The organism is Arthrobacter oryzae (genome assembly GCF_031454875.1).
GTDB lineage: Bacteria > Actinomycetota > Actinomycetes > Actinomycetales > Micrococcaceae > Arthrobacter > Arthrobacter oryzae_D.
The window spans coordinates 57,672-114,409 of sequence record NZ_JAVDRQ010000012.1; the positions used below are offsets into that span (position 1 = coordinate 57,672).

General features: G+C 65.8%; 52 protein-coding genes, 1 tRNA gene and 1 pseudogene (1 of these 54 only partly in view). 27 read left to right on the plus strand and 27 right to left on the minus strand.

The features are described 5' to 3' along the window. Window positions 1–22 precede the first annotated feature (22 nt). The 4 genes from J2805_RS19550 (at window position 23) to J2805_RS19565 (ending at window position 4,202) form a co-directional block, all read left to right on the plus strand. On the plus strand, window positions 23–1,492 hold the full coding sequence (locus J2805_RS19550; protein WP_309979220.1) for an NAD(P)/FAD-dependent oxidoreductase: 1,470 nt from the start codon (window positions 23–25) through the stop codon (window positions 1,490–1,492). 74 nt (window positions 1,493–1,566) lie between these two features. Continuing rightward, on the plus strand, window positions 1,567–2,511 hold the full coding sequence (locus J2805_RS19555) for an N-acetyltransferase (protein ID WP_309979222.1): 945 nt from the start codon (window positions 1,567–1,569) through the stop codon (window positions 2,509–2,511). A 20-nt stretch (window positions 2,512–2,531) separates the two neighbouring features. Beyond that, window positions 2,532–2,605: transfer RNA gene (locus tag J2805_RS19560), tRNA-Leu, on the plus strand. Between the two features lie 247 nt (window positions 2,606–2,852). Further along, the gene (locus tag J2805_RS19565) at window positions 2,853–4,202 is read left to right on the plus strand and encodes an ABC transporter substrate-binding protein (RefSeq protein ID WP_309979224.1); all 1,350 of its coding nucleotides are present in this window, start codon (window positions 2,853–2,855) and stop codon (window positions 4,200–4,202) included. Window positions 4,203–4,404: 202 nt separating this feature from the next. On the opposite strand, the gene J2805_RS19570 is transcribed toward J2805_RS19565, so the two are convergent. The 4 genes from J2805_RS19570 to J2805_RS19585 are packed head-to-tail and all read right to left on the minus strand — an operon-like array spanning window position 4,405 to window position 8,458. Further along, window positions 4,405–5,175 (minus strand): ABC transporter ATP-binding protein, encoded by a 771-nt coding sequence (locus J2805_RS19570; protein ID WP_309979226.1) that lies wholly within the window; start codon window positions 5,173–5,175, stop codon window positions 4,405–4,407. Further along, window positions 5,172–6,200 carry an ABC transporter ATP-binding protein gene (locus J2805_RS19575; protein WP_309979228.1) on the minus strand — a complete coding sequence of 343 codons (1,029 nt, stop codon included), beginning with the start codon at window positions 6,198–6,200 and terminating at the stop codon, window positions 5,172–5,174. The genes J2805_RS19570 and J2805_RS19575 overlap by 4 nt, the downstream gene beginning before the upstream one ends. Then, a complete protein-coding gene (locus J2805_RS19580) occupies window positions 6,197–7,165 on the minus strand; it encodes a branched-chain amino acid ABC transporter permease (protein WP_309979230.1) in 969 nt (322 codons plus the stop codon). The genes J2805_RS19575 and J2805_RS19580 overlap by 4 nt, the downstream gene beginning before the upstream one ends. Before the next feature lie 9 nt (window positions 7,166–7,174). Then, a complete protein-coding gene (locus tag J2805_RS19585) occupies window positions 7,175–8,458 on the minus strand; it encodes a branched-chain amino acid ABC transporter permease (RefSeq protein ID WP_309979232.1) in 1,284 nt (427 codons plus the stop codon). A gap of 518 nt (window positions 8,459–8,976) precedes the next feature. Between J2805_RS19585 and J2805_RS19590 the strand changes: the two genes are divergently transcribed. Next, entirely contained in the window at window positions 8,977–9,885 is a 909-nt protein-coding gene (locus J2805_RS19590; protein WP_309979234.1) for a Bax inhibitor-1/YccA family protein, read from the plus strand. A 119-nt stretch (window positions 9,886–10,004) separates the two neighbouring features. Here J2805_RS19590 and J2805_RS19595 read toward each other — a convergent pair whose 3' ends face one another. From J2805_RS19595 to galT, 3 genes are read right to left on the minus strand one after another with little or no spacing between them, the layout of a single operon-like run. Next, window positions 10,005–11,243: an acetyl-CoA C-acetyltransferase gene (locus J2805_RS19595; RefSeq protein ID WP_309979236.1), complete on the minus strand. Its 1,239-nt coding sequence runs from the start codon at window positions 11,241–11,243 to the stop codon at window positions 10,005–10,007. A 20-nt stretch (window positions 11,244–11,263) separates the two neighbouring features. After that, the gene (galK, locus tag J2805_RS19600; RefSeq protein ID WP_309979238.1) at window positions 11,264–12,439 is read right to left on the minus strand and encodes a galactokinase; all 1,176 of its coding nucleotides are present in this window, start codon (window positions 12,437–12,439) and stop codon (window positions 11,264–11,266) included. After that, the gene (gene galT, locus J2805_RS19605) at window positions 12,436–13,584 is read right to left on the minus strand and encodes a galactose-1-phosphate uridylyltransferase (protein ID WP_309979239.1); all 1,149 of its coding nucleotides are present in this window, start codon (window positions 13,582–13,584) and stop codon (window positions 12,436–12,438) included. Before galT ends, galK begins: the two co-directional genes overlap by 4 nt. 183 nt (window positions 13,585–13,767) lie before the next feature. Here galT and J2805_RS19610 point away from each other — a divergent pair, with 183 nt between their 5' ends. From J2805_RS19610 to J2805_RS19625, 4 genes are all read left to right on the plus strand, one after another. After that, window positions 13,768–14,718: an aldose 1-epimerase family protein gene (locus J2805_RS19610; protein ID WP_309979241.1), complete on the plus strand. Its 951-nt coding sequence runs from the start codon at window positions 13,768–13,770 to the stop codon at window positions 14,716–14,718. A gap of 96 nt (window positions 14,719–14,814) precedes the next feature. Beyond that, on the plus strand, window positions 14,815–16,200 hold the full coding sequence (locus J2805_RS19615) for an AI-2E family transporter (RefSeq protein WP_309979243.1): 1,386 nt from the start codon (window positions 14,815–14,817) through the stop codon (window positions 16,198–16,200). A 3-nt stretch (window positions 16,201–16,203) separates the two neighbouring features. After that, on the plus strand, window positions 16,204–17,442 hold the full coding sequence (gene ilvA, locus J2805_RS19620) for a threonine ammonia-lyase (protein WP_309979245.1): 1,239 nt from the start codon (window positions 16,204–16,206) through the stop codon (window positions 17,440–17,442). A 9-nt stretch (window positions 17,443–17,451) separates the two neighbouring features. After that, a complete protein-coding gene (locus J2805_RS19625) occupies window positions 17,452–18,078 on the plus strand; it encodes a rhomboid family intramembrane serine protease (RefSeq protein WP_309979246.1) in 627 nt (208 codons plus the stop codon). Between the two features lie 92 nt (window positions 18,079–18,170). Here J2805_RS19625 and greA read toward each other — a convergent pair whose 3' ends face one another. Continuing rightward, complete coding sequence (greA, locus tag J2805_RS19630) at window positions 18,171–18,665, minus strand: transcription elongation factor GreA (protein ID WP_307051641.1); 495 nt, start codon at window positions 18,663–18,665, stop codon at window positions 18,171–18,173. 203 nt (window positions 18,666–18,868) lie between these two features. Then, window positions 18,869–19,327 carry a DUF4307 domain-containing protein gene (locus tag J2805_RS19635; RefSeq protein ID WP_309979247.1) on the minus strand — a complete coding sequence of 153 codons (459 nt, stop codon included), beginning with the start codon at window positions 19,325–19,327 and terminating at the stop codon, window positions 18,869–18,871. A gap of 94 nt (window positions 19,328–19,421) precedes the next feature. On the opposite strand from J2805_RS19635, the gene mca reads away from it, so the two are divergent. From mca to J2805_RS19650, 3 genes are all read left to right on the plus strand, one after another. Next, entirely contained in the window at window positions 19,422–20,327 is a 906-nt protein-coding gene (mca, locus tag J2805_RS19640; protein WP_309979248.1) for a mycothiol conjugate amidase Mca, read from the plus strand. Window positions 20,328–20,393: 66 nt separating this feature from the next. Beyond that, the gene (locus J2805_RS19645; protein ID WP_309979250.1) at window positions 20,394–20,774 is read left to right on the plus strand and encodes a hypothetical protein; all 381 of its coding nucleotides are present in this window, start codon (window positions 20,394–20,396) and stop codon (window positions 20,772–20,774) included. Next, window positions 20,752–23,031: a thioredoxin domain-containing protein gene (locus tag J2805_RS19650; RefSeq protein WP_309979389.1), complete on the plus strand. Its 2,280-nt coding sequence runs from the start codon at window positions 20,752–20,754 to the stop codon at window positions 23,029–23,031. The genes J2805_RS19645 and J2805_RS19650 overlap by 23 nt, the downstream gene beginning before the upstream one ends. A 76-nt stretch (window positions 23,032–23,107) precedes the next feature. On the opposite strand, the gene trhA is transcribed toward J2805_RS19650, so the two are convergent. After that, complete coding sequence (gene trhA, locus J2805_RS19655) at window positions 23,108–23,779, minus strand: PAQR family membrane homeostasis protein TrhA (protein WP_309979393.1); 672 nt, start codon at window positions 23,777–23,779, stop codon at window positions 23,108–23,110. Between the two features lie 212 nt (window positions 23,780–23,991). Here trhA and J2805_RS19660 point away from each other — a divergent pair, with 212 nt between their 5' ends. Together J2805_RS19660 and J2805_RS19665 are read left to right on the plus strand one after the other, a co-directional pair. Next, window positions 23,992–24,753, plus strand: a complete 762-nt coding sequence (locus J2805_RS19660; protein WP_309979395.1) for an isoprenyl transferase — start codon at window positions 23,992–23,994, stop codon at window positions 24,751–24,753. Window positions 24,754–25,022: 269 nt separating this feature from the next. Then, window positions 25,023–26,465, plus strand: a complete 1,443-nt coding sequence (locus J2805_RS19665) for a PhoH family protein (protein WP_309979252.1) — start codon at window positions 25,023–25,025, stop codon at window positions 26,463–26,465. Window positions 26,466–26,515: 50 nt separating this feature from the next. Here J2805_RS19665 and J2805_RS19670 read toward each other — a convergent pair whose 3' ends face one another. Further along, on the minus strand, window positions 26,516–27,160 hold the full coding sequence (locus J2805_RS19670; RefSeq protein ID WP_309979254.1) for a GNAT family N-acetyltransferase: 645 nt from the start codon (window positions 27,158–27,160) through the stop codon (window positions 26,516–26,518). 28 nt (window positions 27,161–27,188) lie between these two features. Then, on the minus strand, window positions 27,189–27,986 hold the full coding sequence (locus tag J2805_RS19675) for a hypothetical protein (protein ID WP_309979255.1): 798 nt from the start codon (window positions 27,984–27,986) through the stop codon (window positions 27,189–27,191). Between the two features lie 57 nt (window positions 27,987–28,043). On the opposite strand from J2805_RS19675, the gene J2805_RS19680 reads away from it, so the two are divergent. Then, window positions 28,044–28,604, plus strand: coding sequence for an A24 family peptidase (locus J2805_RS19680; RefSeq protein ID WP_309979258.1), 561 nt, complete (start codon window positions 28,044–28,046; stop codon window positions 28,602–28,604). A gap of 37 nt (window positions 28,605–28,641) precedes the next feature. Next, window positions 28,642–29,112, plus strand: coding sequence for an NUDIX hydrolase (locus J2805_RS19685; protein WP_309979260.1), 471 nt, complete (start codon window positions 28,642–28,644; stop codon window positions 29,110–29,112). A 229-nt stretch (window positions 29,113–29,341) separates the two neighbouring features. Here J2805_RS19685 and J2805_RS19690 read toward each other — a convergent pair whose 3' ends face one another. From J2805_RS19690 to J2805_RS19700, 3 genes are all read right to left on the minus strand, one after another. Further along, entirely contained in the window at window positions 29,342–30,763 is a 1,422-nt protein-coding gene (locus J2805_RS19690; protein ID WP_309979262.1) for a class II fumarate hydratase, read from the minus strand. A gap of 86 nt (window positions 30,764–30,849) precedes the next feature. Continuing rightward, a complete protein-coding gene (locus tag J2805_RS19695; protein ID WP_309979264.1) occupies window positions 30,850–31,464 on the minus strand; it encodes a carbonic anhydrase in 615 nt (204 codons plus the stop codon). 9 nt (window positions 31,465–31,473) lie between these two features. Next, complete coding sequence (locus tag J2805_RS19700; protein WP_309979266.1) at window positions 31,474–32,181, minus strand: DUF4245 domain-containing protein; 708 nt, start codon at window positions 32,179–32,181, stop codon at window positions 31,474–31,476. A gap of 194 nt (window positions 32,182–32,375) precedes the next feature. On the opposite strand from J2805_RS19700, the gene glpX reads away from it, so the two are divergent. After that, entirely contained in the window at window positions 32,376–33,398 is a 1,023-nt protein-coding gene (gene glpX, locus J2805_RS19705) for a class II fructose-bisphosphatase (RefSeq protein ID WP_175417425.1), read from the plus strand. 61 nt (window positions 33,399–33,459) lie between these two features. On the opposite strand, the gene J2805_RS19710 is transcribed toward glpX, so the two are convergent. The 8 genes from J2805_RS19710 to J2805_RS19745 all read right to left on the minus strand — a co-directional run bounded on the left by J2805_RS19710 (window position 33,460) and on the right by J2805_RS19745 (window position 40,306). Next, a complete protein-coding gene (locus J2805_RS19710) occupies window positions 33,460–33,666 on the minus strand; it encodes a hypothetical protein (RefSeq protein WP_309979267.1) in 207 nt (68 codons plus the stop codon). 18 nt (window positions 33,667–33,684) lie between these two features. Then, on the minus strand, window positions 33,685–33,984 hold the full coding sequence (locus J2805_RS19715; protein WP_309979269.1) for a hypothetical protein: 300 nt from the start codon (window positions 33,982–33,984) through the stop codon (window positions 33,685–33,687). A 2-nt stretch (window positions 33,985–33,986) separates the two neighbouring features. Next, window positions 33,987–34,409 carry a hypothetical protein gene (locus tag J2805_RS19720; protein ID WP_309979272.1) on the minus strand — a complete coding sequence of 141 codons (423 nt, stop codon included), beginning with the start codon at window positions 34,407–34,409 and terminating at the stop codon, window positions 33,987–33,989. A gap of 166 nt (window positions 34,410–34,575) precedes the next feature. Then, a complete protein-coding gene (locus J2805_RS19725) occupies window positions 34,576–35,523 on the minus strand; it encodes a lipid II:glycine glycyltransferase FemX (protein WP_309979273.1) in 948 nt (315 codons plus the stop codon). A 4-nt stretch (window positions 35,524–35,527) separates the two neighbouring features. Then, entirely contained in the window at window positions 35,528–36,778 is a 1,251-nt protein-coding gene (manA, locus tag J2805_RS19730; RefSeq protein ID WP_309979274.1) for a mannose-6-phosphate isomerase, class I, read from the minus strand. 99 nt (window positions 36,779–36,877) lie between these two features. After that, window positions 36,878–38,512 (minus strand): LCP family protein, encoded by a 1,635-nt coding sequence (locus tag J2805_RS19735; RefSeq protein WP_309979275.1) that lies wholly within the window; start codon window positions 38,510–38,512, stop codon window positions 36,878–36,880. A gap of 10 nt (window positions 38,513–38,522) precedes the next feature. Beyond that, window positions 38,523–39,116: a 5-(carboxyamino)imidazole ribonucleotide mutase gene (purE, locus tag J2805_RS19740; protein WP_309979277.1), complete on the minus strand. Its 594-nt coding sequence runs from the start codon at window positions 39,114–39,116 to the stop codon at window positions 38,523–38,525. Further along, window positions 39,113–40,306 carry a 5-(carboxyamino)imidazole ribonucleotide synthase gene (locus tag J2805_RS19745; protein WP_309979279.1) on the minus strand — a complete coding sequence of 398 codons (1,194 nt, stop codon included), beginning with the start codon at window positions 40,304–40,306 and terminating at the stop codon, window positions 39,113–39,115. Before J2805_RS19745 ends, purE begins: the two co-directional genes overlap by 4 nt. Window positions 40,307–40,489: 183 nt before the next feature. On the opposite strand from J2805_RS19745, the gene J2805_RS19750 reads away from it, so the two are divergent. Then, entirely contained in the window at window positions 40,490–41,074 is a 585-nt protein-coding gene (locus J2805_RS19750) for a GtrA family protein (protein ID WP_309979281.1), read from the plus strand. Window positions 41,075–41,080: 6 nt separating this feature from the next. Here the strand turns inward: J2805_RS19750 and J2805_RS19755 are convergent, their stop codons facing one another. Next, on the minus strand, window positions 41,081–41,782 hold the full coding sequence (locus J2805_RS19755; protein ID WP_309979283.1) for a TIGR03089 family protein: 702 nt from the start codon (window positions 41,780–41,782) through the stop codon (window positions 41,081–41,083). Between the two features lie 446 nt (window positions 41,783–42,228). Between J2805_RS19755 and J2805_RS19760 the strand changes: the two genes are divergently transcribed. The 3 genes from J2805_RS19760 to J2805_RS19770 are packed head-to-tail and all read left to right on the plus strand — an operon-like array spanning window position 42,229 to window position 47,775. After that, window positions 42,229–42,774 carry a WhiB family transcriptional regulator gene (locus tag J2805_RS19760; protein WP_309979285.1) on the plus strand — a complete coding sequence of 182 codons (546 nt, stop codon included), beginning with the start codon at window positions 42,229–42,231 and terminating at the stop codon, window positions 42,772–42,774. Window positions 42,775–42,803: 29 nt separating this feature from the next. Continuing rightward, window positions 42,804–46,133: a glycosyltransferase gene (locus J2805_RS19765; RefSeq protein ID WP_396134439.1), complete on the plus strand. Its 3,330-nt coding sequence runs from the start codon at window positions 42,804–42,806 to the stop codon at window positions 46,131–46,133. Then, window positions 46,126–47,775, plus strand: a complete 1,650-nt coding sequence (locus tag J2805_RS19770) for a DUF5719 family protein (RefSeq protein WP_309979287.1) — start codon at window positions 46,126–46,128, stop codon at window positions 47,773–47,775. Before J2805_RS19765 ends, J2805_RS19770 begins: the two co-directional genes overlap by 8 nt. 7 nt (window positions 47,776–47,782) lie before the next feature. Here J2805_RS19770 and J2805_RS19775 read toward each other — a convergent pair whose 3' ends face one another. After that, window positions 47,783–48,310: a metallopeptidase family protein gene (locus J2805_RS19775; RefSeq protein WP_309979289.1), complete on the minus strand. Its 528-nt coding sequence runs from the start codon at window positions 48,308–48,310 to the stop codon at window positions 47,783–47,785. 142 nt (window positions 48,311–48,452) lie between these two features. Between J2805_RS19775 and J2805_RS19780 the strand changes: the two genes are divergently transcribed. From J2805_RS19780 to J2805_RS19795, 4 genes and pseudogenes are all read left to right on the plus strand, one after another. Further along, window positions 48,453–48,842, plus strand: a complete 390-nt coding sequence (locus J2805_RS19780; protein ID WP_309979291.1) for a DUF3499 domain-containing protein — start codon at window positions 48,453–48,455, stop codon at window positions 48,840–48,842. 107 nt (window positions 48,843–48,949) lie between these two features. Continuing rightward, window positions 48,950–49,159, plus strand: a pseudogene (locus J2805_RS19785) (Trm112 family protein); the annotation flags it as partial. A 209-nt stretch (window positions 49,160–49,368) separates the two neighbouring features. Beyond that, window positions 49,369–50,856, plus strand: a complete 1,488-nt coding sequence (gene ahcY, locus J2805_RS19790; RefSeq protein ID WP_309979294.1) for an adenosylhomocysteinase — start codon at window positions 49,369–49,371, stop codon at window positions 50,854–50,856. 240 nt (window positions 50,857–51,096) lie between these two features. Continuing rightward, window positions 51,097–52,326: a L,D-transpeptidase gene (locus tag J2805_RS19795; protein ID WP_309979297.1), complete on the plus strand. Its 1,230-nt coding sequence runs from the start codon at window positions 51,097–51,099 to the stop codon at window positions 52,324–52,326. Window positions 52,327–52,351: 25 nt separating this feature from the next. Here the strand turns inward: J2805_RS19795 and J2805_RS19800 are convergent, their stop codons facing one another. Continuing rightward, window positions 52,352–53,161: an RDD family protein gene (locus J2805_RS19800; protein WP_309979299.1), complete on the minus strand. Its 810-nt coding sequence runs from the start codon at window positions 53,159–53,161 to the stop codon at window positions 52,352–52,354. A 70-nt stretch (window positions 53,162–53,231) separates the two neighbouring features. Between J2805_RS19800 and J2805_RS19805 the strand changes: the two genes are divergently transcribed. Together J2805_RS19805 and J2805_RS19810 are read left to right on the plus strand one after the other, a co-directional pair. Then, on the plus strand, window positions 53,232–54,224 hold the full coding sequence (locus J2805_RS19805) for a stage II sporulation protein M (RefSeq protein ID WP_309979301.1): 993 nt from the start codon (window positions 53,232–53,234) through the stop codon (window positions 54,222–54,224). Window positions 54,225–54,388: 164 nt separating this feature from the next. After that, window positions 54,389–55,639 (plus strand): TIGR01906 family membrane protein, encoded by a 1,251-nt coding sequence (locus tag J2805_RS19810; RefSeq protein ID WP_309979303.1) that lies wholly within the window; start codon window positions 54,389–54,391, stop codon window positions 55,637–55,639. Between the two features lie 101 nt (window positions 55,640–55,740). Here J2805_RS19810 and J2805_RS19815 read toward each other — a convergent pair whose 3' ends face one another. Next, on the minus strand, window positions 55,741–56,738 hold the 3' portion of the coding sequence (locus tag J2805_RS19815) for an AMP-dependent synthetase/ligase (RefSeq protein ID WP_309979305.1). Its footprint extends 832 nt past the window's final position; the window shows 998 of its 1,830 coding nt (coding positions 833–1,830); its start codon lies off the right edge, out of view; its stop codon occupies window positions 55,741–55,743.

Below are 56,738 nucleotides of genomic sequence, written 5' to 3' on the forward strand. Positions count from 1 at the left end.
CAAACTACTGTATTCTTAAATCATGGCAACAACCCCACAGCTCCAGGACCGTCCCAGGGTACTCGTCGTCGGCGGCGGGTACGTCGGCCTGTACGTAGCCCTCAAACTGCAGAACAAGATCGCGAATGCCGGTGGCATCGTCACCGTCGTTGATCCGCTGCCCTACATGACTTACCAGCCCTTCCTGCCGGAAGTGGCCGGCGGAAACATCGAGGCGCGCCACGCTGTCGTCTCCCACCGCCAGCACCTGAAGCAGACGGAACTCATCCAGGGCCGGGTCACCTCGATCGACCACGCTAACCGGACAGCCGTGGTTGCCCCGGCCGACGGCGGTCCGAACTTTGAGGTGCCGTACTTCGACGTCGTCATGGCCGCAGGCGCCATTACCCGCACCTTCCCCATCAAGGGCCTGGCGGACAAGGGCATCGGCCTCAAGACCATCGAGGAAGCCGTTGCCCTTCGCAACAAGGTCCTCGAGCGGATCGAAGCCGGTTCCACGATTACCGATCCCGCAGCACGCGCCCGTGCCCTCACCTTCGTGGTGGTCGGCGGCGGCTTTGCCGGCATCGAATGCATCACCGAGATGGAAGACCTGGCCCGCGCGGCGGTCAAGAACAACCCCCGCGTCAAGCAGGAGGAAGTCCGCTTCGTCCTCGTTGAAGCCATGGGCCGCATCATGCCCGAGGTCACGGCCAAGCAGGCCGACTGGGTTGTGGAGCACCTGCGCAGCCGCGGCATCGAGGTGCTGCTGAACACCTCGCTGGACAACGCTGAGGGCTCGCTGAAGCTCATCAACCTTCCGGACAAGACCCCGGCCCAGGAATTCGAAGCGGACACCCTCGTCTGGACTGCCGGCGTGCAGGCCAACCCGATGGTCCGCTCCACCGACTTCCCGCTCGAGCCGCGCGGACGCGTCCGTGTCCTTCCGGACCTGCGCGTCGCAGGTGACGAAGGCATCATCGAGAATGCCTGGGCTGCCGGCGACGTCGCGGCCGTTCCGGACCTCACGGGCAGCGGACTGCCGGACGGTACCTGCGTACCGAACGCCCAGCACGCCCTTCGCCAGGCCAAGCGCCTCGCGAAGAACCTGTGGGCCTCCCGCTGGGACAAGGAGCTCAAGGACTACAAGCACAAGAATCTGGGCGCCGTTGCCGGCTTCGGCGAATGGAAGGGCGTTGCCAACATCAACCTCCTGGGCCGCATCGGCCTCAAGGGCCCACTGGCCTGGCTGGCCCACCGTGGCTACCACGGCCTGGCCATGCCCACCGTTGAGCGCAAGATCCGGGTAATCTTCGGCTGGATCCTCGCCTTCATCATGGGCCGCGACACTACCCAGCTGATCGACCTGGACAACCCGCGTGGCGCGTTCGTCGCAGCAGCCACTCCGGCGCCCAAGCCGGCTGCAGTACCGGCCGCTGAAAAGCCGGCAGAGTCCGGCAGCGCCGGAATCACCAGCCCGCAGAAGCAGACCGTGTCGGCTGACACCAAGTAGCAGGCCAGGCCTATTAAACAACAGCGGCGGCCGTTCCCCCGGGGGAACGGCCGCCGCTGTTGTTTAATGGGCCAATGACTGGTGAAAAGGACATCCGCACCCTCTTGGCATCAATCCGCCCCGTCCTTCGGGAAGGCGAGTACGTCTACGCGCTCTGGCCCTACGGCAGGCCCCTTGTTGCCGGCATCGAAGCCGCCGTCCGCGAAGCGGAAGGCCTCACGGTGGTGCTGCCGCGTGCCGAAGCGGACAAGCTGGAGCTTCCCTACGATTTTGTTGCCGCGTGGATCACGCTCGAGGTCCATTCGTCGCTCGAAGCCATCGGTCTCACGGCGGCAGTGAGTGCGGCGCTCACGGACGCCCGCATCAGCTGCAACGTCCTCGCCGGATTCCACCACGACCACCTCCTGGTTCCGGTGGCGGACGCAGACCGCGCCCTGGAAATACTCCACGAACTCGCGGCCGAAAGCTCGGACCAGCCCGCGCCCGAACTGGTCCTGCGCAGCGAGCGGCCGGAGGACAGGCCGGCCATCCTGGAGCTGACCGCGGCGGCTTTCTCGGTATCGCCGGCAACCGGGCTTCCCGTCGACGGTGAGCCCGTTGAAGTCGGATTGCTGAAGGAGCTCTTCGATTGCGAGGAGTACCTGCCCCAGTTCAGTATCGTTGCCGAACAGGACGGGGAAGTGGTGGGCCATGTCATCAGCACCCGGGGCTGGGTGGGCGACCTGGAGCTGCTGGGGCTTGGCCCCATCGGGGTGGTGCCGCGGCTGCAGCGCCACGGCATCGGCACCGCACTCATGCAGGAAACCGTGACACGGGCCAATGCTGCGGGGGAGAGGGGGATTGCCTTGCTGGGCGGTCCGGACTACTACTCCCGGTTCGGGTTCGTTCCCTCGGTCTCGCTGGGCATCGAACCACCTGAGGCCGGGTGGGGCGATCACTTCCAGCTGCTCCCGCTGGCTGTGTGGCCAGGAGGCGTCCACGGAAGGTTTCGGTATGCCGGGCCCTTCGAACGGCTCTGACGGGATACCATTGACCGGGCGCCCCAGTAGCCCAATTGGCAGAGGCAGCGGACTTAAAATCCGCGTGTTGTGGGTTCGAGTCCCACCTGGGGTACTTTCCGCTTTCGACGCGACGTCCTTCCGCGCGTCCTTTTCCGGCCTGGTCAAGGCGCTCCTTCCCGCCGCCATGCCGTGTTCTCCCCGCCTCCGGACCGTGGTTTCCCATATGCAACGACTGTTATAAGGATGTGACCATAGTCACTTATGTTCGCGGGAAAATTGCACTAGCTTGAATTTAAATCAGGAACACCTGGTAATTCGCATCAAAGGCCGTTCGCACCTTTCGATCGAGGAGACTCTCAATGATTTCACTCCCCCAGGCGGCGCCCCGAGTCGCTAAGCTCACAGCGCTTAGCATCGGCGTCGCCCTTCTGGCTACGGCCTGTGGCGGCTCGTCCACCCCGAGTCAGACAGGCACCACTACCCCGGCAGCCTCTGGCATTGCCTGCCCCGCACCCAGCGCCACAGCCGGCAGCACCACCGCACCGGGCGCGGGCGGCTCGGTGCCCGCCTCGACCACAACAACCGAAACACCGCTCAAGATTGGTTCGCTCCTGCCGACAACGGGGTCGCTGGCGTTCCTCGGCCCGCCCGAAATTGCAGGTGTCAACCTTGGCATCAAGGAAGTCAATGACGCGGGCGGCGTACTAGGCAAGCCCGTTGAGGTGATCCACCGCGACTCCGGCGATACCAAGACGGACATCGCCACGCAGTCCACCACGGCCCTGCTGGGCAGCGGCGTCAGCGCGATCGTTGGCGCTGCTTCATCGGGTGTTTCCAAGACCGTCATTAACCAGATCACCGGTGCCGGCGTCATCCAGTTCTCGCCGGCAAACACGTCGCCGGACTTCACCACCTGGGATGACAAGGGCCTCTACTGGCGTACGGCTCCTTCGGACGTCCTCCAGGGCAAGGTCCTCGGCAACTACATGGCCACGTGTGGTGCGCAGACTGTGGGCATGATCGTCCTGAACGATGCCTACGGCACCGGTCTGGCCAAGAACGTCAAGGAAGCTTTTGAAGCCGCCGGCGGCAAGGTTGTTGCCGAGGAACTCTTCAATGAAGGCGACTCGCAGTTCAGCAGCCAGGTGGACAAGGTCCTCGCGGCCAAGCCCGATGCCATTGCGCTGATCACCTTCGACCAGGCCAAGAGCATCGTTCCCCTGATGACCGGCAAGGGTGTCAAGGCGACCCAGATGTTCATGGTGGACGGCAACACGTCGGACTACAGCAAGGACTTCCAGGCCGGCACGCTGAAGGGCGCCCAGGGAACCATTCCGGGCACGTTCGCCAAGGATGACTTCAAGAAGAAGCTGCTGGCCATTGACCCGGCCCTGAAGGACTACAGCTACGCAGGCGAGTCCTACGACGCCGTCAACCTGATCGCACTTGCAGCCGAGGCAGCCAAGAGCACCAAGGGCACCGACATCGCCAAGCAGCTCAAGGCGGTCTCCGAAGCCGGTGAGAAGTGCAACGACTACGCATCCTGCGTCACGCTGCTCCGCAACGGCAAGGACATTGACTACGACGGCCAGTCCGGTCCGGTGACCTTCTCCGACGCCGGTGACCCGACGGAAGCCTACATCGGCATCTACGAGTACCAGGACGACAACACCTACAAGCCGTCCAAGGAAGAATTCGGCAAGCTGTAGCCGCTTCCCTTAGATAGCACGAAAGCCCCCGTCCAGCCGGACGGGGGCTTTCTGTTGCCCGGGGTGACACGCGACGTAAGGGCCCCGTGGCTGCCGTGTGCACCTCGCCGGGGGTGCGGCGCACACGGCATGCAGAAGGGCCGCCACCTGGCGGTGACGGCCCTTCCAGGCCTGCTATGCGGGCCTGCTGTGTGGACGGTGCCTAGACTTCGTCAGCCAGGGTGCCGAGGTACAGCTGGATGACCTTGGGGTCCTTCATGAGCTCCCGGCCGGTGCCCGTGTACGCGTCCTTGCCCTGGTCCAAAACGTAGGCCCGGTCGCAGATCTGCAGGCAGCGGCGGGCGTTCTGCTCCACCATGATCACTGAAACGCCCGCCCGGTTGATCTCGTGGACCCGCAGGAACGTCTCGTCCTGTTTGACGGGGGAGAGGCCGGCGGACGGCTCATCGAGCAGCAGTACGGCGGGTTCCATCATCAGGGCACGTCCCATGGCCACCATTTGGCGTTCACCGCCGGACAGGGAGCCGGCCCGCTGGGCGCGGCGCTTGCCGAGCTCAGGGAACAGGCTGGAGACGAAGTCGAACCGTTCGGCGAAGTCCTTGGGCCGCTGGAACATGCCCATCTGCATGTTCTCCTCGATGGTCAGGGTGGCGAACACGTTGTTGTTCTGCGGGACGAAACCTACCCCCTTGGACACCAGCTTGTTGGCCTTGAGGCCGGTGATGTCCTGGCCCCGGACTACGACGGAGCCCGAGTGCACCTTCACCAGGCCGAACATCGCCTTCAGCAGCGTGGACTTGCCGGCGCCGTTGGGACCAATGATGCCGATCAGTTCGCCCTTGCGGGCTTCAATGCTGCAGCCATTGAGGATGTTGACGCCGGGGATGTAGCCCGCCACCAGGTCGGTGACCTTGACGACCGCTTGTTCCGCTGCGGCCGGTGTGGCGGACGCTGCCGGGCTGGTGGCACTCATTCGGTCTCCTTCTTCCTGGGTTCGGTCGCGTCCTGCTCTGCGGCGACGACGTCGACGGCGATGATGCCGGCGTCTTCGGTACCGACGATGGACTCCTCGTCGGCTACCAGTTCGGCCGCCAGCTCCTTGATGCCTTCAGCGTCGCCCAGGTCGACATCGTGGTGAGCGCCCAGGTAGGCGTCAATGACCGCGGGGTTCTTCATCACTTCGACCGGCGGGCCCTCGGCAACGATCTTGCCTTCGGCCATGACCACCACCCAGTCGGCAATGTGGCGCACCATGTTCATGTCGTGCTCCACGAAAAGCACCGTCATGCCTTCCGCCTTGAGGTTCTTGATGTGGTCCAGGAGGGACTGGGTCAGCGCCGGGTTTACGCCTGCCATGGGCTCGTCGAGCATGACCAGCTTGGGCCGGACCATCAGCGAACGTGCCATTTCGAGGAGCTTGCGCTGGCCTCCGGACAGCGACGCCGCGTAGTCGTCCTTCTTCACGTCCAGCTTGAACTTCTCCAGCAGGATATTGGCCTGGGCGGTGATCTCCTTTTCCCGGCCGCCCCACAGGCCCTTGAACAGGGCCTTGGAGAGACGCTCACCGGGCTGTTCCGCGCCGCCCAGCCGCATGTTTTCCATCACGGTGAGCTTGCCCATGACCTTGGTCAGCTGGAACGTGCGGACCATCCCCATCCGGGCCACCTTGTAGGGGGAGACGCCGGCGAGGCTGTTGCCTTCGAACTGCCACTTGCCCGAGTTCGGCGTATCGAATCCGGTGAGGAGGTTGAACAGCGTGGTTTTGCCTGCGCCGTTCGGTCCGATCAGCGCGGTGATCTTATGGCGGGGAATCTCGAGGTACTCGACGTCGACGGCGTTGATGCCGCCGAAGCTGCGGGTCACGTTTTCGGCGACGACGATGGGGTCCCGCTTCTTGCAGCCCGGAGCCGTTTCTCCGGCAGCGATCGGCCGGGAGTCCGTCATGTAGTCGATCTTTTCGGTATTGCCTTGTGTTGGCACATTGAGTTGTTCGCTCATGCGAATGCCAGCTCCTTCTTATTGCCGAAGACGCCCTGGGGCCTGAAGATCATCAGCAGCATCAGGGCCACACCCACGAGGATGTAGCGCAGCTGGCCGGCCTGGACGGTGTTCAGCCAGGTCACGGCGCCGGATTCGATCAGGCCGTAGAGGATGCCTTGGGTGAGTGAGAGCACCACCCAGAAAATCATGGCACCAACCACCGGGCCCAGCACGGTCCCGAGACCGCCCAGCAGCAGGCAGGTGTAAAGGAAGAACGTCAGCTCGGTACCGTAGTTGGCCGGTTGGACAGCGCCGCGGGGAAGCGTGAAGATCATGCCGGCCAGGGCGCCGAGGACGCCGCCGATGACCAGCGCCTGCATCTTGTAGGCGTACACGTTCTTGCCGAGCGAGCGGACAGCGTTCTCGTCCTCGCGGATGCCCTTCAGGACGCGTCCCCACGGGCTCCGCATCAGGAGCCACACAAGCGTGCAGCAGACGATCACAAGTCCCCAGCCGACTGCGCGGATGAAGAAGTCCCTGTTGTTCATGCCGAAGTAGGAGCCCTCGGGGAACGGGTTCATGGCATAGAATCCGCCTTCGAAGGCGGCAAGGCCGTTGGCGGAACCCGTCACGGAGGTCAGCTGGTTGGTGGTGACGATGTAGCGGACGATTTCCGCCGCGGCGATGGTGACGATGGCCAAGTAGTCAGCCCGCAGCCGCAGGGTTGGGATACCCAGCAGCAGCGCGAAAATCGCCGAACAGATGACGGCGATGAGCAGGCCGAGGAAGAATGGCACGCCGAAGGTCAGCGTGGAGATGGCGAAGCCGTAGGCGCCCACCGCCATAAAGCCGGCCTGGCCGAAGTTCAGCAGGCCGGAGTAGCCGAAGTGAACGGCGAGGCCGAGTGCGGCAAGCGCGTACGCCGCCGTCGTCGGGCTGAACAGTTCACCGGCAGCGCTGGAAAAAATAAATCCGAAGTCCATGGCTGTCTCCTAACCCACGCGCTCGCGACGGCCAAGGATGCCCTGCGGCCGGAACAAGAGGACAACAATCATGATGAACAGTGCTCCCACATACTTGAGGTCGGCGGCGAGGCCGAACACGGTGGTCAGCTCCACGAAGATGCCGACGATGACGGAACCGATGAGCGCCCCGAATACTGTGCCAAGGCCGCCAAGGGTCACGCCGGCGAAGATGAGCAGCAGGATCTGCGAACCCATGTCGAACGTAACGCCCGGCCGGTAGTAGGCCCACAGGATGCCGCCCAGGGATGCCAGCATTCCGCCGGCGACCCAGACAATCCGGATCACGTTGTCAACGTCAATGCCGGAGGCTGCCGCGAGGGCAGGATTGTCGGCGACAGCGCGGGTTGCCTTGCCCAGCCTGGTCTTCAGCAGGACGATGCCGATGATGGCGATCACGACGGCACTGATGATGAGCGACCACAGGTTGTTGGGCGAGATGGACACGGGCCCGATCTGGATCTCGGTGCTTTGTGCGTACGGCAGCTGCTGAGTGGATCCGCCGAAGTAGAACTGGATGACGTAGCGGACTGCCAGGGCGAGGCCGATGCTGACGATCATCATCGGCACCAGGCCGGTCCCGCGGCGGCGCAGCGGCTTCCACAGGCCGGCGTCCTGGACATAACCAAACAGGCCGCCGCCCACCAGGGCCAGGATGATCGCCAACCAGAACGGAAGGCTCATGGCATTGAAGGCGAACACCAGGACTGCGCCGAAGGTGACCATTTCACCATGGGCAAAGTTGGTGAGCCCTGTGGTTCCGAAGATCAGCGACAGCCCCACCGAGGCCAGCGCCAGCAGCAGGCCGAAGCTGAGGCCGGCGACGAGCCGGTTGAGCAGGTTCTGGCCGAAGTCCTGTTGCTGGACCACGATGCCTTTGCCGAAGGCAAAGATCACGGAGAGATTGGACGTCTGGCTGAAGGTGACGGTACGTGGATTTTCCTGGCCGTCGGCGAGCTTGATGCCTTCGGGAAGGGTGGATTCGTCCAGCTCCACTTCATAGGTCCCCTGGACCGGAACTCCGATGGTCCAGGAGCCGTTGGCGCCTGATTTTGCGGTCCCGGTAAAATCGCCGCTTTTGGCGGTGATCGTAACGTCAGCGATAGGTGCGCGGGCATCGTCCCGCAGGAAGCCGCTGATGCTGTTCTGGAACTGCTGGTTCGACGGGGATGGTGTCGGCGAGGGGGTGGTGGCCTGCGATGCCGGGGCAACGACGAGCAGAATTGCGACTACGGCGGCAAATATAGCCCCCACAGCTTTGAGCAATCCGCCGCGCCGTCTGTGCGACAGGCCTCTCGGTGTGCTTCTCAAAATGAAAACCTCCACATGGGGGTGGTCTGGGTTGCGCCTTTACAACCACTGCGAACGGAACAGGGAACCGATCGTGGCGCCAAATATGCGGTAGACAAACCGGATATCTTGTGATGTTGGTCACCCTGCTTGGGCTTATGTTACAGCCAGCGGACACCAAAGAAGTCGCGTGTAGGTACGCCTAAGATCGCGATCGGATAACAACCGTGAAGCCGGGGCTACTGCTTCGTTCAGTTCAGCTTAAGAAAACTTTTGTTGAGTCTGCGTGTCCCTAAACAGTCGCCAGGCCTCTTGCGGGTGAGGCTGGCCTGCCGGAACCGTCTTTGGGGGCGATGGGCCATGTCACGGTTGAGTTTCGGGTGGCCCGGCAGGGGAACTATCCCTGCCGCCCGCACGTGGAAATTGGTACCTTGAACTATAAGGATCATTACCCACCCCCTTTTATTTGGAGGACACCCGCAATGGCACTTGGCGGAAACCCGATCTTCAACGGAAAGAACTTCCGTGGAGCCACCCAGGCACCGCCTGTTCCGCAGGCTCAGTACGGCCAGAACCCCTACGGTCAGCAGTACGGCCAGGCTCCGGGCCGCGCGCCCGGCCAGGTCATGGACGCGCAGGGCGCCTGGATGGCCCAGCAGCAGAACATGACCCATGATCAGCTGCAGCAGATGTACAACCAGCCGGCAGCCGGCCCGGCCGAAACCGGGCGGATGACCTTTGACGACGTCATCATCAAGACAGCCGCCTGCCTCGGCGTCCTGGTGGCCGGTGCGGCCGTGACGCTCTTCGTGAGCATGCCGCTGGCTTCGCTGCTGATGATCGTTGGCGCCCTGGGCGGCTTCGTCCTGGCCCTCGTCAACACATTCAAAAAGCAGCCCTCGCCCGCGCTGATCCTGGCGTACGCCGGGCTGGAAGGCCTCTTCCTCGGCGGACTCACCCGCGTCCTCGACACCATGTACCCGGGCGTCGGGCTGCAGGCTGTCGTCGGCACGCTGTCCGTCTTCGCCGTGACCCTGCTGCTGTTCAAGAGCGGCAAGGTTCGCGCCACGCCCAAGGCCATGAAGTTCTTCCTGATCGCCATGGTCGGGTATGCCCTGTTCTCCGTGGTGAACCTGGTCATGATGATGACGGGTCTGACGACTGAACCGTTCGGCCTGCGCAGCGGAATTATCGGCGTTGTCATCGGCATCCTGGCGATCGGCCTGGCCGCGTTCTCGCTGGTCATGGACTTCACCAGCATCGAAGAAGGCGTCCGCAACGGAGCCCCGGAACGCTTCTCCTGGACCGCGGCCTTCGGCCTCACCGTGACCCTCGTCTGGCTGTACGTCGAGATCATCCGCCTGCTGGCGATCCTCCGCGGCGACGACTAGGACCTGGCCGGCAAACGCCGTCGTACTTGCCGTCGTACTTTCAGCTGGAAAGGAAGGCCCCGCCAAACGGCGGGGCCTTCCCCATTGGAGGGGAGCGTATTCCGGGTTCGTTTCCGGACTTAGCTGAGCCGCTCGAAAACGATTGCCATTCCCTGGCCGCCGCCCACGCAGAGCGTGGCGAGCCCGAGCGTTGCGTCGCGCTCCCGGAGGCCGTTCAGCAGCGTGGTGGTCATGCGGGCTCCGGTCATGCCGAACGGGTGCCCCAAGGCTATGGCCCCGCCGTGGACGTTGAGCTTGGCATGGTCGATGCCGAGTTCACGGGCGCTGGCCACTACCTGCACGGCGAATGCCTCATTGAGTTCCACGAGGTCGATGTCCCGGATTCCCAGCCGTGCCCGCTTCAGCGCCACGCGGGTTGCTTCGACGGGGCCCATGCCCATGAGTTCGGGGGAGAGGGCGCTGACGCCCGTGGACACGATCCGTGCCAGCGGTTCCAGTCCCAGTTCGCGGGCGCGGTTATCACTCATCACCACAACGGCGGCGGCCCCGTCGTTCAGCGGACACGCGTTGCCGGCAGTCACCGTCCCCTTGCTGCGGAACACAGGCTGGAGCGCTGCAACTGCCTCGAGGGTGACGCCGGCGCGCGGGGAGTCATCCCGCTCCACGACGGTGCCGTCCCGGCGGGTATACGGGGTGATGTCGCGGGCAAAGAATCCCGAGGCTATGGCCGCCTCCGCCCGGTTCTGGCTCAGGACCGCCCAGGCATCCTGCTCTGCCCGGCTGATCCCGTACGTGGTTGCCACGTTTTCGGCGGTCTGCCCCATCGCGATGTAGATGTCCGGCATCCGGCCGCCCAGCCGAGGGTCGGTCCAGGGCGTGTTGGAGGCAGCTCGCGCCTCCGTGCGCCGCCGGGCTGCTTCAAAAAGCGGATTGTGGGTGCCGGCGTCGGTTTCGCCCGCACCGGCCCAGTTGGGGTACCGGGACACGGCCTCGACGCCGGCAGCCACGAACGCGTCCCCTTCGCCCGCCCTGATGGCATGGAAGGCCATGCGGATGGTCTGCAGGCTGGAGGCGCAGAACCGATTGATGGTGGCGCCCGGAACACCGTCCAGCCCGGCCAGGATGGTGACCACCCTGGCCATATTGGAGCCCGCTTCACCGCTCGGCTCAGCACAACCCAGGTAGACGTCGTCCAAGCCCCTGCCGTCCCCGCCATGCGGGTCGAAAGACGGGATTTTGTCCAGGGCGGCCGTGACCATCGCCGCGGCAAGGTCGTCCGGCCGTTCGTCCTTCAGGGACCCCTTGAAGGCGCGCCCGATGGGGCTTCTGACGGCGGAAACAATGACAGCTTCTGACATGCGCCCAGCCTACGCCCGAGCTACACGAGCCGCATCGCCCCGGCCGCCGGGGTCACGGTGAAGATGTCCGGCTTCCGGTACCCGGCGCGGGAGAAGGCCTGTTCGACGGCGGTGCGCACCTGGCGTTCCGCGGCCACGGGCGTGAGGGCGATAGCGGCCCCTCCAAATCCGCCGCCCGTCATGCGCGCGCCGATCGCTCCGCTGGTGCGGGAAATTTCCACGGCAAGGTCCAGTTCGGGGCACGAAATCTCGAAGTCGTCCCGCATGGAACGGTGGCTGGCATCGAGCAGGGGCCCGATGGCGCCCGGTCCGGAAGTCCCCAGCAGCTCCACGGTCTGCAGGACGCGGTCGTTTTCGGTGACGACGTGGCGGACCCGGCGGAACGTGACTTCGTCCAGGAGGCCGCCGGCTTCGTCGAGGTCCTCAACGCCAACGTCGCGGAGCGCCTTGACGCCCAGCACTTCGGCCCCGAGCTCGCACGAGGCGCGGCGGGAGGCGTAGCCGCCATCGGCATGTGAATGGGAGACCTTCGTGTCGATCACCAGCAGGACCAGCCCTGCCGGTTCGGTTTCGAAGGGGACAAGGCGGACGCTCTGGTCCCTGCAGTCGAGGAAGACGGCCTGGTCCTTGGCGCCGCGCAGCGAGGCGGACTGGTCCATGATGCCGGTGGGGGCTCCTACGAAGTCGTTCTCGGCGCGCTGGGTGGCCAGCACCATTTCCTCGTCCTTCAGCCCGGCGCCCGTCAGTTCATTCAGGGCGGAGATGACGGCGCACTCGATGGCGTGGGACGAGGAGAGCCCGGCACCGAGGGGAACGTTGGAGTCCAGCAGCAGGTCAAGCCCGGGCACCGCAATGCCGCGCTCCTGCAGCGCCCACATGACGCCGAGGGGGTACTTGGTCCAGCCCTTGGCCCGTGAGCCGTCCAGCGTCGCGGTGTCCGCCGTCGTTACGCCCTGGTCGCCGTACGTGGAAAGCAGCCGGACGGTGGAATCGGGACGGACCCGGACGGCCACCCGCGCTGTCCTGTCGATGGCGAAGGGGAGGACGAAGCCGTCGTTGTAGTCAGTGTGCTCGCCGATCAGGTTCACGCGGCCCGGCGCCTGCCAGATACCTTCCGGGGCGGAACCGAAGGCGTCCTGGAACCGTGCTGCCAGGTCGCTGCTGCTCAGGTCGCCGTTGCTGAGTGGGGCGGTCATGCGTGTGCGCCTTCCGGGATTGGGTTGTGTGCTGCTGCTGCGGGAACGGTGACGGTGCGCAGCCGCTCCGCGACCAGTTCGGGGGTGGTGTCGTTGATGAAGGCACCCATGGCCGCTTCCGAGCCGGCCAGGTATTTGAGTTTATCCTCCGCCCGGCGGGGCGAGGTCAGCTGCAGGTGGAGGTAGCCTGCCGGCCGCAGCAGCTCATCGAGGGGGGCCTGGTGCCAGGCGGAGATGTAGGGAGTGGGCGTGGGGTAGAGGGCATCAAGCCGCTTGAGCAGATCCAGGTAAACGTGTGCCAGTTCGTCTTTCTCTTCTCCGCTGAGCGCGGCCAGGTCCGGAACCTGGCGGTGCGGAACCAGGTGCACTTCCAGTGGCCAGCGGGCCGCGAACGGGACGTAGGCGCTGAAGTTCTCGCCTTCAAGGACCATCCGGCTTCCGTCCTCGCGTTCTGACCGCAGCAGCGAGCCGGTCAGCGTCTGGCGGCCGTCGCCGTCGTCGTAGAATTTCCGCGCGGCGGCTCCCATCACTGCGGCGCGGGGCGTGACGTACGGGTAGGCGTAAATCTGTCCGTGCGGGTGGTGAAGGGTCACGCCGATGTCTGCGCCGCGGTTCTCGAACGGAAACACCTGCTGGATGCCCGGCAGCGCGTTGAGGGCGCCCGTGCGGTGAGCCCAGGCCTCGACGACGGTACGTGCCCGCGTTTCGCTCAGCTCGCTGAAGGAGCCGGTGTGTTCGGGAGTGAAGGACACCACTTCGCAGCGGCCGAAGGCCGCGCCGGAGGTCCCCCATCCGGCGCTGCCCGGAACCGGTCCGAGCGCAGGTCCCAGGGAGGGAAAGCGGTTCTCAAAGACGACGACGTCGTAGTCCGGCGCCGGAATCTCAGAGGGGTTGGCCGGTGTGGTGGGGCAGATGGGGCACTGATCGGCCGGGGGCAGGTGTGTGCGGCTCTGGCGGTGCGCGGCCACGGCCACCCACTCGCCGGTGAGGGCATCAAACCTGACTTCGCCCGGTTCGCTCCTGGCCGGCAGCTCGCGGAGGTCCGGGATAATCTCCGGCCTGCGGGTGCTCTTTCCGGGCGTGGCGTCATCGAAATAAAGCAGCTCCCGGCCATCGGCGAGGTTGGTGCTGGTGATGTGTGTCATGCGTCTTGTCCTTTGCGAGCGGCTGCCATCGGAGTCCCCCACCTCTCGGGCGGAACGGCTGGCACTTTCAATTCTCCCATAAAACGATCAGAAAGAAATAGTTTCGAACAAAAGTTAACATGACGAGGGTGGTGCAGTTGCGTCGGGACGAGGCGGCAGGGATGAGCGGGTACGGTTGTGCCCATGACTTTGAACAGCCCTGAATCCGGCCGCAGTGACGCAGGCGCACCGCGGCGCTATGCCTCCGGCGGGCAGTACGAGCTCCGTCGCGGCGATGCCCTTGCCGTGGTCACGGAACTCGCCGCCGGCTTGCGGCTCTACGACCGCGGCGGCGTCCAGCTCACGGAAACCTATGGGGACGCGGACATCCCGCCGGGAGCCACCGGCATCACACTGGCACCCTGGGCCAACCGGGTGGAAGACGGCGTCTGGTACCTGGACGGCAAGAAGCAGCAGCTGGACATCACCGAAGTGTCCCGGAACAACGCCAGCCACGGCCTGCTGCGCAACGCCTCGTACGGTCTCGTGGACGAATCCGAGTTCTCGGTAACGCTGGAGGCCCCGATCTTTCCCCAGCACGGGTACCCCTTCCTGGTCCGGCACCGCGTGCAGTACGAGCTTGCCGGGGACCTGGGCCTGGTGGTCCGCCAGACGCTCCTCAACGATTCCCAGGCATCCGCACCCTTTGTTCTCGGGTCCCATCCCTATCTCAGGATCGGCGATGTGCCTGCTGAAGATCTGGTCCTTACGGTGGGTGCCGGGAGCCGCCTCGTGGCGGACCAGCGCCTCATACCCCGCAGTGCGGAACCGGTCAGCGGCGATGTGGACCTGCGCGGCGGCCGAACGGTTGCGGAACTCAATATCGACGTCGCCTATACGGACCTGGTGTTCGACGGCGGCGTAGCGCGCCAGACGCTGCGGGCGTCCGACGGCCGCAGCGTGAGCCTCTGGCAGGACGAATCCTGCGGCTACGTGCATGTCTTCGTCACGGATAAGTTCCCGGGCAGGCCAAAAGCGGTGGCCATCGAACCCATGACAGGACCCGCAAATGCGTTCAACAGCGGCGACGGTCTGCGCTGGCTGGCAGCGGGCGAGCAGTTCACCATGACCTGGGGCATCAGCGCCGCGCTGTAGCCGTACATCGGGTTGCGCTGGCAACAGCCCGTCGCGGGGGCCGGCCGGCGGCTGGGGCGGTTTCCCATCGGGGCCATGCTGCGGAAGTATAAGGCTATGACGCCAGCTGAGGACGCCGCACCAGACCATAGCCCCGCCATAACCGGCGCGGGGTTGCCCGACGCCGCAGCAGCAGGTGCGCCTGCCGCAGTTGCGGCTGCAGCACTTGGTCCGGCAGGAAGGCCGCGGGTGCGTACTGACCGCGAACTGGACCAGGACATTCCCTACGGTGTGCGGATCGCCGCCTCGTGGGCATGGCGGCTGGGGCTCATTCTCCTTGTCAGCGCCGCGCTGATCTGGCTGCTGAGTAAGATCAGCTTCCTCATCATCCCCGTGATGGTGGCTGCCCTGCTGGCCGGCCTGCTGAGTCCCGTCACGCGATGGCTCAGGGCGCGGCGCATCCCGAACGGCGGGGCTGTCGCCATCACCGTGCTGGGCTTCCTGGGCCTCATCGGCGGTTCCCTGGCGCTCGTGGGACGGCAGCTTGTTCGGGGATTCAGCGAACTGTGGAGCGAAGCGCTGACCGGGATCCAGCAGATCCAGGGCTGGCTGGCGGAAGGTCCGCTGCACCTGACGGCCGCCCAAATCGACCGGTATCTGCAGGAGGCCACGGCCGCACTCCAGAACAACAGCAGTAGTATCCTCAGCGGCGCCCTGTCATTCGGAAGCACGGCCGGGCATTTTGCCGCAGGACTCATCCTCGCGTTGTTCATCCTGATTTTCTTCCTCCTTGAAGGCGACAGGATTTGGGCCTTCCTGGTCCGGCTGCTGCCACGGAAAGCCCGGGCCGCCACCTTCGGTGCAGGCCGCAAGGGCTGGACGTCCATGGTCAGCTACGCCCGCATCCAGATGTTCGTGGCATTCGTGGACGCCGTGGGAATTGGAGTGGGCGCGGCCATCATCGGAGTTCCGCTGGCGCTCCCGCTGGGTGTGCTGGTCTTCATAGGTTCCTTCATCCCCATCGTGGGCGCCCTGGTGACCGGAGCCGTGGCTGTGCTTCTTGCCCTCGTGGCCAACGGCTGGGTCAACGCGCTGATCATGCTGGGGATCGTGCTGCTGGTCCAGCAGTTGGAGAGCCACATCCTGCAGCCGCTGGTTATGGGCAAGGCGGTGGCCCTGCACCCGGTGGCGGTCATTCTGTCCGTGGCAGCCGGTTCCTACCTGGCCGGGATCCCGGGCGCACTCTTCTCCGTGCCCATCCTGGCCGTAGCAAACTCGGCGATTCGATATATTGCTGCCAGAACGTGGGAACATGAAGGAGTGCTGGCGGCGGTGAGCCCGGATGTGTCCGGGGTCTCCGGAGCCAGCCAAGACAACACCTTCAAGGATGTCTACCTTCCCGGTGCGAATCCGGGCCGCGGCAATGGAGCCGCACAGTCAACGGGTACTCCCGCCGGACATGCCGGCCAGGACGCCCCAGCCGAATTCCCCAAAGGAGACTAGTTCGTGAAAACCCTCAATAGCCTGCCCGTCACGCTGGACAATGTCCTGGAGGCGCAGAAGCTGCTTGAGGGGATTATTACGCGGACCCCGGTGGAATCGTCCCGGGCGCTGGGCAGCATGGTAGGCGGCGACGTCTTCTTCAAGTGCGAAAACCTGCAGCGGGCGGGTTCCTTCAAGGTCCGCGGCGCTTACGTCCGCATGGCCAAGCTTGCGGCCGAGGAGAAAAAGCGCGGCGTGGTGGCGGCATCGGCCGGAAACCACGCCCAGGGCGTGGCGGTGGCAGCAAAGAGCCTGGGCATCAAGGCCCGGATCTACATGCCCCTTGGCGTGGCCCTGCCCAAGCTGGCCGCCACCCGCAGCCACGGCGCCGAAGTGGTCCTGCACGGGCACAACGTGGACGAAGCCCTCGCCGAAGCCCAGCGCTACGCCGACGAGACCGGTGCGGTCTTTGTCCACCCGTTCGACAACGTGGATGTTGTGGCCGGCCAGGGCACCGTGGGGCTGGAAATCCTGGAACAGATCCCCAACGTTGACACCATCCTGATGGGCGTCGGCGGCGGAGGGCTGCTGGCCGGCGTGGCAGTTGCGGTGAAGGCACGCGCCAGGGAGCTGGGCCGGGACATCCGGATCATCGGCGTCCAGGCCGAAAACGCGGCGGCCTACCCGCCGTCCCTCGCCGCGGACGCCCTGGTGCCGCTGAAGAAGGTCTCCACCATGGCAGACGGCATCGCCGTGGGCCGTCCGGGGCAGCTGCCGTTCAGTATCATCAGGGAACTCGTGGACGACGTGGTGACGGTCAGCGAGGATTCCCTCGCCCGGGCGCTGATCTTCCTGCTCGAACGCGCCAAGATGGTGGTGGAACCGGCCGGCGCCGTGGGCGTGGCCGCCCTGATGGACGGCAAGATCGAGAATCCCGGCACCACGGCAGTGATCCTCTCCGGCGGCAACATCGACCCGATGCTCATGCTCAAAGTGATCCAGCGCGGTCTTTCCGCGGCAGGCCGGTACATGACAGTGCGCATGATGCTGGATGACCGGCCCGGTTCGCTCGCCACCATCGCCCGGATCATCGCCGAGAACGACGCCAACGTCACAGGCCTTGACCACACCAGGGTGGGCGGTTCCATCAGCATGGGAGACGTATCCATCACCGTCAACCTGGAAACCAAGGGCCATGAGCACTGTGAACAGGTCCTGGGCGCCCTCCGTGCCGAGGGTTTCCAGCCGATCGTGGTTCACTAGGGGCCCACGGTGCTTGACGCTTCGGGGGGACAACCGCAAACGAGGCACACGCCTGCCGCACGCGCCCAGGGCGGGCTGCTGGTTCTCGGGCTGTTCGTCGTGCTGCTGTTCGCGATCGAGCTGGTCAATGCTGCCACCTTCCATTCCCTGAACAGGACGTTCGGGTTGCGGCCGCGGAGCGCGGACGGCCTGCTGGACATCCTCACGTTCCCGCTGTTCCACGCCAACCTGGGCCACGTTGTCTCCAACGCGTTGCCGCTCATCATCTTCGGCTTCCTCGTTTTTATGTCAGGGCTCCGGGTGTTCCTCACGGCAGTGGCCTTCAGCTGGTTCGGCTCCGGAGCGCTGGTGTGGCTGATCGGCGGCTGGGGGATCACAGTTGGAGCCTCGGGCCTGGTCTTCGGCCTGTTCGCGTTCCTGCTGGTCCGCGGGTTCTTCAACCGCAGCTGGTGGCAGATAGCGCTGTCCGTGGTCCTGTTCCTCACCTACGGCGGAATCCTGTTCGGAATCCTCCCCGGCGTCGCCGGCTTTGTCTCCTGGCAGGCCCACCTGGGCGGTGCCCTCGGCGGCGTCGCCGCGGCCATGCTGCTGAAGCCCCGGCGCGTTCCGCAGGAGCGGCAGGCTGCGGAAAGATGAGCCTTTAACGAACGACGCCGGCCATCCCCTTCGTGGGGACGGCCGGCGTCGTTCGTTTGTAGGCTATTGCCGCGCTTCCGGAGCTAGAGCCCCTAGCCTGCGTACGGCTTGGCGGAAATGATCTCCACCGTGATGTCCTTGCCGTTCGGTGCGGTGTAGCTGAGCTTGTCGCCCTCTTTGTGGCCCACGATGGCCGCACCCAGCGGGGACTTTTCGCTGAAGACGTCAAGGTCAGAGTCGCCCGCGATCTCGCGGGAGCCGAGCAGGAACGTCTCCTCGTCGCCGGCGATCCTTGCAACGACGATCATTCCGGGCTCGACGATTCCGTCGTCGGCCGGGGACTCGCCCACGTGGGCGTCACGGAGCAGGACGGTGAGCTGGCGAATGCGGGCCTCGATCTTGCCCTGCTCCTCCTTGGCGGCGTGGTATCCGCCGTTTTCCTTGAGGTCGCCTTCCTGGCGTGCAGCTTCGATTTTCTGGACGATTTCCGCCCGGCCGGCGCCGGAGAGGTGGTCCAGCTCTGCCTTCAGGCGGTCAAAAGCTTCCTGGGTAAGCCAAGCTGCAGTTGCGCTGTTGGTGGTAGACACGGACTTCTCCTTTTTCGTGGTCAAACAAGTTTGAGATCAAACAAGCAAAGACCCCGCCACGGTGGCCACTTGTGGGACTCAGTAACCAGCTCAGCGGGGTAAAGGTATTTGATCCATTGTAGTCAATGCAGTGGACAAACCAAAGAAGGCCTGCGGCGTGGGTCACAGGCGGCGGCCGGAAGCGGGCCGGGAACGGCTGCGTGCTACTTGTCCGCGTCCGGAATCCAGCAGCTGTCCACCACGCCGGAAACTGAGAGGGATTCCGTCCGAACCACTGCGCGGTGGGCGGTGGTGCGTCCGCCGTCGGCGGTGGCGTCAGCAGGGTTTGGCCCGATATCCACCACTTTCCAGCCGACCACGGCAAACTTGGAGTCAAGTGCCTTGACGGCACATTTGACGCTGGTACCGGGATCCTTGGTTACCTGGAAGTCGATTTCCGCCTGGGTGGCGTCAGTGGTGCTGTAGCCGATGTCCTTGAACGTCACCGTCTCGGTGTTCAGGGAGGTGGAGATCCAGGCCATAAAACCGATTCCGGCAGCGAGTGCGGCTAGTCCGATGTTGCGCTTGGCCTTCCGGGACAGGGCACGCTTTTGGCCCCCGTATCGATTGGCTAGGGTGGTAGTTGCCGGCGCGGAAACGGCCGGCTGATCCTCGGAAGTCACCATTCCAGTTTAGTGTGGATCCGAAGGGGATAATTCCGGTCCCCGCAGCCGTAGACCCGCAACCTTGAAATCCGATGAAAGTGAGCCGTTTCAGATGACAGCGTCCGCAGACCAGTCAAAGCCGCTCCGCCTGCTGGCCGTTCACGCTCACCCTGACGACGAATCGAGCAAGGGCGCAGCCACCATGGCGATGTACGCCGCCGCAGGGGTCGACGTGATGGTGGCTACCTGCACGGACGGGTCGCGGGGTGACATCCAGAACCCTGCCGTGGAGGGCGAGCCGCACCCGAAGCGCGACATGGCCGGGGCCCGGCGCCTTGAAATGGACAACGCGGCCCGAGTGCTGGGAATCCGTCACCGCTGGCTCGGGTTTGTGGATTCCGGCCTGCCCGAGGGTGACCCGCTTCCGCCGCTCCCGCCGGGCTCATTCGCCCTCCAGCCGCTGGAACGGGCGGCTGCTCCGCTGGTCAGGCTGGTGCGCGATTTCAAGCCACAGGTGATCCTGAGCTACGACGAAAACGGCGGCTATCCGCACCCGGACCACATCATGGCCCACCGTGTGGCGGTCGAGGCGTTCGAAGCCGCCGGCGATCCGGAGCGGTACCAGGGAATCGGCGAGCCCTGGGCGCCGAGCAAGCTTTACTACGATCGCGCCTTCAGTCCCGAACGGTTCCGTGCACTGCACTTTGCGTTGGAAGAGGCCGGGCTGCAGTCGCCGTACGCCGAACGGCTTGCGGCCTGGCTCGAAGCTGATGCCGAAGGCCACACGCCGCCGGCCCCGACGCACCCCACCACCACCCAGATCGATTGCGGGGACTATTTCGAAGCCCGGGATGACGCGCTCCGCGCCCACCGCACGCAGGTGGACCCGCTGGGATTCTTCTTCGCCGTGTCATCCGACATGCAGCGCCGCGCCTGGCCGTGGGAAGACTACAGCCTGATCCAGTCCCGAGTACCCGTGGAACTGCCGGAAAAGGATCTCTTCGCAGGGCTAAGATAGATTCAGGCCCATTTCTATGTCCCGTAGAAGTTAGGGTCCTCAATACGCTCCACAGAAGGTTTAACCGTGCATCACTTGCTCATCGCCCTCGCGACGACCCCGGCGCCGAGCCCCACGCCGTCCCTGCGCCCGGGCCTCTCAGAAGACCAGGTGACTCCGGGCACGTGGGGATTCATCATGACGGCGTTCTTCGTGCTGGCCACCACGCTGCTCATCGTGGACATGGTGCGGCGCATCCGCCGGGTCCGTTACCGTGCACAGGTCGAGGAGGAGCGCATGGCCGCACTGGCCGCCGCAGATCAGGACCTGCTGGACGTGCCGGGAACCGGCGATGCCGGGGCCGAATCTGCCAGCGCCCAGGCCACCGGCACCCAGGCTTCCGGCCCCCAAAGCGGCGCCGATTTCCGGACGGAACCGAACGGTGATGAAGGCCGCGGACGCCGCTAACGGCGGAGCCGGCCAGAGGCCAGACGGTACACCGCCAGCCGGCAACCCGCCAGCTGGCAACCCGTCGCACGCCGCGGCGCCCGGCGGAGCCCGGCCAGGGGCATCCAATGCCCTTGGCGGGGAACCTTCCGCCTATCTGAGGCAGCACGCAGGCAACCCGGTCCATTGGCGGCCCTTCGGCGATGAAGCGTTCAGCTTCGCCGCCGAACGCGACGTGCCTGTGTTCCTGTCCATCGGCTACGCCGCGTGCCACTGGTGCCATGTCATGGCGCACGAGTCATTCGAAGACCAGGAAACAGCGGACTTCCTCAATGCCAACTTCGTCGCCATCAAAGTGGACAGGGAAGAGCGACCGGACGTGGACGCTGTCTACATGGCCGCAACCCAGGCCATCAGCGGCGAAGGCGGCTGGCCGATGTCAGTCTTCCTGACGCCGGACGGACGCGCCTTCCATGCCGGGACCTATTTCCCGCCCCGGCCCATGCCCGGCCGGCCGTCGTTCCGCCAGGTGCTTGAGGCGGTCCGTGATGCATGGCTGGAACGGCGTGAGGGCGTCGAACAAAACGCCGAGTCGCTGGCCCGGGGGATGGCCGAATCCCAGCTTGCGGCTGCTCTCCAGCTGACCGGTCCGCCGGATCCCCTGGATGCGGGCCTGCTCGCCGAGGCGGTCCGCGTCCTGGCACGCTCCGAAGACCCGCAGGACGGCGGATTCGGCACCGCGCCGAAGTTCCCGCCGTCGCCCGTGCTGGAATTCCTGGTCCGGCACGCTGCCGTGGCGTCAGATACCGCTGATGCGGCCAGGGACATGGCGGGCCGCACGCTCGCCGCGATGTCCCGCTCCGCGCTTTTCGACCAGCTGGACGGCGGCTTTGCCCGATATTCCGTGACGCGTGACTGGTCCGTGCCGCATTTTGAAAAGATGCTCTACGACAACGCCCAACTGCTGCGTGCCTACGTTCACTGGGTCCGGCTCGGCGGCGATGCCGTGTACCCCGCTGACGAGGCGGCTGACGTTGCCGCTCGCACTGCGGACTGGATGATCGCCGCACTTGGCGTCGGTGCAGGGCAGGTGGAGGCGTTCGCTTCATCACTGGACGCGGACACCGTGGTGGAAGGCCGGCACCACGAGGGGGCCAGTTACCTCTGGACGCCGGCGGAACTGCAGGAAGTCCTGGGACCTGACGACGGTGCCGCTGCCGCGCGGCTGATGAATGTCCGGGCCGAGGGCACCGTGACGGCGACGGCCTCTCCGCTTCACCCGGGACGCAGGCTCGACGATGCCGAGAGCGTCCTGTGGGACCGGATCCGGCCGCGCCTCCTGGATGCCCGAACAGCGCGTCCGCAGCCCGCCAGGGACGACAAGGTAGTGGCCGGCTGGAACGGGCTGGCCGTCGCCGCGCTGGCCGAAGCAGGCGTGGTCCTGGACCGGCCCGACCTGGTGGCTGTAGCCGAGCAGGCCGCCGTTTACCTCGAGCGGGTCCACTGGCAGGTCCCGGGCGCCGGGGATCAGGCCGCGGAACCCGGCACCCTGGTGCGTGTGTCTCATGCAGGCCAGGCGAGGGGGATAGGCGGGCTGCTCGAAGACTATGCCTTCTGCGTTGACGGGCTCCTGACCCTTTACGGGGTCACCGGCGCTGAGCGGTGGTACCGGCTGGCCGAAGCCATCCTGGCGGCCGCCTGCCTGAGGTTCGCGGCAGACGGAACACTGGTTGATACGGCCGGGGAATCCTCCCAGGTGTTCAACGCGCAGGGTCAGCGGGCGGGCCTTGAACCTTTCGACAACGCCACACCCAGCGGCGCGGCTGCATTCGCCGGCGCCCTGCTGGGCTACTCGGCGCTTTCCGGTTCCGTTGACCACCGGATCATGGCCGGCAATATTCTTTTGCTGCTTCCGCCGCTGGCAACGCGTGCGCCCCGGGCGGCAGGCTGCCTCCTGGCCACGGCGCAGGCCGTGCTGTCGGGTCCTGTGGAGGCCGCCGTCGTCGGGCCCGACGGTCCGGCGCGGGCGGCGCTCCATCGCGCCGCCCTGCTGTCCGCCAGCCCGGGGCTGGTGGTTGCGGTGACGCCCGACGCCGGTGCGCCTCCTGCCGGTCCTGTTCCGTCCGCGGTGCCGCTGCTGGAGGGCAGGACGGCGGCGTCCGACGGCTCGCCGCAGGTGTTCCTGTGCCGTGGGATGGTGTGCGAACGTCCGATGCGAACCGTGGCCGAACTGCGGGAGCGCCTGGCGGCCATGACCGGACTGCCTTCAGGCGGGTAAGCCCGGACCGGGCCGGAATTAGGCGGGTAGGCCCGGACCAGGTCGGAAATAGGCGGTGGGACTTAGGCGTGCCGCCTCAGGCGGGTCGACCGAGGACCGCGATAGCGATGGCGATGAAGTGCGCGGCGAAGGCGAACACGGTGAACGCGTGGAAGAGCTCGTGGAAGCCAAAGTGCTGGTAACTGAAGTTTGGCTTCTTGAGCGCATAAAAAACCGCCCCTGCTATGTACAGGGCGCCGCCCACGCAGATCAGGACGGCGGAGGCAACACTGGCCGCGAAAAATTCCGGCAGGTAGAAAAGCGAGCCGCACCCCAGGGCAATGTAGATGGGCACGTAGAGCCAGCGGGGGGCATCGGTCCACAGCAGCCGGAACAGTACGCCCAGGATCGCCCCGGACCAGATGACCCACAGCAGTACCACGGCCTTGGGCCGTTCCAGCAGGGCCCACGCCAGCGGCGTGTAGCTCCCTGCGATCACCAGCATGATGTTGGTGTGGTCCAGGCGCTTCAGGACCATCCTGACCCCGGGAGACCAGTTCCCGCGGTGGTACACGGCACTGATTCCGAAGAGCAGCACCCCGGTCACGGCGTAGACGGCAGAAGCGATTTTCAGGTCGGCTGTGGGGGCCAGCAGGATCAGGACAAGCCCCGCAGCAAACGCCAGCGGCGCTGTGACGGTATGGATCCAGCCCCGCCATTTAGGCTTGATCATCAGGAGTTCCGCCAGCCTGACCGCCGCTTCATCCATCGGGCCCGATTTACGGCTGCGGCCTGCTCCCGACCCCGGGTGGGGACTATTGCTTTCCATGGGTCAAGAATAAACTACGTTCCAGTAAGTTACTTCGGAGTAACCTCGATGGCGCCCGAATGCTGGAACTCCGTGCACGGTGTGCCGGTTGCGGGCGGGTAGCCTAGGAATGCACTGCCGTCATACATCAAGGAAGTCAGGTGAGTCTCCGGATGGAGTGGCCCGGGATCCTCTATGGCTTCTATGAACGCAAGCTCCTGCGCGCGCTGGACAAGGACCGAATCCCCAGACACATCGGAGTGATGGTGGACGGCAACCGCCGCTGGGCCAAGCAGTTCAATGCCCCCACCAGCCAGGGACACCAGGCGGGGGCGGACAAAATCCACGAGTTCCTCGGCTGGTGCCAGGAACTCGGCGTCAAAGTGGTCACGCTGTACATGCTCTCCACGGACAACATGAGCCGATCCGGCGAAGAGCTGGACCTGTTGATGGGCATCATCGCCAATACCCTTGACCGGCTGGATGAGGATGAGGACGTCTCCGTCCATGCCATGGGGGCACCGGAACTGCTTCCCGACTACCTGGCCGAACGGCTGAACAAGCTCACCGCTCGGACCCCGGCACATGAAAAACTCCACGTCAACGTCGCCGTGGGCTATGGCGGACGCCGTGAAATCGTGGACGCAGTGAGGGAACTGCTGCACGACGCCGTGGCCCGGGGCGAGGACATCAGCAAGCTCGCGGATGAGCTCACGGTCGATGACATCTCGCGGTTCCTGTACACCCGGGGGCAGCCGGACCCGGACCTGGTGATCCGCACTTCGGGGGAGCAGCGGCTGTCCGGATTCCTGATGTGGCAAAGCGCCTACAGCGAGTTCTACTTCTGTGAGGCCCTCTGGCCCGCCTTCCGCAAAGTGGACTTCCTGCGGGCACTGCGGGACTACGCCGGCAGGCAGCGGCGTTTCGGCTCCTGACGCCGGGTTTCCTGTGACCAAAGCGCCGGTCACGGGCGGTTCACGGGAAGTTCACGTGACCGCAACAAGAATCGCCGCGAAATGGTTTGGGAATCAAACGCCGGGGGAATTACGTTGTTTTCATTAGCAGGCAAATTGCCCGCTAATCGGGGAGGCCAGTACATGGAGCGGATTTTCGCACCGGATGTATGGGAGGCCGGAACCGGCCTCGCGGCCGATCCGCCTCACCTATAAAAAATCCGGGCGTACGCCCCGGGGCTGGAGTCGATGTGGCTATTTCTGAACAACTGCCCGACGTCATTTCCGACCAGGGAGAGAAAGCTACCTCTCGCGCCAAGCGAGGCACCTCACAGGCCGGTGCAGCAAATCATGATGCTGCAGCCGGTCTTGCTGTATCCGGGGGAACTGCCGGACCGGACGACACTGTGTGGAGCTTTGTCATCGACACCTCGGTATTGCTCTCGGACCCCCGCGCGCTGCTGCGGTTCGCGGAACACGAAGTCATCGTCCCGATCGTGGTCATCACGGAGCTTGAGGGCAAACGGCACGACCCCGAACTGGGATACTTCGCCCGCAAGGCGCTGCGGCTCCTGGACGACCTCCGGGTCCAGCACGGCGGACTTGACCGGCCCATTCCCCTGGGCGATGACGGCGGCACCCTCATGGTGGAAATGAACCATATCTCCACCGAAGTGCTTCCCGCGGGATTCCGCGGGGCGGACAACGACAGCCGGATCCTCGCCGTCGCGAAGAACCTCGCCAATGAGGGCCGCAACGTCACGGTGGTCTCCAAGGACCTGCCCATGCGTGTCAAGGCCTCGGCCATGGGACTGCTCGCCGATGAGTACCGCAACGAGCTCGTGAAGGACTCGGGCTGGACCGGGGTGGCAGAGGTCGAAGCGAGCGAGGAGGACGTCTCCACCCTCTACGGCCACGAGCCCGTCTTCATCCCGGCAGCAGCCGAGATGCCCGTCAATACCGGCCTGGTGCTGCTCTCGAACAGGGGTTCCGCCCTGGGCCGGGTGGGCGCGGACAAACAGGTCCGGCTGGTCAAAGGGGACCGTGACGTCTTCGGGCTGCACGGCCGTTCCGCGGAACAGCGGCTGGCCATCGACATGCTGATGGACCCCTCCGTCGGCATCGTGTCAATCGGCGGACGGGCCGGCACCGGAAAATCCGCGCTGGCTCTCTGTGCGGGCCTCGAAGCGGTGCTGGAACGCCGCGAACACCGCAAAGTAATCGTCTTCCGGCCGCTGTACGCGGTGGGCGGGCAGGAGCTCGGCTACCTGCCGGGCTCCGAAGCGGAAAAGATGAACCCTTGGGCGCAGGCCGTCTTTGACACCCTCGGAGCGCTGGTCAGCCAGGAGGTAGTCGAGGAAGTCATGGACCGAGGAATGCTGGAAGTCATGCCGCTGACCCACATCCGCGGCCGCTCGCTCCATGACGCGTTCGTGATCGTCGATGAGGCGCAGTCGCTCGAGAAAAACGTCCTTCTGACGGTGATGAGCCGGATCGGCCAGAACTCGAAGATCGTCCTGACCCACGACGTCGCCCAGCGCGACAACCTGCGCGTCGGCCGGCACGACGGCGTTGCCGCCGTCGTCGAGACCCTCAAGGGGCACCCGCTCTTCGGGCACATCACCCTGACCCGGTCAGAGCGCTCGCCGATCGCGGCGCTTGTCACGGAACTGCTTGAAGGGGCGGAAATCTAAGCCGGGACTACTGCTGAAGGGCCGTGGCCAGGTTCGCCCGCCTCGGCCCTTCAGAGTCCCAGGTACTTGGCGGTGGCTTCGTGGCCTTCGACCTTGAGGGCCCAGTCGGGGCGTTTGAACTGCTCCGGGGTCACCCTGACCTTCTGGACGTCCTGCCGGATGCCGCCCCAGGCGGATCGGGTGACGCCGTTCAGTTCGTAGCCGAGCGCGCGGGAGACGCCCAGGGATTTCTCGTTCCAGGCGGCTGCCTCTGACTCGGCGACTTCCGCTTCTAGGTGGTCGAAGGCGTAGCTGATGACGGCGGCGCGCATTTCCTTGCCGAAACCCCGGCCGTGCACGGACCTCTTGAGCCAGGAGCCTGTGGTGACGGTCCGCAGGGTTGCGAAATCCCTGGCCTCGATGTCCTGGCAGCCGATGATCTCACTGTTGTGCCAGATGCCAAGCAGCATTGTCCATGCCTCCGGCGTAACCCCGGCCCGGCAGCGCCAGTACCATTGCGCCATGTTGGGGCCCAGCTTCTCGGCAGGAAACTCATTCCACGGCGTGCTGAAGGGGCTGCGGCCCGGTTCGCTGATGCCGGAGAGCGCAGCTTCGACGAGCGCGGGAATGTCGTCGTCCCGGATCGGCCGAAGCACTAGCCGGGGTGTGGTCAGGGTGAGGCCCAGGGGCGGCCAGATGGCGGCGAGGTCGGTCATCAGGGAAGCTTAGCCATCCCTGCAGCCCTCAGCCAGTCACATGCCCTCGGGAGATGTCCCAGCTGATATGGCGGCGGACGTCGGTCAGGTTCATCGATTCCGCCACGAAGAGGTCATCCAGCATGTACTCATCCACGGCCAGGATCCGAAGCCAGTGGCCAACGTGCTTCGACTCGTCCTCAAGGGAGAGGCTGGACACGCATACCCCGGTGCCGAGGTCGATCCGGATGAGGTTGCGGCCCGGCCGGCACAGCGGCGCTTCGCGGTCTGCGGGCGTGTAGGCGGCATTGGGGGTCACGATGGTTTCCAGCGCGGGGCGGCCCTCATGGTCCACCGCGGTGATGGCGCCGAGCTCCACGGCATTGGTGTTCGGGAACTCGATGGGAACCGGGGCATTGCCGGCCAGTTCCACGGGATCCAGCGCCGCGGCAAAGCGTCCGTTACCGAAGCAGGGTTCGCCGTAGGCGGCCTCCGGGCGGCGCCGGACCAGCCCGCCGTCGTCGTACACGGGGGTGACCAGCTGCGGAGGCAGCAGCCACGACTTCCGCGTGGAACTGACGTAGAACCCGTCCTTTGAGTCGTTGATGCCGGTTGTGCTGTGCAGCACCACGCCGGCCGCCGACTCCAGCCGGAGGGCACCGGGCCGGCGAAGCCAGGCGTGCACCGTGTTGTCCGGGTCGGGGATGGGCCTGTCGATGTACTCGAAGCGGAGGGATTGCCATTTCCAAGGCGAGGAACGGCAAAGGTTCCGGAACTTCGTGGCCATGTCTGCGGGCCCATTCTGCTGACCGGTTTCCCCCTGGCGCCTCGCGTCCCATGTCGACATATCCACAGTTTACGCGCGGGCTCAGCGGCCAGGCGGGAAATCCAGTAGCATCCGAGGGTGATCCAACGACTGGGCGAACTGTGGGAACCCACTCCGCTGGCCTTCTGGCTGGTGCTGGCTGCCTGCGCCTACTTCGGCGTGATGGCTGTGCGGCTTACGGTCATCGACGTCAGGCACCACCTTTTACCGAACAGGATTGTTTTCCCCTCCTACGCCGTGGGCGGCGTACTGCTGCTGGCGGCGGCCGTCACGGTCCTGCTGGCCGGCGCGGATGCCGAGGCAGTGCCCGACGGCGCTGCCCGGCTTTTCGGGCTGCCGGGAGTCCGGATTCTGGCCGGGGGAGCGGTGCTGTGGCTCTTCTACTTCATCCTCCGCGCGGTCTATCCGCCGGGGATGGGATTCGGCGACGTAAAACTCGCCGGGGTGCTGGGCATGTACCTCGGCTACCTCGGCTGGGGACATGTGTTCGCCGGGACCTTCGCGGCCTTCCTGCTCGGCGGGCTCTGGAGCCTCGGCCTGCTCGCTGCCCGCCGCGGCACACTCAAATCGGACATCCCGTTCGGTCCCTTCATGCTGGCCGGCTCCGCCGCCGCAATGCTGCTGCTGCCCGCGGGCTGAGCGCCTGAGCCTGCCCTGCTGCGGTTAGGCTGAAGGTATGCCAGCACCTGATTTCGTCCTAAAACTCCGTGAAAAAATAGGCCATGACCCGCTGTGGATTCCCGCCGTGCGGGGAGTTGTTTTCAACGAGGACGGCCACGTCCTGCTTGGCCAGCGCTCAGACAACGGGCGGTGGGCCCTGATCTCCGGACTGCTGGAGCCCGGCGAGCACCCCGCGCCCGGGCTGGTGCGGGAGATCTTCGAAGAGACCGCCGTCGTGGCGGAAACTGAGCGCATGGTGTCGGTGGGTGTTGTGGGCCCCGTGACTTTCCCCAACGGGGACGTGTGCGACTTCCTGGACATCGTGTTCCGCTGCCGCCACGTTTCCGGTGAAGCGCGCGTGAACGACGACGAATCACTGGCCGTGGGCTGGTTTCCGCTGGAGGGGCTCCCGGAGCTCAGGCCGGGCGACCGCGAGTGCATCAGGCGGGCGCTGCTGCCGGAGGACACGGTCCACTACGAACCGTGAGCCTCCGGCAGATGAGCCTAGACGGCGGCTGACTGCCTTTCAGGTGGACACTTGCGGTCCCGCTCCGAGCGCGAACGGACACTTGTGGCCCCGCTCCGAGCGCGAACGGACACTTGCGGCCCCAGCCGAACGGAACTGCCTAACCCAAAGCGGCCGCTCACCTTCGCTGGGAAGGTGAGCGGCCGCCGTCGTACTCGGGGCCTCCGTTAGCAAGGGAGGCGGTGGGGACCTATGCCTTGTGCGGCGGGCGGGTCATGGACATGACGTCCAGTGCCGTGTCCAGCTGCTCTTCGGTCAGTTCGCCGCGCTCCAGGAAGCCCATGGCGACGACGGTCTCGCGGATAGTGAGGCCCTCGGCGACAGCTTTCTTGGCGATCTTGGCGGCGTTCTCGTAGCCGATGAACTTGTTCAGCGGAGTGACGATGGACGGCGATGCCTCGGCGAGGAAACGGGCGCGCTCGACGTTGGCGATGATGCCGTCGATCATCTTGTCGGCCATGACGCGGCTGGTGTTGGCCAGCAGGCGCACGGACTCGAGCAGGTTGGCGGCCATGACGGGGATGCCGACGTTCAGTTCGAAGGCGCCGTTGGTGCCGGACCAGGCAATGGCAGTGTCGTTGCCGATGACCTGCGCGCAGACCATGATGGACGCCTCACAGATGACCGGGTTGACCTTGCCCGGCATGATCGAGGAGCCCGGCTGCAGGTCCGGGATGGCGATTTCGCCGAGGCCGGTGTTGGGGCCGGAGCCCATCCAGCGGAGGTCATTGTTGATCTTCATGAAGGAGATCGCAATGTTGCGCAGCTGGCTGGAGGCTTCGATGAGGCCGTCGCGGTTGGCCTGGGCCTCGAAGTGGTCGCGTGCTTCGGTCAGCGGCAGGCCGGTGTCGGTGGCGAGCAGTTCGATGACGCGCTCCGGGAAACCGGCAGGGGTGTTGATGCCGGTGCCGACGGCGGTGCCGCCGAGCGGAACCTCAGCCACGCGGGGGAGGGAGGCATTGATGCGCTCGATGCCGTAGCGGACCTGCGCTGCGTAGCCGCCGAACTCCTGGCCCAGGGTCACCGGGGTCGCGTCCATGAGGTGCGTGCGGCCGGACTTCACGATGTCCTTGAACTCCACGGCCTTGCGCTCCAGCGACTCGGCGAGGTAGCCGAGGGCCGGGATGAGGTCGTTGATCAGGGCCGATGTGGCGGCAACGTGCACCGACGTGGGGAAGACGTCGTTGGAGGACTGCGAGGCGTTGACGTGGTCGTTCGGGTGGACCACCTTGTCGCTGCCGGCGGCCTTCAGGGCACGGGTGGCCAGTTCGGCGAGGACCTCGTTGGTGTTCATGTTGGAGGACGTGCCGGAGCCGGTCTGGAAGACGTCGATGGGGAAGTCGCCGTCGTACTTACCGGCAGCAACCTCATCGGCGGCGTCCGCGATCGCCTTGGCCAGCTCGCCGTCGAGCACTCCAAGTTCTGCGTTGGCCTGGGCAGCAGCCTTCTTGACCCGTGCCAGGGCCTCGATGTGCGCGCGTTCCAGGGTTTTGCCGGAAATGGGGAAGTTTTCAACTGCACGCTGCGTCTGTGCACGGTACAGGGCGTTCACGGGGACGCGGACTTCGCCCATCGTGTCATGTTCAATGCGGAATTCTTCAGTGGAAGTCATGGGGCTAGCTTAGGGCGATTGGCGGCCGCTTCGAAAACCGTGAAGGGCTTGCGTCGGCGCCGGATGGCGCCGACGGCGGCAGTCGGTTACAGCTCGCCGATTCCCGAAACGAGGTCCGCCCGGCCTTCCGCGAGGCTGTAGGACAGGCCGATGACCGCTGCCTTGCCGGTCTCGATTGCGGTGGAAATCACACGGGAGCTGTCCACCAGCCGCTGGGAGGTCTGCTTGACGTGCTCCACCACCATGTCGTTGACCTCGGTTTCGTTGTTGCGAAGGGAGGTCAGGACGGAAGGGGTGATCCGCTCCACGAGGTCGCGGATGAAGCCCGTGGGCATCTGGCCGGTCTCGACGGCCGCCTTGGTGGCGCTGACCGCTCCACAGCTGTCATGTCCGAGGATTACGATCAGCGGAACGCCGAGCACGCCGATGCTGTATTCCAGCGAGCCGAGCACGGCGTCGTCGATCACCTGGCCGGCGGTGCGGACGACGAAGGCGTCCCCCAGGCCGAGGTCGAAGATGATTTCTGCCGCGAGCCGGGAATCCGAGCAGCCGAAGATGACCGCGAACGGGTGCTGGTTCTCGACAAGGGAGGAACGTCGCGATGCGTCCTGGTTGGGGTGCGAAGATTCTCCGGCGACAAAGCGTTCATTTCCTTCACGCAGTCGCCGCCAAGCCAGAGCGGGAGTCAGGTAAGTAGCCACGGGGCCACTTTACGGTGAAGGGGCGGGCGAAGGTGAAACCGTTGCGGCCGGGTTACTTTCGAGCGACTTCACGACGGCGTCCGCGAGGACCGCGAGCTCGTCGAGTTGCGCCGTGCCCGTCAGGACGACGGTGGTGCCCTTGTGTTCGAGCACCATGCTCTTCTCGCCCTTTCCGGTATCCCGCAGTTCCCAGTCGAGGCCGCCGGCGTTGCGGTTTCCCGTGACGGGGGCATTCTTCGTCTCCTGGAGCAGCCAGGTGGGATTTGCCCGGGCGGTCTGGACGAGGCCGATGAATGATTCCTTGGGCGTGAGGTAACCGACCTCCCACACAGGGACCCCGCTGCCGGTCCCGGACTCCCAACGGGCGTAATTCGGACTGAATGTGTCGCCGACCTCCGGCGCCACAGGTGTGAATCCCGCCACACCGGCAGCATTTTGGGCGACGGCGCTGACGTTGACGTTCGGCCGGTAGCCGTCGGACTTCGGCGAGGGATTCATCAAGACGATGGGCAGGAATGCGGCGACGCTCACCACCAGAGCGATGATCATCCCGATGACCGAGGCGTTGGCCCTTTTCGCTGCCGCAGCGCGGATAACGGGCTTAACCACGGGCGTATCGGCAGCGCCGGCGATGCCCGCGGGGGAGTCAGTGCCGGGTGTTGGGGTCTCGGGGGTGGACTTGTCCTGCGTTTCGCTCACGCTTCCATAGTCGCGCATGTGAACGCTGTTCTCATATTCGCGCCATTCCCTCTGTGAGGAAACGCCGCGTTTCACGGGGTGGTCATCCCATGACCTTCGGATGCTCCCGCGACTATGATCAGTACCAGAGGAATCACCGTGACGGACTGATACCGGCCGTACGGGTTCAATGATCGCCACTCGAAGAAGAGGTTCACGTGTCACCAGCGCCTATGACCCAGCAGTACTCCACGATTTCCCCGTCGCTTGCCGTTGGCATTGACGAGCCTGACCGCAACCTTGCCCTGGAACTTGTTCGCGTCACCGAAGCCGCGGCAATCGCCGGTGGCCACTGGGTGGGCTTCGGGGACAAGAACAAGGCTGACGGCGCAGCAGTCGACGCCATGCGTTCCTTCCTCCAGACCGTCCACTTCAATGGTGTTGTGGTCATCGGTGAAGGCGAGAAGGACGAAGCTCCCATGCTTTTCAATGGCGAGCACGTCGGTGACGGCACCGGCCCCGAGTGCGATGTCGCCGTCGACCCCATTGACGGAACCCGCCTGACTGCCCTGGGCATCAACAACGCCCTGGCCGTCCTGGCCGTCGCCGAGCGCGGCTCCATGTTCGACCCCTCCGCCGTGTTCTACATGGAGAAGCTCGTCACGGGCCCGGAAGCGGCGGACATGGTCGACCTGCGACTCCCCGTCAAGCAGAACCTGCATTTAATCGCCAAGGCGAAGGGCGTTAAGGTCAACCAGCTGAACGTCATGATCCTGGACCGGGACCGCCACCGTCCCCTCGTGGAGGAAATCCGCGAAGCCGGTGCCCGGACCAAGTTCATCATGGACGGCGACGTCGCCGGCGCCATCGCTGCTGCCCGTTCCGGCACCGGCGTTGACGCTCTGATGGGCATCGGCGGAACGCCGGAAGGCATCGTGGCGGCGTGCGCCATCAAGTCCCTCGGCGGCGTCATCCAGGGCCGCCTCTGGCCCACGAGCGATGACGAGAAGCAGAAGGCCATTGACGCAGGGCACGACCTCGAGCGGGTGCTGTCCACCAACGACCTCGTCTCCAGCGACAACTGCTACTTCGCGGCCACGGGCATCACCGACGGCGACCTCCTCAAGGGTGTTCGCTACTCCAAGGACAAGGTCCTGACCCAGTCGATCGTGATGCGGTCCAAGTCCGGCACCATCCGCTTCGTGGACGGCGAGCACCAGGCCAGCAAGTGGGAAGGCTACGCCCGCAAGAGCTAGCCCCTCCGCTCCACCCTTCGTTCAGCGCGAACGTACACTTGGGGCCCCGAACCTGCGGGCCTCAACTGTACGTTCGCGCTGTTGTTTGCCGTTCGGTGCGGCGCATCGTGGCCGCGCGGACCTTGTCGAGCAGGAACGGTTTGTCGCCGTCGAGATCCTCCTTGTAGACCCTGACTTCACGCCAGCCCAGCCGCTCGGTCAGGGCCTGACGGCGGATGTCGCTGCTGGTCTGGAGGGGAGCGGCGTGGTGACCGCCGTCGTACTGCAACGCGATCCGTTCTGCCGGCTAGGCCGCATCAGGCCATACGGCAGGCTGTCCCCAAGTGTTCCTAATGACGTAGTTGAGCACAGGCTCGCCATGGGCCGAGCGGGCTAGGACCAACCGCATCCGGGTTTCCTGGGGCGAGTCGGCACCGACACGGATTTCAGGCAGGGCGAGGCGGGCTGTCTTCATCCCGCGCATACCCGGATGGGCACCCACCATTCGGCGCAGTTCTTCAATACTGCACAAGGCGGTCTTGGGCCAAGGGAAATCGGAGCCGTGGGCCGAGACGAAGGAATCCCCGGCTGCGATCAGCTCATCCACGGTCAGAGTGACGCGAGATCGAGCCACGTCCTGGCTGGCGAGGTGACACGGACGCCGTCGTGCATGACAACTTCCCCCGCCCTGAAGGTCATCCTGTGACCGACGACGTTGCGGCGCCGGGGCTTGCTGGCGTCCCGTTCCCGGGCCACATGAATGCGCCAATCTTCCTGCATCCAGGCCGGAAGCCCGCATGCCCAGATCCGTGCGCCGGAATGATGGGTCAGGACGGACGTGCTGTCCAGCTCGGTGTACGCCCGAAGGCTGGCTATGGGACCGCTCGCGCCGTCAAAAGGGATGCGGATGCCCCTGGACGGTATGACGACGTCGGGCTGCCTCTGCCGCTTACGGGTGACGCCAAGCTCCCTGGCAGCGAGATCGGTGAAGGAACCGGCAAGTAATTCTTCAGGCAGGCGCGATGACGACATGCTTCAGTCTGCACCGGCCAATGATGCCAGAAGACGTTATCCACAGGCCGGATCCCGGGCAATGCGCGAACGGACACTTGGCGCCCCCTGCCGTGGGGCCGGAAGTGTACGTTCGCGCTTTGCCGTGGGGCCGGAAGTGTACGTTCGCGCCTTGGGGAGGCGCGGGTCAGGCGCGGAGGGAACGGAGCTTTTCGCGGGCCTTTCGGGCCAGCTGATAGGCGCCGTAGCGGACCTTCTTGACGGGCAGGTCCCAGGTGCCGGGGTAGGAGATCTCGCGCCCTCCGAAGGACTTCTTGAACGCCGTGAACCCGGCCCACTTGTGGTTCGGCTGGTCCTCCGGGGCGACACCCCACAGGTCCACGTACTTCAGGCCCTTCTCCTTGGCGTCGGCCATAAGGGTGACCAGGAGGGGAATGCCGGCACTGAGCTTCCGGTGTGAGTCGTCGAGGGCCGCGTGGGCGTAGGTGCGCGTGTCGGCGGAATCGTAGGCCAAAGCCGCGGCGATGGGGCCGCCGTGGCGTTCGGCGATGAACAGTGTGGCCGCGCCCGCGGGCATGAGGGAACGGGCCACCTGGCTCAGGTACTCATCGCTCTGCGGTTTGAAGCCGCTCCTTTTGGCCGTCATGTGCAGGAAGTTCAGCAGCACACGGATGTCGTCCGGATCCTGCGACGTCCGGAACGTCACGTCCTTCTTGTGGATGTTGCGGTACAGGTTGCGGTTCACCGGCTTCATGTCGGCCAGGACCTCCTTGAAGTCCCGTTCCAGGTCGACGATCCAGCTCAGTTCCGGCTGCTGGCTGACCGGAGCCGGCTGCAGGCCGCGGCTCCGGAGCAGGGTTTCGGACGCAGCAGTGTCGAATCCGGCACTGACCGGTTCGATCCGGACAAACGCCGCCCCGCGCTTCCGGGCGAGGGCCACCAGCGCCGCCAGTGCGTCGTCGAACGCTTCCAGCGAAGCCGCTACCGGACCGTACGGGGCGTAGAGGACCTTCCCCGCGGGATTCTTCTCCTCGACGGCCAGGAAGCTCCACCCCGGCCCCGATTGTTCGTGAACCGTGCGCCCGAGGGAACGCTGGAAATCAGCCCACTGCGGGGTCTGCAGAAAGTACTCCACCGGATCAGGACCCGACGGCGGTGGTCACGGCAAAGGCGATTGCGCGCTCGGTGGCGCCGGCAACCGGGTGTGCGTTGACGGGCGCCTCTGCGGCGGGGAGGAAGGCGCTGGCCCCACGGTCCAGGTGGAGATCGCCCTTGGGGGAGTCCAGCAGAACCGAGCCGGACACCACAATGATGACGGCGGCGCCTGACTGCGCCAGCGGAACGGCGGCATCGTCGGGCTCGAGCTGGATGCGCTGCAGCTGGAATTCACGGAACGGCGGCCGGTAGAGTTCCTGGCCCAGCGCAGAGACCTCAGCGTCCAGCATCGGCACACCTACCGACTCGAACTCAACGGTGGAGAGGAGCTCCGGAACGTCCACGAACTTGGGCGTGAGGCCGCCGCGGAGCACGTTGTCCGACGAAGCCATCACCTCGATTCCGAGGCCGTGCAGGTACGCATGGACATTGCCCGCCGGCAGGTAGACGGCCTCGCCGGGGGCCAGCGAGATCCTGTTCAGCAGCAGCGAGATGAGCACGCCGGGATCGCCGGGATAGTGGCCGTGCAGGCTGACTACCGTCGACAGCTCGGTCTGGTACGGGGTCATCTGCAGCCCTGCCTTGAGCGCCGCCACGAGTTCGCGCACCGCATGCGAGACGGCGTGGCCGCCACCGATAAGCCTGGTGAAGGCAGCCTTCAGGGCATTGTGCTCCACCGGTGCCGAGAGGTCCTCCACAACCTCCAGGAACACCTGCGGAACGTCGATGGACATTTCACGCATGGACGCCGCCAGGTGCTCGAAGAGCGCGCGGGACGAAGCCGCAGGGCGGAACCCGCACAGCGCCTCGAACGGCGTAAGTGCGAAGATCATCTCCGGTTTGTGGTTGTCGTCCTTGTAGTTCCGCTCCGCGTTGGAACGGTCGACGCCGGCAGCCTCCTCGCGGGCAAAACCCGCCTTCGCCTGTTCCAGGGTGGGATGCACCTGAAGGGACAAGGGACTCTCAGCAGCCAGGACCTTGAGCAGGAACGGGAGGCGGGGGCCGAACTCGGCCACGCTGGCACTGCCCAAATGGTGTTCGGGGTCAGAACTGATCAGGTCATCCAAAGCCAGGGGACCGCCGTCGGCCGTGGTGGCCACGGACGGCGAGTCCGGATGGGCACCGACCCACAGTTCCGCTTCCGGGCCGCCGGACGCCTGCCGGCCCAGCAGGCCGGCGATGGCGGTGGTCGATCCCCAGGCATAGGGGCGGAGGACGTTCTCAATTTCGTACACAGCCTGGTGTCCTTATCTCGGTGCAGCAGTTGGCTGCTGTGGATTCATCGATGCGTGCTTGCGCCTGGGCGGCGGTGCAGCGGAGTTGGAACCGCGCGCCTAAAGCGGGCGGCACTGGCCGTTGGTGGCCACAAGGTCACGGATTGCCTGCTCGTTGCCCTCGCGTTTGAACTGGTTAAGCATCTCTTCGGTGATGGGTTCGCCATCGGGGGTTGTGGTCACCGGGGTGAAGTCCGACGCCGTCGGCGATGGAGCGGGCTGCGTCAGGGGAGCGGCCGCCATGACGGGGCCCGCGGCCGTTCCGGGCTGCACGATGCTGTCGTCCATGCCCGAGTTCCCCGCTGCGCCCGCCGACTTTTCGGACTGCGCGGCAAGCAGCTGGTCGACCTTCTCGTGGATCTGGTCGAAGTCAGGCACGGTGGAGAACGAGGCGTCGAAGTCCGGCGGACCGATGGTCAGCCGGCTGACGTCCTTGCCCTTGGCTTTCATGGCCAGGTCTACGAAGCTGCCGAGCTGGCTGGCGGATATGTTGGAGTCCACCACTTTGGTGCCCGCGTTGGCGATGTCCTCGAACTTGGAGAGCAGCGTTGCGGGGTCCAACTGTTTCAGCATGGCCTGCTGCACGCACTGCTGCCGCTGGATACGGGCATAGTCGTCCACGAATTCCCGGGAGCGTCCGTACCAAAGCGCGTGGTAACCGTCCAGGTGCTGGTCACCGGCCGGGATCCAGCCTGTGGGCATTCCGTGGATTCCGTTGGCCTCATCCACCATGTCGCCGCTGAGCGGTACCCAGCCGCCTGCCTTGATCCTGATGCCGCCCATGGCATCGATAAGCTTCGCGAACCCCTCCATGTCTACGAGGACATAGGCCTGGACTGTGATGCCCAGGGAGCCGGACACTGCCTCGAGGGTTGCCTGGGCGCCGGGATCGGCGACGCCGGGGTAGAGGTCCGTGTGCTCGTTGGTCACTTCGGTGTTGATCGCGTTGATGAGGCATTCGTCTCCGCAGTTGTACCCCTCAGGGTAGATCTGCCTCATGGGCGATCCTTCGCTGAACTGGGCGTTCTGCAGGTTGCGGGGAACCGAAATGATGGCGGTCTGGCCGGTCTTGGCGTCGACGCTGAGGACGGACAGGCTGTCCGGACGCCGGCCCGTGCGGTCGTCGCCGGCGTCGCCGCCCATCATCAGGAAGTTGTAGCGGCCGTCCACGGGATCGATCGCGGGGCCCGCGGAGAAGATGCTGCCGATCGCGTTCCGGCTCACGTTCAGGACGTAGGCCGCGTAGCCTAGGGTGCCGCTGCTGAGCACCATTGCCAGGACCAGGGCGACACCGACGATGGGCCTCATACCGGGTGCCAGCAGGACCGGCCGGATGAGCCGGAGCGTGTTGACGAACAGTGCCGCCCAGCCCAGTGCGAGGGCAATGAGGACGACGATGATCAGGAGTGAAGCCACCGAGTTGGTGAGGATCCCGATCAGGAGGGTGCGGTTTGCCACCAGCAGCACCAGCGCAACGAGCGCCAGGCCCCAGACGGCGAGTGTTACCCGCAGCGCGATCCTTCCCAGCCTGCGGTCGCCGGCCACGATCTGGGCGCTGCCCGGGACGAACAGGGTCATCAGGAGCAGGACAAACGCACGTTTCGTCCGGACGGGCGCCGGAGCGTCCAGCGGGTTACGGACGGGGTCCGTAAGGGCCTGCCGGGGCGCCGGGGGACGGGATTGGCTGGTGGTCATCTGCTGATTCCTAACGGCTGCCCCGGAGAACGACGTTGCCGTCGGAGAACACTTCGCTGACTTTGTGGCGCAGGTTCGCGCCCTTGCGGGTGGCGACGTCGTTGAGCTCCTGGGCGAATTCGATCAGGTCGCCGCGCAGGCGGACGGCGAGGTCGTCCGTTCCGGAGGCCAGCATTCTGACGGCGAGCAGCCCCGCATTGCGTGCGCCTGCGATGGAGACGGTGGCCACCGGAACACCGGCGGGCATCTGGACGATGGACAGCAGCGAGTCCATGCCGTCGAGGGTCTTAAGCGGTACGGGAACGCCGATGACGGGCAGCGGGGTCACGGAAGCCAGCATGCCGGGCAGGTGGGCCGCTCCGCCGGCTCCGGCGATAATGACGCGCAGTCCGCGCTCGTGGGCGGTCTGGCCGTAGCGGATCATCTCAGTGGGCATCCGGTGGGCCGAGACCACGTCGGCTTCGAAGGGAATGCCGAATTCGGCCAGGGCCTCAGCCGCGGCCTCCATGACCGGCCAGTCCGAATCGGAGCCCATCACAAGGCCCACGATCGGCGCGGCTGAATCGGTGTCAGCAGCGTGGATTGAAGCTGGGCGCGTGCTCATGCGGTCTCCTCGGAGTCTTGCGATGTTCGGGCCGGTGCGCGGCCGTCACGGATGATGCTTGCAACGGTCGTGGCGCGCTGCCGGACCGAATCAACGTCAGCGGCCGATGCCCCCACCAGGTTGACGTGGCCGATCTTCCTGCCGGGCCGGACCGATTTGCCATAGCAATGGATCTTCGCGGCGGGCTCGGTGGCCATGGCCTGCGGAAAGGCGGAGTACAGCTCCTGGTTCTCACCGCCGAGGAAATTCTTCATCACCACCACCGGGCCCAAGGCGTCCGTGGCGCCCAAAGGCAGGTTCAGGACTGCCCGCAGGTGTTGCTCAAACTGGCTGGTCACCGATCCGTCCTGGGTCCAATGTCCGGTGTTGTGCGGGCGCATGGCGAGTTCGTTGATCAGGAAGCCGGAGCCAACGCCCGGAGTCTCGAAGAGTTCCACGGCCATGACGCCGGTGACTCCGAGCTCGTTGGCGATACGGAGTGCTGCGTCTTCTGCTGCTGCGGCCACCTCGAGCGGGATGTCCTGGGCGGGGGCAATCACTTCGTCACAGACGCCGTCCACCTGGATGGTGTGGACAACGGGCCATGCGCGGGATTCGCCGTCGGGAGTCCTGGCCACGAGGGCTGACAGCTCACGGCTGAACTCCACCTTGGCCTCAACCAGCAGGGGAGACATGGCCTCGAACCAGTCCGTGGTGTCCGCGGCTTCCGTCGCCGACCCGACGATGCGGACGCCCTTGCCGTCATAACCGCCGCGGGGCGTTTTCAGCACCACCGGCCAGCCGGTCTTCTCGCCAAAGGCAACCAAGGCGTCGACGTCGGCAACCGAGGCCCATGCCGGGTTGGGCAGCTCCAGCCGGTCAATCGCCGCACGCATCACTAGCTTGTCCTGTGCGTGGACCAGGGCATCCGGGCCGGGCTGAACATTGACGCCGGCCTCCTGCAGGGCCCGCAGGTGGTCGTTGGGAACGTGTTCATGGTCAAACGTCATGACGTCGAGCCCTCTGGAGAACTCCAGCAGGGCGTCAAGGTCCTTGTAGTCACCCACCGGCGACGTCGGCACAGCGGAGACTGCGGATACGTCTTCACCTTCGGCCAGGACACGGAGTTCAAAGCCCAGGGCCGTTGCGGCGGGGGCCATCATGCGGGCGAGTTGGCCGCCGCCAACTACGCCGATTACTGGAAAAGTCACAAGAGCCAGCCTACAGAAGAGCAGGGGCGTTACGGGCGTCCGCATCGCTTCGGCCCGGATTTTGCGTCATTTCGCCGCCCGCACGCGGCTGAGCTGCGGGGCCGTCGGGACTGCTCCCAGCTTTACCGGCTAAAATGGGTTCTTGGCCCTGTGGCCTGAAATCTCAGACGGCCATGGAGGGTCATGATTTACACACTTGCAGAACGTTTGCGCGGACTCGCCTCACTTTTCTGGCGTGAGGTGGCAAAGTTCGGCGCCGTCGGCGGTGTCGCTTTCGTCATAGATAACGGCCTGACCTACTACCTGATGCACGGCCCGATGTCGGACAGCGAGGCCAAAGCAAGGTTCGTGGGCGCCACGGTCGCCACGATTTTCTCCTGGATAGCCAACCGGTTCTGGACCTTCCGGCATCGCCGGCAGGACAACGTGATCCGCGAGTTCTTCATGTTCATCCTGATTAACGGCATTGGTATCGGCATCTCCACCGGGTTCACCGCCCTGGCCAAATATTCCTTCGGGATCACGGACAAGAACATGCTGTTCCTGGCCGGTGTGGCCGGCATCCTGGTGGCCACGGTAGTGCGCTTCTTCGCCTACCGGTTCCTCGTGTTCAACAAGGAACTCGACGAAGAGCCGGCATTCTCGCACGACCACGAGATCATCGAGCTGCACCACCACCAAAACAAGCACGCAGTCCGCGTTCCCGACAGCGAGCCCGAGGCAAGGCTGCAGGATCCGGACCTCCCCAGCCCGCCGCGCAGGAACTAGCGGCGGCTACTCTCCCCGGACGCGTTCGTCACTGAGGAGCTTGTCCGTCACCTTGACGTCAGGGTGAACCAGCACCACCGACCCGCCGTTGTGCCAGGCGCCCAGCGACTGGACCAGCGCTGCTTCGAGGCCGTCCCCGGCCCGGACCAGCAGGCGCACCCCGTCGTCGTGGGCGGCCGCAAAGCCCTCGAGCAGGTCCGAGTGCGCATATGCCGTGCCGGCTGACACAATTGCCCGCCCGGAGCCTTCCGGATCCTCGTGGGCCATAAATACGTCACCGTGCGAGCGGACTTCGGCACCAAAATCGACGACGCCGGGCGGCAGCTCTCCCGGCCAGCGCATCGCCAGTGCCGGAAGCGGCACTGCAATAACGGCGTCGAACCCTGATTCCAGATGGCCGGATTCCGGCGAATTTGTGGCGAGAAGGTCGGCGACGCCGGAGTCCAGGACAACCTCCATCCCGAGCTGCCATGCGGCAAGGGCCAGGATCACTGACTTCCAGTGCGCCGGAAGATCCAGCCGGAGCCGCATCCCGGGTTCGGCATCCAGTTCGTCCTGCAGCAGGTTGCTGGTCTTGGCCACCCAGTTGTCCAGCACGCGGCCGGACAACTCAACCCTCTCGGCGTCAGGTCCGTACCAGGTCAGTCGCGGGGAAGTGGAGTGGCCGGACCGCAGTGCGGTCATCAGGTCGATCGCCGGGATGCTCATGCCAACATCTTGCCACGGTGCCTGCCGGCGCGGGAGGCCGGAAGGGACAGCAGGAGGCGGGTCCGGGACAAGAGTGCCGGGACCGCCGGAGGCCAGAAGTTCGGGGCGTGAGCCCAGCAACATGTGATCTCCGACACGTAGCGATAAGTAACTTTGTTGGCCTAAATGACGCCCGGTGGCGCAAATCGCCCGGATTCCCGGAAATTCACAGGAAACTAGTCAGTAGGCTGTCAAAATTGCGGTGATCACGGCGAGTCGGCCGGAAAAACCCCGGGCGTGGCGTGGCGTGGGATTGTCCTGCGGATTGATTATTATCCCGCTGCCGCTTGACTCCCGACGACTTACACGCGTGTAATTAGTTATCGAAAGCCATTGCGCAAATACGGGCCACACAACCGAGTGTCCAGGTATTCAGGCAGGGGCAGCAACATCAGGAGGGACGCCATATGGGGCATGTTGAGCGTATCCATGAAGATGCCGTCGTCGCCGGTCAGGCCTCGGCAAAATACCGTTCACGCGGCGTACCAAGCGATTGGTATGTAGATCCGGCAGATCCGGATGCTGCCGAGCGGTACAACCAAAGCACCAACGATTCACTGCAGGACCAGGCCACGGCCTTCCTGGCAGCGCATGAAGCGCTCCTGGCCGGCAATCCGGACCAGGACGACGATCTGCATGATCCTCCGATGGAACTGCAGACCCTCCATTCCGAAACCACCGCGCAGCCGGTCTGGATCGGGCTTCCCTTCCAGCAGGACTTCGATGACGAAGGCGAACTCGGGTGGCAGACGGACGCACTGTGCGCACAGACTGATCCGGAGGCTTTTTTCCCCGAAAAGGGAGGCTCCACCCGGGATGCCAAGAAAGTATGCGGCGCCTGCAATGTACGCTCGCAGTGCCTGGAATACGCACTGTCGAACGACGAACGCTTTGGCATTTGGGGAGGCCTCTCCGAGCGCGAGCGCCGTCGGCTGAGGAAGCGGGCAGTCTAATTCTTCAAGTAGTACACGTCACCGCCGTTGTGGTCGCCCACAACGGCGGTGACTATCTCCCCATGACCTTGGCGGCTTTGTCAGAGCAGACCCGTCCGGTGGACGCTTTCATCGGCGTCGACACCGGATCACGAGACAATTCCGCAGCCCTGCTTAACGATGCATTCGGCGAAGCCAATGTCACCACCTTCCAGCAGGGGAGGAGCGGGATGGGGGAGGCCGTCAAGGCCGGTCTGGCCGCCCTGGCTCCCTGGGATCCTGAGCGGCCCGGAGCCGACACGGAGTGGATCTGGCTGCTGCACGATGATGCAGCTCCCGCCCCGGAGGCTCTTGCCGAGCTGCTGCATGCCGTGGAGCGGGCGCCGTCCGTGACCGTGGCAGGCTGCAAACAGCTGGACTGGAACGCCCGGCGCCGCCTGATCGACGTCGGGCTTTCCACCAGCCGCTGGGCTGAGCGGCTGACCCTTATCGAGGCGGACGAACTCGACCAGGGGCAGTACGACGGCCGCAGCGATACTTTTGCGGTCAACTCCGCAGGCATGCTGGTGCGCCGGGACGTCTGGGAACAACTGGGCGGCTTTGACCCCGGGCTGCCCGGCACCGGCGACGACGTCGACTTCTGCTGGCGTAACCGGCTGGCCGGGCACCGCGTCGTAGTGGTCCCGACTGCCCGGATGTTCCACGTTTCGCACCGGCCGAATGCGCTGGGCAGTGCCAGCGCCGCCCGCAAAGCCCAGGTTCACCTGCGCCTCAAGCACGCTGCGCTGTGGAAGGTGCCGCTGCACGCGGCGGGAGCACTGCTGGGGAGCCTTTTCAAACTTGTCCTGAGCATTGCAGTCAAGGACCCCGGCCACGGATTCTCCCAGCTCATCGCGACGTTCGTGGCTTTGGGCAGGCCCGGTGCTGTGATCCGCGGACGCCGCGAGGCGGCACGGACGCGGAAGATCCGCCGCTCGGTCATCAAAGGGCTCCAGACGCCGAGGCGCGAGGTCTGGGCCCACCGGCGTTCCCTCATTGAGGCCCTCGGCGCCGACGATTCGACGGAGGACGCCGCCAGGACCGATCCGCTGGCCGAACAGCCCACCGGTGACTCCACGGACGATTTCGCTGCACTGACCACCTCGGACCGCGGCTGGGTGGGCAGCGGTGCCCTGCTCGCTGTGTTCCTGACGGCGGCGGCCTCGCTGATTGGGCTCTCCGGGTTTTTCCGTGCCGAAGCCGTCTCCGGCGGGGCGCTGATTCCGCTCTCGTCGAAGGTCTCGGACATCTGGCACCACGCCACCAGTTGGTGGATCGGGCTGGGCGCCGGCCTGCCGGGCCACGGCGACCCCTTCGTTTTCCTTCTGTGGATCCTTGGCATTCTGGGTGGAGGTGACGCGAACAGCGCCCTCGCATGGCTCCTGCTGCTGGCGATGCCGCTCTCCGGCCTGGCGGCATGGTTCGCCGCCGGCGGGCTGACCACGCGGCGGAGGTTCCGACTCGTCGCCGCCCTCGTGTGGGGCGGTGCACCCGCCCTGCAGATAGCCCTGAACCAGGGGCGCCTGGGCGCGCTCGTTGCCCACATCATGATGCCCCTGCTGGTGCTGGCGCTGCTCCGCGCCACCGGCACCGCCCGCGGGCAGGGCCGCTTCGCCGTCCCCGAGGCAGGGGAGCGGCGGTTCATGGAAAAGCCTCCCGCCAAACCGGGCGTCAACGGGACACCATCCTGGACGGCCGCTGCGGCTGCCGGACTGGCCCTTGCCGTCGTGGCAGCAGCTGCGCCGTCGCTGCTGCTGCCGTCCGCCGTCGTGGTGGTACTGGCCGGGATTTTCCTGGGCAGGCGTGGGCGAACCGTTTGGTGGGCCCTGCTCCCGAGCGCTGCGCTTTTTGTTCCGTTCGGTGTTTCCGTGCTTGACCGTCCCCGGGCACTGCTGGCGGATCCAGGTGTGCCGCTTGGCTTTGATGCGGCGCCGTTGTGGCAGCAGCTTCTGGGTCAGCCGCTTCATTTCGATATCGACGGCGGCCTGGCCGGCCTGCCCGTGTTCGACGGATCCGCTGCCCCGTGGGCCCTGCTGCTGGCACTTCTGGCCGGGGCGCCGGTCCTGGCCCTTGCCACGGCGGCGCTCTTTGTCCCGGGTAAGCGCACCCGCGTTGCCCGTGCCTTGTGGGTAGCCGGCCTGATCATCCTCGCCGGCGGCTGGCTCGCAGGCCACATCGCCACCGGTGCCAGCGCCGACACCCTCGTCACGCCCTTTACCGGACCTTCCGTGTCCGCCGCCGGATTCGTGCTGCTGGGCGCCGCGCTGATCGGGGCCGACGGACTTCTCTGCTTCGCGGAGAAGCCGGCAGCTGCTCCGGCCGCCCGAAGGGTTGCCCTCAAATCCGTGTCCGTCCTTGCCATGGTGCTGCTCCTGGCCGGCCCCGTGGCCGGCCTGACAGCCTGGGCCGCGCAAAACCTTGTGCAGTCAGCGTCCGGTACTGCGCCTGCAGCGTCGGGACCAGCACCGTTGGGAACCGCCCGGCAGATCGACCCCGCGGCTGCCCGCACACTTCCGGCCACGGCGATCGACCGCGGCCAAGGCCCGGAGCAGGCACGGACATTGGTCATCGACACAGCGGAGGACGGCACCTTTGATGCCTCCATCGTGAGGGGTGCAGGCACCACTCTGGACGGCCTGTCCACCATCGCCGCCGCCCGCAACATCATGGGCGACCCCGGCAAGGAAACCGTCAGGGACGACGACGCCGTCACCGCGGCCCTGCGCAGCGTCGTGGCCACTGTGGTGGCCGGCAAGGGCGTTGATCCCCGACCGGAACTTGAACGCCTGGGAGCAGGGTTCGTTGTCCTCCGGGCCTCCGACACCGCCGCGCAGCTGACCGCGAGCCGGATGGACGCCGTGCCCGGGCTGGTAGCCGTAGGGCAAACCGACGTCGGCTGGCTCTGGCGGATCAGTCCGCTCAACCAGCCGGTCATCGACGCCGCGGACGTTGCCCACCGGGTACGCATCGTTGACAGTTCCGGCGCAGCGATCGGGCTCGTACCGTCCAACCTGGAAACCGTTGACGCCGCTGTTCCGGAAGGACCCGAAGGCCGGCTCGTGGTCCTTGCCGAACGCGCCGACCCGGGATGGTCCGCGTGGATGGACGGCCGACGCCTGACGTCCACAACGTCCGGCTGGTCCCAGGCCTTCACTCTTCCAGCCCAGGCGGGCCAGCTCACCATCCGCTACGAAAGCCCGTGGGCAGCGTGGACCGCCGTCGTCCAGGCCGTGGTGATCGGCCTGACCGTGCTGCTGGCCGTCCCCATGCCCGCCCGCCGGCCGAACACCGGCCTCTCCCGGGACGAAGGCTCCCTGCGTAAGGAACATCAGCATGCATAAGGACGAGAACGACGGCGTGCCGGAAGCCAGCCGGGAGGACGCGACCTCCGGGCGCGGCAATTCCGTCCGCGGCAACTCCGTACGCGGGAAGGTTGCCGGCCTCGCCTCCGCAGTGGTGATCGTGGCTGCTGCCGGCACCCTGGTCGCGGCGGCATCGATGGCGCCCCAAAGCGCCGGCAGCCGCCAGCTCGAAGCGCCGCTCGCGGCGGTCCCCGCGGGCAGCAATGTGGGCATCTGCCCCGGCCCGGCCCGGCTTCTGGAAGGTACTCCTGTGGGTACCGACCCGCAGTTCAGCCCGGAGTCGGCCACTGCCAGGACCTTCGTCAATGCCGCCGTGTTGAGCACCAACGCCGGTGTGCTGCCCGGCAGCCGGTTGGCCGAACTGAACGGCACTGCGCTTGCCGAAATCGCCAAGGACCCCGGCACCCCCACTGCCGCGGCCGCGCCTTCGGCCTTGCTGGCAGGCGTTGTGTCGCAGCGGGCAGTGGACTCCGTCAGCGTCCTGAGTGCGGATGCCGTGGGCAACCAGCAGGCCACCGCCGGAGCTGTCATGAGCTACACGGCCACCGACGGCGACCTCCAGGGTGCCGCTGCCGCAGGGTGCCAGCAGCCGGCCAACGATCTGTGGCTGGTGGGGGCGAACACTGCCCTGGGCCGGACCGCAGTACTGAACCTCAGCAACGCGTCAAGCACCCCGGCGACCGTCAGCCTGGACCTCTACGGTGCGCAGGGCCAGATCCAGGCGCCGGGCAGCAGGGGGCTCCTGGTCGCACCGGGGACCACCCGCTCAATCGTGCTGGCCGGTCTGGCTCCGGACCAGGAGAAACTGAGCATCCACGCCCGCAGCGCCGGGGGACCCGTCACCGCTGTCATCCAGCAAAGCACCCTTCGGGGACTCACCCCGGGCGGCGTGGACTTCATAGTGCCGGGAGCCGCCCCGGCAACCCGCCAGGTGATGTCCGGGGTGGACATCCAGGATCCGGCCGCCGCCAAAGCCCTTGCCGCCAAGCAGGGATTTGCCGACGCCGCGGCGGCCCTGCAGATCGCCGTTCCCGGCCCGGCCGATGCCGTAGTGGAAATCAAGCTCTATGGGCGTGACGGCCAGAAGGCCCTGCCGGGCGGTGGGGTGGTCACGGCCAAGGGCGGATCCGTGACCGAGGTCTCCCTCGCCGGCGTCCCGGCCGGCCAGTACACCGTGGCAGCCAGTTCCGATGTTTCGTTCGCCGCTGCTGCCCGGGTCACCCGCGGCCTGAAGTCGGACAGCGCCACGGACTTTGCGTGGTCGCCGTCGTCCGCCCGGCTCGGCAGCCAGCATGTGGTCACGGTGCCGCGCAGTGGTGACCGGTACCTGGTTCTGGGCGCACCCGATGACCGGGCCAAGATCACCTACACGCCGATCACTGCCGACGGCAAGGTCCGCACGGCCGCCACCGCTGACCTCTCCGGCGGTACCACGGCCCTCATCAAGGTTCCGGCCGAAGTGGGCGGGGCTGAAGTGCTGGGATATGTCGTGTCAGCATCCGGCGATGCCGCCTATGGCACCGTGCTGCTGGAACAGGAAGGGCGCGCGGACATCGCCACGGTGGCAGTAGCCCCCGGCGCTGCGGGCCAGGAGCAGGTTGCGGTAAAGCTGGGCTACTAGCGGACGGCTAGTAGCGGCGCCGGTACACGGGGTCCAGTGTTTCCGGCGCGACCCCCAGCATCTCTGCCGTGCGCTCCACCACGACGTCGTGCACCAGGTCCTGGAGCTCTTCACGGCTGGAGCAGGCATTCTCGATGACCCGGCGATAGAGCGTGATCACCGGACCTTCATCGGCGGTGGCGGGTTCATACAGGCCCATCGGCGCGGGGGAGCGGTCCGCAACCAGCTGTTCCAGGCCCTGCGGGATCTCGTCCACGGCAAACCTGACACCATCCAGGGGCTTCCCCCAGATGTCATGCAGCCGCTGGGCGGAGTCCATGACCATCTCGTCGAAGCGGTCAGAGCGGGTGCGGTATCCGGGCAGGGTGGGCAGCATTAGTTCGCCGCGCAAGCCACGGCCGTGGCGGTTCCTGCGGCGCTCCCGGAAGCCCTTCCCGCGGACTGTTTCCGCGTGCGCGGCGATGTCCGCCGGCTGGCCGGCTCCCGGGTCAGCCAACCGGACCGTGAAACCCGGTACGTGGTGCGATTGCTGCATACATTGACTCTAAACCCGCCGCCTGAAATACGCGACATAACCCGAAACGCCACACTGGCCGTCGGGACGACACGCGGCGCCACGGGCCCCTGCGGACCGGAATGCACGGCAACGCAATAAACGGGGAGTAGTCTGTGATGTCGTGGGTGCTATTCGTCAATGTTCAAGATCGGCCTGCCGCAAGTCCGCGGTAGCAACTTTGACGTACGTCTATGCGGACTCCACAGCTGTCCTGGGTCCGCTGGCCACGTACGCGGAACCGCATTGTTACGATTTGTGCGAACAGCACGCCGGCTCGCTCACGGTGCCGCGGGGCTGGGAAGTGCTGCGCCTGGCCATGCCTGCAACGCCGCCGCAGCCTGGGCCCGATGACCTGTTGGCCCTCGCCAACGCCGTCCGGGAAGCGGCCCTGCGGCCGTCCGCCGCGGACACGGTGCCGGGCCAGCGGTCCGCGCACGCCGCGCTCGAGGCACCTCCCGTGGCCGAAGGCATCCGACGGGGACACCTGCGCATCCTCCGCGAACCGTCCTGAGCCGCGACAGTCCTCAACGCGCCACTGCCGGTTAGCTTGTAGGCTGGAAGCTGCAAATCCATCGGCTACCGGTGCGCCTGTGAGGCGCCCATCAGGGAGCATCCATCATGCCAAAGATCAGTCCTGACCTGTTGTCAGTCCTGCGTTGCCCCGTCACCGGCAGCACGCTGGTTCAGGAAGGCGATGAACTCGTCTCCACCGCCGCCGGCGCGTCCGGGGAAAAGCTGCGTTACGCCATCGAGGACGGCATCCCGCTGCTGCTTCCGCCGGAGCTGCTTTCCGCGGCCACCGCCGCCTCATCAGACCAGCACGACGGCGGGCAAAGCTCCTCAGCGTCCGGCACCGCAGCCGGTTCCGCGGCTTCCGGCACCGCAGCCGGTTCCGCCGCGGCGGATGCCGCCAGCGCCGAATAACTGTCCGGCCGGCCCATCGCACGTCCGCTCGGCGCCGAACGTCCCATAGTTCCCCGAACGGCCGCGCCTTTCCTCCGTTCCAGAATTTCCCAGGAAACAACACAAGGACTCACATGACTTTCGATTACAAGGTTGCCGACATCTCCCTGGCCGAGGCCGGCCGCCACCAGATCCGCCTGGCGGAGCACGAGATGCCGGGGCTTATGTCCCTGCGCGAAGAGTTCGGCGCCAGCCAGCCGCTCAAGGGTGCCCGGATCGCAGGGTCCCTCCACATGACGGTCCAGACGGCCGTGCTGATCGAAACCCTCACCGCTTTGGGCGCAGAAGTCCGCTGGGCTTCCTGCAACATCTTCTCCACCCAGGACGAGGCCGCCGCCGCCGTTGTGGTGGGCAAGGGCACGGTCGAGGACCCGCAGGGTGTTCCCGTGTTTGCGTGGAAGGGTGAGACCCTCGAGGAATACTGGTGGACGGCGGAGCAGATCCTCACCTGGCCCGGTGCGGACAGCAACCCGGACCTTGGCCCGAACATGATCCTCGACGACGGCGGTGACGCCACCATGCTGGTGCACAAGGGCGTCGAGTTCGAAGCACTCGGGTCCGTGCCGGCTGCAGCGGAGGACGAATCCGACGAAGGCCGTGTGTTCCTTGACGTGCTGCGTGCCTCGCTCGCCAAGAACCCGCAGAAGTGGACCAGCATCGGCTCCCGCCTGCTCGGTGTCACGGAAGAGACCACCACCGGCGTGCACCGCCTTTACCAGCTGGCTGAGCAGGGCAAGCTGCTCTTCCCGGCGATCAACGTCAACGACTCTGTGACCAAGAGCAAATTCGACAACAAGTACGGCATCCGCCACTCGCTGCCGGACGGCATCAATCGCGCCACCGACGTCCTGATGGGCGGCAAGATCGCCGTCGTCTGCGGCTACGGCGATGTGGGCAAGGGCGCGGCGGAAGCCTTCCGCGGACAGGGTTCCCGCGTCATTGTCACGGAGATCGATCCGATCTGCGCGCTGCAGGCTGCCATGGACGGCTACCAGGTTGCGAAGCTGGAGAGCGTCCTGAGCGAGGGACACATCTTCATCACCACCACGGGGAACAAGGACGTCATCATGGCCGAGCACATGGCCGGCATGCGTGACAAGGCGATCGTGGGCAACATCGGTCACTTCGACAACGAAATCGATATGGCCGGGCTGGCGCGGATTCCGGGCATCAAAAAGGTTGAGATCAAGCCGCAGGTCCACGAGTGGGTTTTTGCTGCAGACCCCGACACGGGAAAGGGCAGCCGCTCCATCATTGTCCTCTCCGAAGGCCGCCTCCTGAACCTGGGCAACGCCACCGGCCACCCGTCCTTCGTGATGAGCAACTCCTTCGCGAACCAGACCATCGCGCAGATTGAACTGTTCACCAAGCGGGACCAGCCCGAAGGTGAGCGGGAATACGAGAAGCAGGTCTATGTACTGCCGAAGATCCTCGATGAGAAGGTTGCCCGGCTGCACCTGGACGCGCTGGGCGTGGAGCTGACGGAACTGTCCAAGGAGCAGGCCTCGTACCTGGACCTGGACGTCGCCGGTCCGTACAAGCCGGACCACTACCGCTACTAAATCCAGGGCCGGCAAGGCGACAGAGTTACCATGGCGAAAAGGACCCCGGATCACGATCCGGGGTCCTTTTTCCGGCATGCAACGGGTGCGCGCTTCCGTGCGATAAAATTGACCGGGCAGCGCTGGACGCTGCCCGCAACTTAACAGGCACCGCAACTAAAAACGCAAGACAGCTGCACGACAAAGCTGGAACACGGTATGGGGCTGATCAGAGGCCTGTCGGGGGACATGGAGAAGGTCATGACTGAAGTCCGCAAGCGCAAAACCATGAAGATTCTGGGCGTCGCCGCCATCTGTGCCGCGGTGGCTGCCGGCGGCATCGGCGTTGCTACGGCCCCCAGCTGGGCTGAGCCTGTTTTCCAGTCCGAGGCTTCAAGCCCGGTCCGGAATGAGCCGGGCCTGGCCGCCCCGGTCGTCAAGGCAGTCGAGCTCGGTGTGACGCCCACGGACGGCGCCTCGGGGGTCAACCCCGCCGTCGCCCCGTCCGTCAAAGCCGTGAATGGAACGGTGAAGGACGTGGTGCTGGCCACTGCGGGCGGCGAGCCGGTCAAAGGCACGCTGAGCGCCGACGGTTCCACCTGGACCGCCCTGGACCCCCTGGAATTCGACGCCGCCTACGAGTACGCGTTCACCATCGTGGACCAGGCGGGCCGCGAAACCAAAAAGACCCAGACGTTCACCACGGTGGCCAAGGCCAATGAGGCCGACGCTGCCGTGTACCCGCAGAACGGTTCCACCGTCGGGTCGGGCCAGCCTATTGAAATCGTCTTTTCTGAGCCGGTCCTGAATAAGGAAGCCATGGAGAAGGCCGTGACCGTGACCGCGTCCTCCGGCCAGGCGGTGGCCTGGCGCTGGTATTCCGATCAGCGCGTACGCATCCGGCCCGAGGCTTTCTGGGCCTCCGGTAGCCAGGTCACAGTTGACCTCAAGCTGTTCGGTGTGGATTTCGGCAACAAGATGGTCGGCAACGTCGACACCAAGGTCAGCTTCAAGGTGGGACCGCAGCGCGTCGCCATCGTGGATGACCTCACTAAGACCATGAACGTGTACTTCGACGGCCAGCTGGTGAAAACCGCCCCCGTCACCCTGGGCGATGCTGAGTGGCTGTCACCGACCGGGTACGCCGTGATCATGGAACAGGAACGCCATTCGAAGTTCAACGCCGGCAGCATCGGCCTGAAGCCCGGCGACAAGGGCTACTACCCGCCGCTGACCGTGGAATACGCCAACAGGCTCACCTCGTCGGGCGTTTACGTCCATCAGGCCCTTGAATCGGCCTGGAGCTCGGTTGGCCGGGTCAACGTCTCCCACGGCTGCGTCGGCCTGCTGCCGGCGGACGCCGCCTGGTTCTTCAACAACATGAAAACCGGTGACGTCGTTCAGACCCTCAACACCGGCGCCCCGGCAGTAGAGCCCCTGGAGGGCTACGGCGACTGGAACATCCCGTGGGCACAGTACGCCAAGCGGTAGTGAATCCGGCTTGCCGGCCAGCAACCTACGGGGTGTTCCGTCCATAGGGGATGCGGTTCAGCCGTTCCCCCACCCCCGTGCTCCGCGCCCGTGCCCGGGTCAGCCGGCTAAGTTCCCGCTCGCGGCGCTCCACCAGAACCGCCGCCAAGTACTCTTCCGGGCCTGTTCCGGCAGGCGGCGCCGGGGCCACACATGCTGAAACTTCGGTTGCCAGCGACGCCGCCATTGAGGCGCGCGAGGACGGCGACATCCGTCCGGCCTGGCGGATGAACTGAGCGGAGCGGCGGGCCACAGCGTCCGGTATCCGGCCGATGTCAGCCAGCGCGGCCCAGGACTTCAGGTGCGGAGGAACGAACGGGACGAACGGTGGTTCCGCAGGCACCCGGCGGCGAAGCGAGTAAGTTCCCGCCACAACATCGCCGAGCCGCTTGGACTTGTCGTTGAACAGCGCGACGGCGATCGCCAGTCCGCCGAATGTTATGTAGATCTCCAGGAACCCGATCAGGCCGCGGATCACTGCGTGTCGGAACCGGATGGCACCGCCGTCGTCCCGCACAATCCGGAGCCCGACAGCGAGCTTGCCCAGCGAAAGGCCCCGGGTGAGGGTCTCCACCGCCACAGGGAGGATCACAAAGCAGAAAACCACGCTCACCAGCACCAGGGCGCGCGCGGCCGCCCCGTCCAAGTCGCTGTACGCGGACGCAATCACCGTCATCATGACGATGAGGAGGACTACGCTGACAACGACGTCCAGTATCAGGCCCATTGCCCGCGCGGCGAACGACGCCGGGCGCAGCTCCAGCACGACTGCTTCACCTGTGATGATTGAGCTCAAGCCGGGTCCCCGTCCCTACGTGCCACCTACGAACGCTCACAGTCTAATCCGGGCGCGCTAGGGTAGTGCCGTGGACATCGATGCGTTCTCCGCCGTTAACGGGGACAAATGGGCGCGGCTGTACGTGCTGGCCTACAAGCGGCGGCTCAACGGGAGCGAGGCCGATGAGCTGCTGCGCCTGTACCAGGCCACATCATCGCATCTTTCCCTGCTGCGCTCCGTTGCGCCGGAGAGCGGGCTCTCCGCCTCGCTGTCGGCCACCCTCGCGCAGGCCCGCACCCGCTTCACCGGGGCGCGGTCCAACTTCATGGACGATCTCGCCCGGTTCTTCGTCATAGCCCTGCCGGCGGCGTTTTACCGGGTTCGCTGGCTTACCGTCTGGTGCGGCCTGGCATTCTGCCTGATCGCCGGCGCGTACGCGCTGGGGATCGCCACGTCACCGGATGCGCTCCGTGCCCTCGGTTCGGACGCCACCATCAAGCAGTACGTCGAAAGAGACTTCATCGACTACTACTCGGAGAATCCCGCAGCGTCATTCGCCGGTGCGGTGTGGACCAACAATGCGTGGATCTCCGCCCAGGCGGTTGCCCTGGGCATCACCGGGTTCTGGGTTCCCATGATTCTGTTCGGCAATGCCCAGGGAGTGGGTGTCGCGGCGGGCGTCTTCGCCGCCGTCGGCAAGTCCGACGTTTTCTTCAGCTACATCCTTCCCCACGGCCTGATGGAGCTCACCGCGGTGTTCATCGCCTGCGCGGCCGGCCTGAAGATCTTCTGGGCACTGGTTTCGCCGGGACCGCGGACCAGGGGACAGGCAGTGGCGGCGGAAGGCCGCTCCCTGATCACCGTGGCTCTTGGACTTGTCCTGGTGCTGTTCGTCTCCGGTCTCGTGGAAGGGTTCGTCACGCCCAGCAGCCTTCCCGTGTGGGCCAAGATCGGCATCGGCGGCGCTGTGCTGGCTGCGTACTGGACGTACGTCCTGGTCTGGGGCCGGCGTGCCTACCTTTCGGGCGCCAGCGGCGACCTGGACAGCAAGGACGCCGGGTACACGGCGCTGGCCGCCTGATCCGGCTGCCTGAATCCGGGCGCCCAAATTCGGCTGCCTGAATCGCGTGTGAAACGGGGTGGCACCTCCCGCCATGGAGTGCCTGACTGTAGGCTCATCTGGAGATATGTAGCGTTGCCTGGCGGTGTCAGGGCAGCGCGGACGCCTACGGAAGTGAAGCTGCAGTGACTGAGAAAACTCCTACCCCGCCGAATCGGCATGATCCGCACCTGGATCCCGCCGAGGACACTGACGAGCCCGCGTTCGACTGGATGAAGCCCGCCGGCGGGGGATCAGACACTGCGGCGACGGCCAAGGGAACTGTCCCGGCTGGAAAGTCCGTCCCCGACACGGGCAGGGACCAGCCGGCAGCGTCCGCCGGCACTCCTGCACGCCAGGCCGGCGCTTCCCCTGCCGCTGCATCACAATCCGGTGCATCCCCATCCGCGGCATCACAGACCGCTGCTTCTCAATCCGCTGCATTCCGGCCCGGGATGCCACGGGCGGCCGCCTCACCCCAGGCCGAAAGCCGCGCGGACCGCAAAGCCGCGGAGGCCGCCGTCGGGCCCGCCGCTCCCGAGCCGCAGGCACGAGGGACCCACTTCCGCGAACCGCTTCCCACGTCCGCTCTCCAGGTGCGCCCGCCGCAGGATGAGGTGGAGCGCCGGAACGCCGAGCGTGAACACGCCGCCAACACCAAACCCGTCCTGCCCCGCGTGATGCAGGTCCTGCTTGCTGCCTTCTATCCGGTGATCCTGCTGGTCCTGGCCGTGCGGGCCGTCACCAGCCCGCTGTTCCTGTGGGTGGAGTACAACCGTCCCGGCTTCCCCGGCGACGGTTACGGCTTCAGCACCGATGACCGGATGACTTACGGGTCCTACGCGGTGGACTACCTCAGCAACTGGTCCGGCGCGCGGTATCTTGGCGAGCTGGTGAACCGCAGCGGCGACCCGCTGTTCCAGGACGGCGAAGTCAGCCACATGGCCGACGTCAAACTGGTTATTCTCTCCGCGTTCGCCGGGGGCACGCTGCTGATCCTGCTGGCCATCATCGCCATCATCTACCTGCGGCGCCGCAGCACCGGGGGAGTACGGCGCGGGCTGTTCGCCGGATCCCTTGCGACGCTTGTGATCATTCTGGGGCTCGGTACCCTGGCAGCGCTGGGCTGGCAGCAGTTCTTCACCGAGTTCCACCGCATCTTCTTCGCCAGCGGGACCTGGACCTTCGCCTTGGAGGACACCCTCATCAGGCTCTTCCCGGGACAGTTCTGGGTTGATGCCGGGATCGTCATCGGCGCCCTCGTGCTGATCGCCTCGGTGATGACGCTGGTCCTCACCTGGCCCACCAAAAAGCGCCGGGGCATCGCCCCGGCCAAGGACGGAGCTGCCAAGGACGGGACCAAGGACGGGACCGCGGACGAGGCAGCCGCGCTGTAAACAACGGCGCAGAACCACACATGAAAGGCGACCGGCACGCGTGCCGGTCGCCTTTCGTTTTGTCCCCTGCCGGATTCGTCCTGGGCCCGGACCCGCCGTTGCTAGCGGTACAGTCCGTTGATCTGTTCCTCGAAGTCGCTGACGACGGCGGCCCTCTTGAGTTTCAGCGACGGCGTCAGGTGCCCCGACTCCACCGTGAATTCCGCACTCAGCAGCGCGAAGCTGCGGATGGACTCAGCCTTCGACACCAGCTGGTTGGCCTGGTCGATCGCGCCCTGGACAGCCTCCCGGACCCGGTCATCCGCGGTGGCTTCGGCAACACCCATGAGCGGGATCTTTCGGGCCGAGCACCAGTTCTCGAGGCCTTCCGGATCGAGGTTGACCAGCGCCGCAATGTACGGCCGCCCGTCGCCGACCACCACGGCCTGGGCCACAAGCTGATGCTCCCGGATTTTTTCCTCCAGCGGGCCCGGCGCCACATTCTTGCCGCCGGCGGTCACGAGCAGGTCCTTCTTGCGGCCCGTGATGGTGAGGAAGCCGTCTTCATCCAGTGAACCAAGGTCCCCGGTGCGGAAGAAGCCGTCCACGAACGCCTCGGCGTTGGCGGCCTCGTTGGCGTGGTAGCCCTTGAAGACGCCGATGCCCTTGACCAGGATCTCACCGTCATCGGCGACCCGGATGGTGGTTCCGGGCACCGGGATGCCCACAGTGCCCACCCTGGTCCGCGAGGGGGTGTTGGCCGTGCACGGGGCCGTGGTCTCGGTGAGCCCGTAGCCCTCGAGCACGGGGATGCCCGCGCCTCGGAAGAAGTGTGCGTCGTTGGAGCTCAGCGGGCTGGCGCCGGAGACGGTGTACCCGACGTTGCCGCCGAAGGCCTGGCGGAGCCTGGGGTAGAGCAGCCGATCAAAGACAGCGTGTTTGGTGCGGAGCATCAGGCCCGGCCCGGTGCCCGTACCGCGTGCCGCGGCGTCGAGGGCCTTGGAGTAGTCGATGGCCACAACCGAAGCGGCGGCGAACAGCCGTTCCTTGCCGGCGAGGGCCGCCTTGTGGCCCGCGCCTGCATAGACCTTTTCGAAGATCCGCGGCACCACCAGCAGGA

What these genes read in the sequence shown, in the direction of transcription:
- J2805_RS19550 (WP_309979220.1), top strand. Translation starts at nt 23, where the DNA reads ATGGCAACAACCCCACAGCTCCAGGACCGTCCCAGGGTACTCGTCGTC.
- J2805_RS19555 (WP_309979222.1), top strand. Translation starts at nt 1,567, where the DNA reads ATGACTGGTGAAAAGGACATCCGCACCCTCTTGGCATCAATCCGCCCC.
- J2805_RS19565 (WP_309979224.1), top strand. Translation starts at nt 2,853, where the DNA reads ATGATTTCACTCCCCCAGGCGGCGCCCCGAGTCGCTAAGCTCACAGCG.
- J2805_RS19570 (WP_309979226.1), bottom strand. Translation starts at nt 5,175, where the DNA reads ATGAGTGCCACCAGCCCGGCAGCGTCCGCCACACCGGCCGCAGCGGAA.
- J2805_RS19575 (WP_309979228.1), bottom strand. Translation starts at nt 6,200, where the DNA reads ATGAGCGAACAACTCAATGTGCCAACACAAGGCAATACCGAAAAGATC.
- J2805_RS19580 (WP_309979230.1), bottom strand. Translation starts at nt 7,165, where the DNA reads ATGGACTTCGGATTTATTTTTTCCAGCGCTGCCGGTGAACTGTTCAGC.
- J2805_RS19590 (WP_309979234.1), top strand. Translation starts at nt 8,977, where the DNA reads ATGGCACTTGGCGGAAACCCGATCTTCAACGGAAAGAACTTCCGTGGA.
- J2805_RS19595 (WP_309979236.1), bottom strand. Translation starts at nt 11,243, where the DNA reads ATGTCAGAAGCTGTCATTGTTTCCGCCGTCAGAAGCCCCATCGGGCGC.
- galK (WP_309979238.1), bottom strand. Translation starts at nt 12,439, where the DNA reads ATGACCGCCCCACTCAGCAACGGCGACCTGAGCAGCAGCGACCTGGCA.
- galT (WP_309979239.1), bottom strand. Translation starts at nt 13,584, where the DNA reads ATGACACACATCACCAGCACCAACCTCGCCGATGGCCGGGAGCTGCTT.
- J2805_RS19610 (WP_309979241.1), top strand. Translation starts at nt 13,768, where the DNA reads ATGACTTTGAACAGCCCTGAATCCGGCCGCAGTGACGCAGGCGCACCG.
- J2805_RS19615 (WP_309979243.1), top strand. Translation starts at nt 14,815, where the DNA reads ATGACGCCAGCTGAGGACGCCGCACCAGACCATAGCCCCGCCATAACC.
- mca (WP_309979248.1), top strand. Translation starts at nt 19,422, where the DNA reads ATGACAGCGTCCGCAGACCAGTCAAAGCCGCTCCGCCTGCTGGCCGTT.
- J2805_RS19650 (WP_309979389.1), top strand. Translation starts at nt 20,752, where the DNA reads ATGAAGGCCGCGGACGCCGCTAACGGCGGAGCCGGCCAGAGGCCAGAC.
- trhA (WP_309979393.1), bottom strand. Translation starts at nt 23,779, where the DNA reads ATGGATGAAGCGGCGGTCAGGCTGGCGGAACTCCTGATGATCAAGCCT.
- J2805_RS19660 (WP_309979395.1), top strand. Translation starts at nt 23,992, where the DNA reads ATGGAGTGGCCCGGGATCCTCTATGGCTTCTATGAACGCAAGCTCCTG.
- J2805_RS19670 (WP_309979254.1), bottom strand. Translation starts at nt 27,160, where the DNA reads ATGACCGACCTCGCCGCCATCTGGCCGCCCCTGGGCCTCACCCTGACC.
- J2805_RS19675 (WP_309979255.1), bottom strand. Translation starts at nt 27,986, where the DNA reads ATGTCGACATGGGACGCGAGGCGCCAGGGGGAAACCGGTCAGCAGAAT.
- J2805_RS19685 (WP_309979260.1), top strand. Translation starts at nt 28,642, where the DNA reads ATGCCAGCACCTGATTTCGTCCTAAAACTCCGTGAAAAAATAGGCCAT.
- J2805_RS19690 (WP_309979262.1), bottom strand. Translation starts at nt 30,763, where the DNA reads ATGACTTCCACTGAAGAATTCCGCATTGAACATGACACGATGGGCGAA.
- J2805_RS19700 (WP_309979266.1), bottom strand. Translation starts at nt 32,181, where the DNA reads ATGCGCGACTATGGAAGCGTGAGCGAAACGCAGGACAAGTCCACCCCC.
- glpX (WP_175417425.1), top strand. Translation starts at nt 32,376, where the DNA reads ATGACCCAGCAGTACTCCACGATTTCCCCGTCGCTTGCCGTTGGCATT.
- J2805_RS19720 (WP_309979272.1), bottom strand. Translation starts at nt 34,409, where the DNA reads ATGTCGTCATCGCGCCTGCCTGAAGAATTACTTGCCGGTTCCTTCACC.
- J2805_RS19735 (WP_309979275.1), bottom strand. Translation starts at nt 38,512, where the DNA reads ATGACCACCAGCCAATCCCGTCCCCCGGCGCCCCGGCAGGCCCTTACG.
- purE (WP_309979277.1), bottom strand. Translation starts at nt 39,116, where the DNA reads ATGAGCACGCGCCCAGCTTCAATCCACGCTGCTGACACCGATTCAGCC.
- J2805_RS19750 (WP_309979281.1), top strand. Translation starts at nt 40,490, where the DNA reads ATGATTTACACACTTGCAGAACGTTTGCGCGGACTCGCCTCACTTTTC.
- J2805_RS19755 (WP_309979283.1), bottom strand. Translation starts at nt 41,782, where the DNA reads ATGAGCATCCCGGCGATCGACCTGATGACCGCACTGCGGTCCGGCCAC.
- J2805_RS19760 (WP_309979285.1), top strand. Translation starts at nt 42,229, where the DNA reads ATGGGGCATGTTGAGCGTATCCATGAAGATGCCGTCGTCGCCGGTCAG.
- J2805_RS19770 (WP_309979287.1), top strand. Translation starts at nt 46,126, where the DNA reads ATGCATAAGGACGAGAACGACGGCGTGCCGGAAGCCAGCCGGGAGGAC.
- J2805_RS19775 (WP_309979289.1), bottom strand. Translation starts at nt 48,310, where the DNA reads ATGCAGCAATCGCACCACGTACCGGGTTTCACGGTCCGGTTGGCTGAC.
- ahcY (WP_309979294.1), top strand. Translation starts at nt 49,369, where the DNA reads ATGACTTTCGATTACAAGGTTGCCGACATCTCCCTGGCCGAGGCCGGC.
- J2805_RS19795 (WP_309979297.1), top strand. Translation starts at nt 51,097, where the DNA reads ATGACTGAAGTCCGCAAGCGCAAAACCATGAAGATTCTGGGCGTCGCC.